This window comes from Arthrobacter sp. 10T419, from assembly GCF_056394105.1.
The window spans coordinates 447,354-503,380 of record NZ_JBFTHF010000003.1 but is presented as its reverse complement, the minus strand read 5'-3'; the positions used below and the strand labels follow the sequence as shown (position 1 = coordinate 503,380).

The 56,027-nt window shown below is 64.6% G+C and carries 63 protein-coding genes (2 of these 63 cut by a window edge); 29 read left to right on the top strand and 34 right to left on the bottom strand.

Features of this window, described 5'->3' with window-relative positions:
* From AC1DBD_RS08745 to AC1DBD_RS08705, 9 genes are all read right to left on the bottom strand, one after another.
* Positions 1–972, bottom strand: partial view of a M18 family aminopeptidase gene (locus AC1DBD_RS08745; RefSeq protein ID WP_476981893.1) — the 5' portion only. The gene continues 360 nt to the left of window position 1, outside the view; 972 of the gene's 1,332 nt are visible here — the first part of the coding sequence; the start codon lies at positions 970–972; its stop codon lies off the left edge, out of view.
* Between the two features lie 24 nt (positions 973–996).
* Positions 997–2,439: an amino acid permease gene (locus tag AC1DBD_RS08740; RefSeq protein WP_476981892.1), complete on the bottom strand. Its 1,443-nt coding sequence runs from the start codon at positions 2,437–2,439 to the stop codon at positions 997–999.
* 239 nt (positions 2,440–2,678) lie between these two features.
* Positions 2,679–3,584: an ABC transporter permease gene (locus tag AC1DBD_RS08735; protein ID WP_476893488.1), complete on the bottom strand. Its 906-nt coding sequence runs from the start codon at positions 3,582–3,584 to the stop codon at positions 2,679–2,681.
* 3 nt (positions 3,585–3,587) lie between these two features.
* Positions 3,588–4,532 carry an ABC transporter ATP-binding protein gene (locus AC1DBD_RS08730; RefSeq protein WP_476909568.1) on the bottom strand — a complete coding sequence of 315 codons (945 nt, stop codon included), beginning with the start codon at positions 4,530–4,532 and terminating at the stop codon, positions 3,588–3,590.
* 132 nt (positions 4,533–4,664) lie between these two features.
* A complete protein-coding gene (locus tag AC1DBD_RS08725; RefSeq protein ID WP_476917311.1) occupies positions 4,665–6,167 on the bottom strand; it encodes a bifunctional phosphatase PAP2/diacylglycerol kinase family protein in 1,503 nt (500 codons plus the stop codon).
* Positions 6,168–6,233: 66 nt separating this feature from the next.
* The gene (locus tag AC1DBD_RS08720; RefSeq protein WP_441419156.1) at positions 6,234–7,421 is read right to left on the bottom strand and encodes an MFS transporter; all 1,188 of its coding nucleotides are present in this window, start codon (positions 7,419–7,421) and stop codon (positions 6,234–6,236) included.
* Positions 7,418–8,191 (bottom strand): DeoR/GlpR family DNA-binding transcription regulator, encoded by a 774-nt coding sequence (locus AC1DBD_RS08715; protein WP_476917322.1) that lies wholly within the window; start codon positions 8,189–8,191, stop codon positions 7,418–7,420. Before AC1DBD_RS08715 ends, AC1DBD_RS08720 begins: the two co-directional genes overlap by 4 nt.
* A 65-nt stretch (positions 8,192–8,256) precedes the next feature.
* Positions 8,257–9,942 (bottom strand): ABC-F family ATP-binding cassette domain-containing protein, encoded by a 1,686-nt coding sequence (locus AC1DBD_RS08710; protein ID WP_476981891.1) that lies wholly within the window; start codon positions 9,940–9,942, stop codon positions 8,257–8,259.
* Between the two features lie 5 nt (positions 9,943–9,947).
* On the bottom strand, positions 9,948–11,348 hold the full coding sequence (locus AC1DBD_RS08705) for a recombinase family protein (protein ID WP_476981890.1): 1,401 nt from the start codon (positions 11,346–11,348) through the stop codon (positions 9,948–9,950).
* Between the two features lie 732 nt (positions 11,349–12,080).
* On the opposite strand from AC1DBD_RS08705, the gene AC1DBD_RS08700 reads away from it, so the two are divergent.
* From AC1DBD_RS08700 to AC1DBD_RS08560, 29 genes are all read left to right on the top strand, one after another.
* A complete protein-coding gene (locus AC1DBD_RS08700; protein WP_476981889.1) occupies positions 12,081–12,632 on the top strand; it encodes a hypothetical protein in 552 nt (183 codons plus the stop codon).
* Positions 12,629–12,868, top strand: a complete 240-nt coding sequence (locus AC1DBD_RS08695; RefSeq protein ID WP_476981888.1) for a hypothetical protein — start codon at positions 12,629–12,631, stop codon at positions 12,866–12,868. The genes AC1DBD_RS08700 and AC1DBD_RS08695 overlap by 4 nt, the downstream gene beginning before the upstream one ends.
* Entirely contained in the window at positions 12,865–14,373 is a 1,509-nt protein-coding gene (locus AC1DBD_RS08690; RefSeq protein WP_476981887.1) for a hypothetical protein, read from the top strand. The genes AC1DBD_RS08695 and AC1DBD_RS08690 overlap by 4 nt, the downstream gene beginning before the upstream one ends.
* Before the next feature lie 89 nt (positions 14,374–14,462).
* Complete coding sequence (locus tag AC1DBD_RS08685) at positions 14,463–16,109, top strand: hypothetical protein (protein WP_476981886.1); 1,647 nt, start codon at positions 14,463–14,465, stop codon at positions 16,107–16,109.
* Positions 16,110–16,187: 78 nt separating this feature from the next.
* Positions 16,188–17,114 (top strand): hypothetical protein, encoded by a 927-nt coding sequence (locus tag AC1DBD_RS08680; protein WP_476981885.1) that lies wholly within the window; start codon positions 16,188–16,190, stop codon positions 17,112–17,114.
* 179 nt (positions 17,115–17,293) lie between these two features.
* Positions 17,294–17,710, top strand: a complete 417-nt coding sequence (locus AC1DBD_RS08675; protein WP_476981884.1) for a hypothetical protein — start codon at positions 17,294–17,296, stop codon at positions 17,708–17,710.
* A gap of 11 nt (positions 17,711–17,721) precedes the next feature.
* Positions 17,722–18,888, top strand: coding sequence for a phage major capsid protein (locus tag AC1DBD_RS08670; protein ID WP_476981883.1), 1,167 nt, complete (start codon positions 17,722–17,724; stop codon positions 18,886–18,888).
* A gap of 247 nt (positions 18,889–19,135) precedes the next feature.
* Positions 19,136–20,404, top strand: a complete 1,269-nt coding sequence (locus AC1DBD_RS08665; RefSeq protein WP_476981882.1) for a hypothetical protein — start codon at positions 19,136–19,138, stop codon at positions 20,402–20,404.
* Complete coding sequence (locus AC1DBD_RS08660) at positions 20,404–21,150, top strand: hypothetical protein (protein WP_476981881.1); 747 nt, start codon at positions 20,404–20,406, stop codon at positions 21,148–21,150. Before AC1DBD_RS08665 ends, AC1DBD_RS08660 begins: the two co-directional genes overlap by 1 nt.
* Before the next feature lie 26 nt (positions 21,151–21,176).
* Positions 21,177–21,611: a hypothetical protein gene (locus AC1DBD_RS08655; protein ID WP_476981880.1), complete on the top strand. Its 435-nt coding sequence runs from the start codon at positions 21,177–21,179 to the stop codon at positions 21,609–21,611.
* Complete coding sequence (locus tag AC1DBD_RS08650) at positions 21,602–22,057, top strand: DUF6093 family protein (RefSeq protein WP_476981879.1); 456 nt, start codon at positions 21,602–21,604, stop codon at positions 22,055–22,057. Before AC1DBD_RS08655 ends, AC1DBD_RS08650 begins: the two co-directional genes overlap by 10 nt.
* Before the next feature lie 139 nt (positions 22,058–22,196).
* Positions 22,197–22,607, top strand: a complete 411-nt coding sequence (locus AC1DBD_RS08645; protein WP_476981878.1) for a hypothetical protein — start codon at positions 22,197–22,199, stop codon at positions 22,605–22,607.
* Positions 22,604–23,050, top strand: coding sequence for a hypothetical protein (locus tag AC1DBD_RS08640; protein ID WP_476981877.1), 447 nt, complete (start codon positions 22,604–22,606; stop codon positions 23,048–23,050). The genes AC1DBD_RS08645 and AC1DBD_RS08640 overlap by 4 nt, the downstream gene beginning before the upstream one ends.
* A gap of 54 nt (positions 23,051–23,104) precedes the next feature.
* Complete coding sequence (locus tag AC1DBD_RS08635; RefSeq protein ID WP_476981876.1) at positions 23,105–23,338, top strand: hypothetical protein; 234 nt, start codon at positions 23,105–23,107, stop codon at positions 23,336–23,338.
* Positions 23,338–23,829 (top strand): phage tail tube protein, encoded by a 492-nt coding sequence (locus AC1DBD_RS08630; protein WP_476981875.1) that lies wholly within the window; start codon positions 23,338–23,340, stop codon positions 23,827–23,829. Before AC1DBD_RS08635 ends, AC1DBD_RS08630 begins: the two co-directional genes overlap by 1 nt.
* Positions 23,830–23,841: 12 nt before the next feature.
* A complete protein-coding gene (locus tag AC1DBD_RS08625) occupies positions 23,842–24,369 on the top strand; it encodes a phage tail tube protein (RefSeq protein WP_476981874.1) in 528 nt (175 codons plus the stop codon).
* 86 nt (positions 24,370–24,455) lie between these two features.
* Entirely contained in the window at positions 24,456–25,229 is a 774-nt protein-coding gene (locus tag AC1DBD_RS08620) for a hypothetical protein (RefSeq protein WP_476981873.1), read from the top strand.
* A gap of 23 nt (positions 25,230–25,252) precedes the next feature.
* Positions 25,253–25,669 (top strand): hypothetical protein, encoded by a 417-nt coding sequence (locus AC1DBD_RS08615; RefSeq protein ID WP_476981872.1) that lies wholly within the window; start codon positions 25,253–25,255, stop codon positions 25,667–25,669.
* Positions 25,670–25,774: 105 nt separating this feature from the next.
* Positions 25,775–30,505, top strand: coding sequence for a phage tail tape measure protein (locus tag AC1DBD_RS08610; protein ID WP_476981871.1), 4,731 nt, complete (start codon positions 25,775–25,777; stop codon positions 30,503–30,505).
* Positions 30,502–31,323, top strand: a complete 822-nt coding sequence (locus tag AC1DBD_RS08605; RefSeq protein WP_476981870.1) for a hypothetical protein — start codon at positions 30,502–30,504, stop codon at positions 31,321–31,323. Before AC1DBD_RS08610 ends, AC1DBD_RS08605 begins: the two co-directional genes overlap by 4 nt.
* A 17-nt stretch (positions 31,324–31,340) precedes the next feature.
* Positions 31,341–31,682 (top strand): hypothetical protein, encoded by a 342-nt coding sequence (locus tag AC1DBD_RS08600; RefSeq protein WP_476981869.1) that lies wholly within the window; start codon positions 31,341–31,343, stop codon positions 31,680–31,682.
* A gap of 70 nt (positions 31,683–31,752) precedes the next feature.
* A complete protein-coding gene (locus tag AC1DBD_RS08595) occupies positions 31,753–35,478 on the top strand; it encodes a hypothetical protein (RefSeq protein WP_476981868.1) in 3,726 nt (1,241 codons plus the stop codon).
* Entirely contained in the window at positions 35,475–36,377 is a 903-nt protein-coding gene (locus AC1DBD_RS08590; RefSeq protein WP_476981867.1) for a hypothetical protein, read from the top strand. The genes AC1DBD_RS08595 and AC1DBD_RS08590 overlap by 4 nt, the downstream gene beginning before the upstream one ends.
* A gap of 12 nt (positions 36,378–36,389) precedes the next feature.
* Positions 36,390–37,001 carry a hypothetical protein gene (locus tag AC1DBD_RS08585; protein ID WP_476981866.1) on the top strand — a complete coding sequence of 204 codons (612 nt, stop codon included), beginning with the start codon at positions 36,390–36,392 and terminating at the stop codon, positions 36,999–37,001.
* Between the two features lie 108 nt (positions 37,002–37,109).
* Complete coding sequence (locus AC1DBD_RS08580) at positions 37,110–37,529, top strand: hypothetical protein (RefSeq protein ID WP_476981865.1); 420 nt, start codon at positions 37,110–37,112, stop codon at positions 37,527–37,529.
* Between the two features lie 9 nt (positions 37,530–37,538).
* Positions 37,539–38,411 (top strand): LysM peptidoglycan-binding domain-containing protein, encoded by an 873-nt coding sequence (locus AC1DBD_RS08575; protein ID WP_476981864.1) that lies wholly within the window; start codon positions 37,539–37,541, stop codon positions 38,409–38,411.
* A 4-nt stretch (positions 38,412–38,415) separates the two neighbouring features.
* On the top strand, positions 38,416–38,694 hold the full coding sequence (locus AC1DBD_RS08570; RefSeq protein ID WP_476981863.1) for a hypothetical protein: 279 nt from the start codon (positions 38,416–38,418) through the stop codon (positions 38,692–38,694).
* Between the two features lie 181 nt (positions 38,695–38,875).
* The gene (locus tag AC1DBD_RS08565) at positions 38,876–39,133 is read left to right on the top strand and encodes a hypothetical protein (RefSeq protein ID WP_476981862.1); all 258 of its coding nucleotides are present in this window, start codon (positions 38,876–38,878) and stop codon (positions 39,131–39,133) included.
* Between the two features lie 27 nt (positions 39,134–39,160).
* Positions 39,161–40,315, top strand: a complete 1,155-nt coding sequence (locus tag AC1DBD_RS08560; protein WP_476981861.1) for a hypothetical protein — start codon at positions 39,161–39,163, stop codon at positions 40,313–40,315.
* A gap of 494 nt (positions 40,316–40,809) precedes the next feature.
* On the opposite strand, the gene AC1DBD_RS08555 is transcribed toward AC1DBD_RS08560, so the two are convergent.
* The 25 genes from AC1DBD_RS08555 to AC1DBD_RS08435 all read right to left on the bottom strand — a co-directional run.
* Positions 40,810–41,256, bottom strand: a complete 447-nt coding sequence (locus AC1DBD_RS08555; RefSeq protein WP_476981860.1) for a DUF4406 domain-containing protein — start codon at positions 41,254–41,256, stop codon at positions 40,810–40,812.
* Positions 41,253–41,411 (bottom strand): hypothetical protein, encoded by a 159-nt coding sequence (locus AC1DBD_RS08550; protein WP_476981859.1) that lies wholly within the window; start codon positions 41,409–41,411, stop codon positions 41,253–41,255. The genes AC1DBD_RS08555 and AC1DBD_RS08550 overlap by 4 nt, the downstream gene beginning before the upstream one ends.
* Positions 41,408–41,734: a hypothetical protein gene (locus tag AC1DBD_RS08545; protein WP_476981858.1), complete on the bottom strand. Its 327-nt coding sequence runs from the start codon at positions 41,732–41,734 to the stop codon at positions 41,408–41,410. The genes AC1DBD_RS08550 and AC1DBD_RS08545 overlap by 4 nt, the downstream gene beginning before the upstream one ends.
* Positions 41,731–42,192, bottom strand: coding sequence for a hypothetical protein (locus AC1DBD_RS08540; RefSeq protein WP_476981857.1), 462 nt, complete (start codon positions 42,190–42,192; stop codon positions 41,731–41,733). Before AC1DBD_RS08540 ends, AC1DBD_RS08545 begins: the two co-directional genes overlap by 4 nt.
* Positions 42,189–42,635: a hypothetical protein gene (locus AC1DBD_RS08535; protein WP_476981856.1), complete on the bottom strand. Its 447-nt coding sequence runs from the start codon at positions 42,633–42,635 to the stop codon at positions 42,189–42,191. The genes AC1DBD_RS08540 and AC1DBD_RS08535 overlap by 4 nt, the downstream gene beginning before the upstream one ends.
* Positions 42,632–42,847, bottom strand: coding sequence for a hypothetical protein (locus AC1DBD_RS08530; RefSeq protein ID WP_476981855.1), 216 nt, complete (start codon positions 42,845–42,847; stop codon positions 42,632–42,634). The genes AC1DBD_RS08535 and AC1DBD_RS08530 overlap by 4 nt, the downstream gene beginning before the upstream one ends.
* Positions 42,844–43,104 (bottom strand): hypothetical protein, encoded by a 261-nt coding sequence (locus AC1DBD_RS08525; RefSeq protein ID WP_476981854.1) that lies wholly within the window; start codon positions 43,102–43,104, stop codon positions 42,844–42,846. Before AC1DBD_RS08525 ends, AC1DBD_RS08530 begins: the two co-directional genes overlap by 4 nt.
* A gap of 72 nt (positions 43,105–43,176) precedes the next feature.
* Entirely contained in the window at positions 43,177–45,336 is a 2,160-nt protein-coding gene (locus AC1DBD_RS08520) for a DNA polymerase (RefSeq protein ID WP_476981853.1), read from the bottom strand.
* A gap of 139 nt (positions 45,337–45,475) precedes the next feature.
* Entirely contained in the window at positions 45,476–46,054 is a 579-nt protein-coding gene (locus tag AC1DBD_RS08515; RefSeq protein ID WP_476981852.1) for a deoxynucleotide monophosphate kinase family protein, read from the bottom strand.
* A 2-nt stretch (positions 46,055–46,056) separates the two neighbouring features.
* A complete protein-coding gene (locus AC1DBD_RS08510) occupies positions 46,057–46,299 on the bottom strand; it encodes a hypothetical protein (protein WP_476981851.1) in 243 nt (80 codons plus the stop codon).
* Between the two features lie 9 nt (positions 46,300–46,308).
* On the bottom strand, positions 46,309–46,749 hold the full coding sequence (locus AC1DBD_RS08505; protein ID WP_476981850.1) for a hypothetical protein: 441 nt from the start codon (positions 46,747–46,749) through the stop codon (positions 46,309–46,311).
* The gene (locus tag AC1DBD_RS08500; protein WP_476981849.1) at positions 46,746–49,010 is read right to left on the bottom strand and encodes a DUF3987 domain-containing protein; all 2,265 of its coding nucleotides are present in this window, start codon (positions 49,008–49,010) and stop codon (positions 46,746–46,748) included. Before AC1DBD_RS08500 ends, AC1DBD_RS08505 begins: the two co-directional genes overlap by 4 nt.
* A gap of 63 nt (positions 49,011–49,073) precedes the next feature.
* Positions 49,074–49,505, bottom strand: coding sequence for a hypothetical protein (locus AC1DBD_RS08495; protein ID WP_476981848.1), 432 nt, complete (start codon positions 49,503–49,505; stop codon positions 49,074–49,076).
* 96 nt (positions 49,506–49,601) lie between these two features.
* Positions 49,602–50,204 (bottom strand): DUF669 domain-containing protein, encoded by a 603-nt coding sequence (locus tag AC1DBD_RS08490; RefSeq protein ID WP_476981847.1) that lies wholly within the window; start codon positions 50,202–50,204, stop codon positions 49,602–49,604.
* Between the two features lie 82 nt (positions 50,205–50,286).
* The gene (locus AC1DBD_RS08485) at positions 50,287–51,219 is read right to left on the bottom strand and encodes an AAA family ATPase (RefSeq protein WP_476981846.1); all 933 of its coding nucleotides are present in this window, start codon (positions 51,217–51,219) and stop codon (positions 50,287–50,289) included.
* A 13-nt stretch (positions 51,220–51,232) separates the two neighbouring features.
* The gene (locus tag AC1DBD_RS08480) at positions 51,233–52,030 is read right to left on the bottom strand and encodes a hypothetical protein (protein WP_476981845.1); all 798 of its coding nucleotides are present in this window, start codon (positions 52,028–52,030) and stop codon (positions 51,233–51,235) included.
* Positions 52,027–52,329, bottom strand: coding sequence for a WhiB family transcriptional regulator (locus AC1DBD_RS08475; RefSeq protein WP_476981844.1), 303 nt, complete (start codon positions 52,327–52,329; stop codon positions 52,027–52,029). Before AC1DBD_RS08475 ends, AC1DBD_RS08480 begins: the two co-directional genes overlap by 4 nt.
* Complete coding sequence (locus tag AC1DBD_RS08470) at positions 52,326–52,706, bottom strand: hypothetical protein (RefSeq protein WP_476981843.1); 381 nt, start codon at positions 52,704–52,706, stop codon at positions 52,326–52,328. Before AC1DBD_RS08470 ends, AC1DBD_RS08475 begins: the two co-directional genes overlap by 4 nt.
* Positions 52,707–52,733: 27 nt before the next feature.
* Entirely contained in the window at positions 52,734–53,063 is a 330-nt protein-coding gene (locus AC1DBD_RS08465) for a hypothetical protein (RefSeq protein WP_476981842.1), read from the bottom strand.
* A 4-nt stretch (positions 53,064–53,067) separates the two neighbouring features.
* A complete protein-coding gene (locus AC1DBD_RS08460; protein WP_476981841.1) occupies positions 53,068–53,487 on the bottom strand; it encodes a hypothetical protein in 420 nt (139 codons plus the stop codon).
* Between the two features lie 384 nt (positions 53,488–53,871).
* Positions 53,872–55,347 (bottom strand): SNF2-related protein, encoded by a 1,476-nt coding sequence (locus AC1DBD_RS08455; RefSeq protein WP_476981840.1) that lies wholly within the window; start codon positions 55,345–55,347, stop codon positions 53,872–53,874.
* Positions 55,344–55,637 (bottom strand): hypothetical protein, encoded by a 294-nt coding sequence (locus tag AC1DBD_RS08450; protein WP_476981839.1) that lies wholly within the window; start codon positions 55,635–55,637, stop codon positions 55,344–55,346. The genes AC1DBD_RS08455 and AC1DBD_RS08450 overlap by 4 nt, the downstream gene beginning before the upstream one ends.
* Positions 55,634–55,825, bottom strand: a complete 192-nt coding sequence (locus tag AC1DBD_RS08445; RefSeq protein ID WP_476981838.1) for a hypothetical protein — start codon at positions 55,823–55,825, stop codon at positions 55,634–55,636. The genes AC1DBD_RS08450 and AC1DBD_RS08445 overlap by 4 nt, the downstream gene beginning before the upstream one ends.
* On the bottom strand, positions 55,822–55,995 hold the full coding sequence (locus AC1DBD_RS08440) for a hypothetical protein (RefSeq protein ID WP_476981837.1): 174 nt from the start codon (positions 55,993–55,995) through the stop codon (positions 55,822–55,824). The genes AC1DBD_RS08445 and AC1DBD_RS08440 overlap by 4 nt, the downstream gene beginning before the upstream one ends.
* Positions 55,992–56,027 carry the 3' portion of a hypothetical protein gene (locus AC1DBD_RS08435; protein WP_476981836.1) on the bottom strand. It continues 351 nt past the right edge of the window, so 36 of the gene's 387 nt are visible here — the last part of the coding sequence; its start codon lies off the right edge, out of view — the gene reads right to left on this strand; the stop codon is at positions 55,992–55,994. The genes AC1DBD_RS08440 and AC1DBD_RS08435 overlap by 4 nt, the downstream gene beginning before the upstream one ends.

The following is a 56,027-nucleotide window of genomic DNA, read 5'->3' as shown; positions in this document are numbered from 1 at the left end:
CACGGCGTGGCCGGCGTCGGCGGAAACACAGAACGACGCCGCGAACGCCTGCCGCCGCTGGCTCGCCGTCGCGCCCAGCCCGTCGGAGATGCGGACCAGGATGTCCTCGAGGACCGGGCCGCAGGCACCGGAGCGCGAGGCGGAGCCGATTTCCTCGTGGTCGAAGGCGGCCAGCACGGCGATAGGCCCGTCCGCCGGCACCTCACCGGCGGCGTGCGCGATCAGCGCGGTGAGGCCGGCGTGCGTGGCGGAGAGGTTGTCGAGCCGGCCGGAGGCGAAAAATTCACCCTTGGCGCCGAACACCGCCGGGGCCTGCGTGTCCGCGATGACAACGTCGTAACCGCCGATCTGCGCGGGATCCACGGTGGCACCGGAAACCCGCTCGGCGAGGAGGCCGAGCAGGTCCTCGCCGGCCGGATCGCCGAGGCCGAAGACCGGATTCATGTGCTGCTGCTTGTCCAGGGCCAGGCCCTCGTTCACGGCCCGGTCCAGGTGGATGGCGAGCTGCGGGAAGCGCAGCAGCGGCCCGGTGGCCGTGAGGTGCTGGGTGCCGTCCAGCATCACCAGACGCCCGGCAAGCTGCAGTTCGCGGTCCAGCCAGGAGTTCAGCAGCGGACCGCCGTAGACCTCGACGCCGGCCTGCAGCCAGCCGAACTTGCCGGTGGTGGGCTTGGGCTTGAGTTTGAAGGACGGCGAATCGGTGTGCGCGCCGAGGATGTTGAACCCCGTGGTGGGTCCGGCGCCGGCGGGCACCACCCAGGCGATGAGGGCGCCGTCGCGGATCACGTAGAACTTCCCCGCCGACCCGGCGTCGCCGGCCCCCTGCCACTGCTGCAGTTCGTCGAGGCCGGTGAACCCCGCTTCGTCCAGCCGCCGGGCGGCCTCGTGGACGGCGTGGAAGCTCGACGGCGACGCGCTGACGTACGCGCCGAGGTCCTGGATGTGGTCTGCAGCAGTGGCGGAGGAAGGCATGGCTCCGAGTCTAGCGCCGCGGGCTTACTTGGACCGGCCGACGCCGGCGGGGGCATCCTCGCTGCGGGTTTCGGCGTCGGCGGGGAGGCCTGCGGGCTGGGATGCGGCCACCGGGGAGGCGCCGTGCCTGCGGTAGCGCCAGAGACCGATTCCCACGACGACGGCGGCCAGGGCCAGCGAAAGCAGCAGCGATTCACGGGTGGTGTCCAGCACCACCATGCCCACCAGCAGCGCGACGATGCTGACGATCGCGAGCCAGGTCAGGTACGGGAACAGCCACATCTTCAGCTCCAGATCCCGGGCGGCGGTGCCCATCCGGCGGCGGAGGATCAGCTGCGAGACCGAAATGACGAGCCAGACGAACAGCGCGATGGCGCCGGAGGTGTTGACCAGGAACAGGAAGACGGTGTCCGGGGCGATGTAGTTCAGGCCCACGGTGATGAAGCCGACGACGGTCGAGGCCAGCACCGCGGCGGCCGGGACGCCGCGCTTGGAGATCCGCATCCAGGTGCGGGGCGCGTCGCCGCGGCGGGAGAGCGAGAAGAGCATGCGGCTGGCGGTGTAGAGGCCGGAGTTGAGGCAGGACAGCACCGAGGTCAGCACGACGATGTCCATGATGGTGCCGGCGCCGGGGATGCCGAAGAGTTCGATCACGGCGACGTACGGGCTCTTCGCCACGGAGGCGGAGTTCCAGGGCAGCAGGGTCACGACAATGGCGATGGAGCCGATGTAGAACACCAGGATGCGCCAAACGGTCGATTTGACGGCCTTTTTGACGGCGTCGACCGGGTTCTCGGATTCGCCGGCGGCGATGGTCGCGATTTCGGCGCCGAAGAAGGAGAACACGACCACCAGGATGCCGGCCAGCACCGCGCCGGGACCGTTGGGCATGAAGCCGCCCTTGCCGGTCAGGTTGTCCAGGCCGGGAGCGGGGACGCCGGGGACGAGGCCCAGGATGGCGGCGACGCCGAAGAGCAGGAACAGCACAATCGCGGCGACCTTGATGGAGGCGAACCAGAACTCGAACTCGCCGTACGACTTCACCGAACCCAGGTTGGTCAGCGTGAGGAGCACCATAAGGACCAGCGCCCAGATCCACTGGTCGATGCCGGGAACCCAGCGGTGCATGATCGCGGCGCCGGCCGTGGCTTCGATGCCGAGCACGATGATCCAGAACCAGGCATAGAGCCAGCCGATACTGAAGCCCGCCCAGCGGCCCAGCGCCTTGTCCGCGTAGGTGGAAAACGATCCGGTTTCGGGGTTGGCGGCGGCCATTTCGCCGAGCATGCGCATCACCAGGATGACCACGAGCCCTGCCGCCAGGTAGGCCACCAGAATGCCGGGGCCGGCCTGCTGGATGGCGGCGCCGGAGCCGACGAAGAGGCCGGCACCGATGACGCCGGCGATGGCGATCATGGACAGATGCCGGGGTTTCAGGGATTTGGAGAGTTGCTGGTCAGCCTGCATGAAGCGCCGTCCTTCGTGGGTGGTGTCGGCCCGCGCCCCAGTGCCGGCGATGCCAGGCAAGGATGTGCGGCGGACCACAATGTCGTTTCACCCTAGACCGCCGCAGAGAGGCTTAGTTCTGTGCAGTCACACAGATTACGCCCCCCAAAATGGGACGGACCTCCAGCCATAGAGCCTCCCAGGCAAAGGATGTTGCCTGGGAGGCAATTCTGAAATGTGCCTGAAACCACTGCTTCGGACTAGATGTCCCGCTTCTTGAGCAGGATGCCGGCCAGCACGATCGGAATGACCACCCACGCGCCAAGGACCAGGGCGGCCTGCCAGCTTTCCAGCGTGTCCGGGACGTGTTCGGCGGCGGTCAACGGTGCCAGCGTGTTCGACGGGATGAATTTGCGCAGTTCCGTGACGAAGTCGCCCTGGATAATTTGCAGCGCGATCGGCAGCACGAAGAAGATTCCCACGAGCGTCATGATGCCGCCGGCGGAGTTCCGGATCAGGGCGCCGAGGGCCATCCCGATCGCAGCGACGGCGGCAACGTAGGCGCTGTTGACCAGCAGCGTCCGGAAGTAGTGCCCGCTGGAGACGTCCAGGGTGTGGCCGTACTGGTCCAGGATCGGAACCGCCACCAGGCCGGCGAGGTAGAGCGAAAGTGCCGTGACCAGGAACGCGGAGACCACAACAACAAGGAGCTTGGCCGCCAAGGCCGGAATCCGCTTCGGGACGGCGGTGAACGTGGACCGCGCCATTCCCGTGGTGAACTCGGAACTGATGATCAGGACGGCCAGTGAGCCAAGGATCAGCTGCGCGAAGGAGATGCCGGCGCTGGGCGCCGACGCGGCGATGTCGCCCTGCGCGGCCAGCGCGGCTGAGCGCTGCGGATCGGAGTTGGAGGCCTGCAGTGCCTGGCCGATGCCCCAGGCGGCAAGGGCTCCCACCCCGATGATGACGGCGATGGTGGCGCCGAGCAGGATCAGGGTGGACAGCAGCGTGCGGAACTTGATGACCTCGGAGTTCAGGACGCGCAGGAAGCTGGGGCCCGGGCCGGTGCTGAGGCTGTCGCCAGCCCGGTCGCCTGCCTGGTTGTTTGCAGCGCCGGAGCGCGGCCCGCGGCTCGAGGGATTGGGTTCAAGGGTGGTCGAGCTCATGGCTTAGTTGCCTCCGGCCTGGGCGGGGGCGTGGCCGCCCGTGGTGATCAGTGAGTGGTATTCGACCTCATCCTTGGTCAGTTCCATATAGGCCTCCTCGAGGCTGGCCCGGAGCGGGGTGAGTTCGTAGATCATGACGTGGTTGTCGAGGGCGGTGCGGGCGATCTGCCGGGGCTCCAGCCCGGTGACCTCGAGGAGTTCGTTGTCCTGCACCTGCACGGTGACGCCGGTGCCTGCCAGCAGGCGCATCAGCTGGTCCGGCTGGTCGGTGCGGACGCGGGTGCGCCCCTGGCCCTTGCCGGTGATGATCTCCTGGATCGGCGCGTCGGCGATGATCCGGCCGCGTCCGATCACGATCAAATGGTCCGCGGTGACCGCCATTTCGCTCATCAGGTGGCTGGACAGGAACACGGTGCGGCCCTCGGAGGCGAGGTATTTGACCAGGTTGCGGACCCAGACGACGCCTTCCGGGTCCAGTCCGTTGACCGGCTCGTCCAGGATGATCGTCTGCGGGTCGCCGAGCAGGGCGGCGGCGATGCCGAGGCGCTGGCCCATGCCGAGGGAAAAGCCGCCCACCTTCTTCCTGGCGACCTCGGCCAGACCCGTCATTTCAATGACGTCGTGCACGCGTTTTTTCGGGATGCTGTGCGTGGCGGCCATGGCCCGCAGGTGGTTGTAGGCCGAGCGGCCGGTGTGGACGGCTTTGGCGTCCAGCAGGGCACCGACGTCCCTCAGCGGCGCGTGGTGCCGGTTGAACGGCACCCCGTTGACCGTGACGGAGCCCGACGTCGGCCGGTCCAGTCCCATGATCATGCGCATCGTGGTGGACTTGCCCGCTCCGTTGGGTCCTAGGAAGCCGGTAACCCGGCCCGCCTCGACGGTGAAATTGACTCCGGCGACGGCGGTTTTTTCGCCGTATACCTTGGTCAGGCCTCGTGCTTCGATCATGGAAGCGTTCCTTTGCGTCGCGTGTGGTTGTGTACCCACCACGCTACCGACGCCGCCGCGCGAATGCGCCGCTTTAAGGGTTGATTCAGGGCTGAATCAGGGTAATCCGGACAATGGCTGCATGGCCGCCGCTCAGCCCTCCGGCTGCGGGGAGTAGTACACCAGCCCGCCGTGCTTGACCGAGAACTCGACGGCGCGGACGCCCGGCATGACTTCGCCGTCCACCGCCAGCACCATGGTCGTGTCGCCCGGTTCCACCCGGATCCGGCTGGCTTCGCGCAGGTGGGTGATCCGGGAGGTCGCCACGGTTCCGGTCAGCACCGACCAGAGCAGGCGCAGCCGGGCAAAGGATTCGTCCGCCGTGATCATGCGCAGGTCCAGCACGCCGTCGTCCAGCACCGGCCGGACCAGCGGGGCATGGTCGCGGGGGTAGTAGCGCCCGCGGCCGACGTAAAGGATCCAGAGCTTGTGCCGCACCCCGTCCACGACCAGGGTGCTCGGGGTGCCCGCGGCGAAGGTCCGGAACATGGCGACGACGCCGGCCAGCGGCTTTCCCAGCGCGGGCTGGAGCTGCTCGCGCCGGCGCACCAGGTTGGGGTACAGGCCGATGCTGGCAGTGTTCAGCATCGACAGCTCCAGCTTCTCCGGACTGTCCGGCAGCCCCCGTTCTACCGACACGTGCCCGATGTCCGCTCGCGCCGCCTCCCCTTTGGCGGCGGCCTCGATGGCGGCCTTCAGGGTGCCGGTGCCCGCGTCACGGGCGAAATGGTTGAGCGTTCCGCCCGGCAGCACCAGCAGCGGCAGGGAATGCTCGACGGCGGCCGCCGCGGCGGTGCCCACCGTCCCGTCTCCGCCCCAGACTCCGAGGGCAACGACGCCGGGACGGGTTGCCACCGCCTCGATTCCGGCCGCCACATCCTCGTCGGGGGCAATTTCCTTTATATACGCCTTAGGGAATACTTTCTGCAGGGCCTCGGCCGTCTCATCGGCGTATGAGCCGCCGAGCGTGTTGACCGCGATGCCCAGCCCCTCGCCGTCGGGCAGTGCGGCAGCTCCGACCGGGGTGCGCCGAACCGCGGGGAACGGGGGACGGACCGGCCACCACTTCCTCGTCACGAGGGCCGCACCCGCCCCGATCGCGGAGCCGAAGAAGACGTCCGAGGGCCAGTGCGCCCCCGTGTGCACCCTGGAGTAGGCGACGCCGGCGGCGACGGGTGCCAGCGCGGTGCCGAGCGCCGGCCGGACCAGCCCCACGCCGAGGGCGAACGCGGCGGCCGACGCGGAGTGCCCGGAAGGCATGGAGGAACTGCTCGGTTGCGGATGAACGAAGCGGAAGACCGGAAGGTGCTCTGGTAGCGGGCGGGCCCGGGGCAGCAGGGTCTTGAAGACAAGGTTGGTAACCGCGGAGGCCACACCCTGCGCCAGCACGCCGTGCAGGGCAGCACGCCGGGTCTTGCCGGGGAAGAGCGCCATCACCGCGGCAATCCCGAACCAGAGCTTGCCCTTATTGGCGGCCGCGGAGAGCCGCCGGAAGAAGTCGTCGTGGCCGCCGCCGGGAACCCGTGAGAGGGACTGGACCAGTCGACGGTCCAGCTTCTCCAGTCGGTGCGGCGTTTTCCCCAGTATGCTTCGCATTTCCCCACCTTACTGCGGGCCCCCTGGATGAGGCGCTGACCCGGGTGCTGGATCCCGGGCCGCTGCTCAGCTGGCGCGCAAGGGCCTCGCGGCGCCGGCGAGCAGCAGAGCAACCAGAATCGGCGCCCCGATAGCCAGCAACGCCAGCCGGATCCCCGTCAGGTCGCCGAGGTAGCCCAGCAGCGGGGGCCCGGCAAGGAACGCGATGTAGCCGAGGGTGGACACGACCGATACCCGGGCCGCGGCGTGCCGGGGGTCGTCGGCCGCGGCGGACATGCCCATCGGAAAGGCGAGGGCCGCTCCCACGCCCCAGAGTGCCGCGCCGGCCGTCGCGAGCCAGATATTGCCGGCGAAGACGAAGAATGCCAGCCCGGCCGCGGCGGCTGCCATGCTGGCCCGCAGCACCGCGACCCGTCCGTAGACGTCGATCGCCCGGCCGCCAAAGAAACGCATGGCCGTCATCGCCAGCACGAAGACGGCGAACAGCAGGGCTCCGGTGGACTGCTCGGCACCCAGGCCGTCCACGGAGGCCTTGGCGATCCAGTCGTTGCCGGCGCCCTCGGTCAGGGTGGCGCCGAGGACGACGACGCCGATCAGCAGGGTGCGGCCGTCCCGCCAGGCGGAAGCGGCCCGCGGCGGCCTGGCCTCGCCGGCAGCAGGTGCCTGCTCCGGTGTGTGCGGCAGGAAGTACCGCGGCGCGATCAGGGTCGCGGCGGCCACCACGGCGGTGATGGCGAGCAGGTGTTCCGGCAGCCCGACGCCGAGCGTCGCCAGACCGGCGCCGACCAGCGCGCCCACGAACGCGCCGCCGCTGAACGCGGCGTGGAACTGCGGCATGATGGTCCGGCCCAGCCGGTGTTCGACGTCGGCCCCTTCGATGTTCTGGGACACGTCCCAGAGTCCGATGCCGATGCCGAGGAAGAAGAGCGAGATGGCCGTACCGGGGACGGCTGCGGCGCCAAGCGAGAGCGCCACCCCTGCGCCCGCCACGGCGGCCAGCAGACCGCCTGCGCGCACGGTGTTGGCGGTTCCGAGCCGGCCTACCACGAGCCCGGCGGTCGGCAGCGCGATCAGCGAGCCGACCGCGACGCACAGCAGCAGGCTTCCCATCTGTCCGGAGGAGATGTGCAGGATCTCGGTCACCGCGGGGATGCGGGCGGCCCAGCTGGCGAATACGAGGCCGTTGATCCCGAAGATCAGGAAGGTCGCTGCGGCCGCCGCCTTCAATTGCGGGGCGGTTGAGGTCCTGGTCATACGATCACTGCTTCCACTGAGTGTTGGGCAAGGAGGGTGAGTTCGTCGGAGCTGAGAGCCTTGTCGGTGACGACGGCGTCCACAGCGTCCAGCGGCGCCACCAGGGCCATGCCACTGGCGTTCCATTTGGATCCGGAGCAGGCAACGATCACTCTGGCTGCCGATTCCAGCCCTGCGCGCTTCACCGCGGCGTCGTCGAGATCATGGGCCAGCAGTCCATCCCGGAGATCCAGCGAACAGGGGGTGACCACGGCTGTGTCGAATCGCAGTGAGCGGATATTTGCCTCCGTCAGGGGTCCGCGGAAGGACAATTCGCCCGGAACAAGGCTGCCGCCGGGCAACAGGAGCTCAGGGCGGCGCCCGGCCGGGACCTGGTCTGCGGCCAGTTCACTGACGGCCCTCAGCGACATTGGCATGATCGTCATGTCGCGCTGCTGGAGCTGTCGGGCGATCTCCGTGGCCGTCGTGCCGCTGTCGAGCCAGATACGGCCACGGTCCTTGAGCATCGCCGCAACCGCGGCGGCAATCCGCACCTTGGCTGCGTGCTCCTCCAGCTCGCGCTGCCCGTACCCGGGGTTCTCGCCCTGCAGCAGCAGACTGACTGCCCCGCCGTGGACCCGGCGAAGGACGCCGTGACCGGCCAGAACGTCCAGATCGCGCCGGATCGTCGCGCCGGAGGCTGCGCAGGCGGCCATTAGCTCATCCACGCTCACGCGTTCCCGGTGGCGAAGGAGCTCGCCGATATAGCGATGCCGCTCATCCGTGTTCATGAGCAAATAATACCAGTCGGTGATCATTTGATCATCAAATGATCACTTCATCGGCTGGCTCTACCTCAGCGGACGCGCTCGACGCGTTTTTCGTCCCACACCGGCTCGGCCGATTCGTAGACCTTGCCGTCCGAGCCGAAAACCAGGAAGCGGTCGAAGGTGCGGGCGAACCAGCGGTCGTGCGTGACGGCCAGGACCGTGCCCTCGAAGTGGTCGATGGCGCGTTCCAGTGCCTCGGCCGAGTGCAGGTCCAGGTTGTCCGTGGGCTCGTCGAGGAGCAGCAGGGTGGCGCCGGAGAGCTGCAGCAGCAGGATCTGGAACCGGGCCTGCTGGCCGCCGGACAGGGATTCGTACTTCTGCTCCGACTGCGACGCCAGGCCGTAGCCGTCCAGCGCCCCGGCCGCCGCCTCGCGTCCCAGCCCGGAGCGGTGTTCGTCGCCGCGGTGCAGGATCTCCAGCAGGGTCTTGCCGAGCAGGTCGGGCCGGACGTGGGTCTGGGCGAAGAAACCGGGCCGGATCCGGGCGCCGAGTTTCACGGCGCCCTCGTGCGGGACCTCGGCGATTTCCACATCGGAGACGGGCAGGTGCTCGCGTTCCGGGTCGGTGCCGCCGGTCGCGAGCAGTCGCAGGAAGTGGCTCTTGCCGGAACCGTTGGAGCCGAGCACCCCGACCCGGTCGCCGAACCAGACCTCGGTGGAGAAGGGCTTCATCAGCCCGGTGAGCTCCAGCTTCTCGGCCACGATGGCGCGCTTGGCCGTGCGGCCGCCCTTGAGCCGCATCTGCACGTTCTGCTCGATCGGCAGTGCCTCGGGCGGGCCGGCCTCGAGGAACTTCGCCAGCCGGGTCTGCGCGGCGTGGTACCGGTTGGCCATGTCGGAGCGGAACGCGGCCTTGTTCTTGTACATGTTGACGAGTTCCTTGAGCTTCACGTGCTCCTCGTCCCAGCGTTTACGCAGCTCCTCGAAGCGGGCGTTGCGGTCAGCGCGGGCGTCGACGTAGGAGCCGAAGCCGCCGCCGTGGATCCAGGCGCCGGCGCCGTTGATGCCGGGCTCCAGGGTCACGATGCGGCCCGCGGCGTTGTTCAGCAGCTCGCGGTCGTGGCTGATAAAGAAGACGGTCTTTTTGGAATCGTTGAGCTTGGCTTCCAGCCAGCGCTTGCCCGGGACGTCAAGGTAGTTGTCCGGCTCGTCGAGCAGCAGCAGCTCGTCGGGTCCGGCAAACAACGCCTCCAGGACCAGCCGCTTCTGTTCGCCGCCGGACAGGCTCGACGCCGGCCGGTGCTGCGCGCGGTCGAAGGGCAGGCCGAGGGCGGCCATGCAAACCTCGTCCCAGACGGTCTCGACGTCGTAACCGCCGGCGTCGCCCCAGTCCACGATCGCCTGCGCGTATTTCATCTGGGTGGGCTCGTCGTCGTGCTCGATCATCGCCAGTTCCGCCTCGTCGACGGCGCGCGCGGCGGCCGCGAGTGCGGGCGGGGCGGCGGAGACCAGCAGGTCGCGGACCGTGGAGTCGTCCCGCACCTGGCCGACGAACTGGCGCATGATGCCCATGTTTCCGGAGCGGCCGATCACGCCTTCGTCCGGAACGAGGTCGCCGGAAATGATCCGGAACAGCGTCGTCTTGCCAGTTCCGTTCGGCCCGATCAACGCCGTCTTGGTGCCGTCGGGGACCTTGAACGTCACCCCGTTGAGCAGCTGGGTGCCGTCGGAGAGGAAGTAGTCGATGCCGGAAACGTCCACATAGGCGCTCAAACCGACTACTCCCACACCGCACGCACGGAAATGGCCCTTTTGCCCCCGGATGGGCCGTTTTCCCAGTCGTGGAGCTGGATTTCGGAGACCAGGCGGCTCAGAATCTCGCGCTTGCCCCTCGCGGGCAGCTCCGGCCACGAAACCAGCAGCATAGGCACGATTTTGGCCGGTTTGACCGTCGAATTGGCCTCCACGAGCCTCAATCGTGCTTCCGTTGCCGATTTCTCGTCCGCCAGCTTGGCCTTCAGGCGCTCGTAGACCTCTGTGGAGACCTCGCCGTCGAGGTATTTGACGGTCAGAGTGTCGATTCTGGTCTGATTCTTGCCCAGATCGGCTCGCAGCTGCCCCGCCTTGCGCTCCATCCCCGAGACCTTCGGCGGCTCCAAAGTAGATGCTTTTGCATCGACTTCCGCCGCAATATGGCCCAACCATGCTAAAACGGCCTTCTCGACGTACCGATCCGAGACCGTGGAGGCCTTGTGGGTGCCCTTCTGCTGCGCGTCGAGGCAGGTGTACCTCTGGTAGGCCACGCCGTTCTTCCTGATGACCGCTCCGGCCATCCTCGACCCGCAGTGGCACCGCAGGAGACCGGAGTAGGCGTAGTCGGAGGCCTCGGAGCGCGGGCGACCGCCCCTGGCGTCCCTGCGGGCGCGGTACTGCAGCCATTCGGCCTCGGAGATGACGGCCTCGTGGGCGCCCTTGACGTGCTCGCCCTTGCTCCAGACGTATCCGGCGCCGAAGCCCCGGTCCAGAATCCTCCGCAGTGTGCCATCGCGCCAGCCGGTCTCGGGCTCGAAGCCCTCGGACGCCGCGTAGGCTGCCAGCTCGCGCAGCGAGGCGCCCGCGATGAACCGGAGGTAGAGCTCGCGCAGCACCGGGCCGCTGGCCTCATCCGGGACGTACCCGCCCGCCTTGGTGTAGGAGTAGCCGAAGCGCGGCAGGCCGTGGTGCGGCAGGCCGTTGCGTAGGCGCCGGGCGTGGGTTTCCTTCCAGGTGTCCCCGATCCGCTCCGACTCGAAGGCCGCGAACTCGGTGAGCATCCCTCGGGCGAGCCTGCCGGTCGAGGTGGAGACATCGACCTGCTCGGTGGCGCTCTCGATCCGCCCGCCGTAGGTCTCCACCTTGTCGGCGGCGACGGCCCAGTCCAGCCGGGAGCGCGAGAGGCGGCTCCACTTCCAGAGGATGATGACCTCGGCCTCGCGGGACTCCACGAGCTCCATGACCTTGGCGATGCCTGGCCGCTTCCACGTCCGCCCGGAGATACCCGGGTCCGACTCCACGGCCACCACCTCGTAGCCCTGCCCCACGGCGTAGTCCCGGCAGGCGCGTTCCTGCAGCTCCAGAGAGATGGACTCCTCCTTGAAGGTGGACTGGCGGAGGTACAGCGCGGCTCGGGGCTTGCTCATGACCGGATTCTATCTTTTTCCGGCGAGGGGGTTGACCTATGTTTTTTGCGCTGGTAGGTTCATTCCACAGGCACACAGACACACGAGGAGCAGAGATGGCGACAAGGGACGAGGCGATCCAGGCAGCAGCCGAGGCGCTGGTTTACTGGACCACCGCCGAGGAAGCTCAGGAAGCGGCCTAATCAGAATTGGCTGATTGTGAAAGATCAGCCGCAAGCAGTACCCGGGTGACCGATCAAAAGGAGCTTCGGGGAAAGTCCACCGAATTTGTAGCATCCCGGCAAAATGAAAGCCGGGACGAGTGCCCTAGTCGAGAAGGGGCTAGGTGGATGAAGGCAGGTATCCCATCTGGTGACGGGACGGGTTTGATTCCCAGTGAGGTCGGTTCGATTCCGGCACTGCCTACTAGAGCAGCATGATCCGTTCGGCCCCCATTTAGGCGGCACGGCGGCGATGGCTCTAGCCGGAGGGCACAAACTCTGGCGGGGTGATGTGTCCCAGCGAGTAAAGGCTTGGCTGGGTGCGCGGAGAAATCCGCGTATGGCGCATGTTGGTCTCATACGGGACCGGCAGGCGCAGTGGTTCAAATCCACCACACCCTACGGCGGTCAAATACCGCTCCCATGAGTAAGACCCCGGACTATTCACCCGGACAGCAGGCCCCAGTTGACTTCCACCGGCTGGGGCCTTGTTGTTTCGTATGCCGAACGCCCGGTCTAGTAAACTACAGGCATGGAAGACGGCGGCAACACACTCGACATGCTCACGGCGCAGATAGTCAACTATCGCGTCAAGGGCTACAGCTTCGATGAGATTTCCGTGAAAATCGGTGTCGAGCCGGAGGAAATCGTCAAGCAGTGGCGCGAGTACCTGAACTCACAGACCGTGATGTCTCCCGAGGAGCAGTCCTTCCTCCAGTTGCTCCGACTCGAAAACCTTCTGGTCAAGGCCAACGACCGGCTGCGGTACGCCGACAAGGCCGAGGACCTGGAGCTGGTCATCAAGCTGCTCAAAGAAGTCGCCGCCCTGCAGGGTATCAACAAGGACATGCAGAAGGACGCCAGCGACCGGCTCGTGCAGATCACGCAGGCGCAGACCACGATCATCCTGCAGGCCATCTTCGCTGTCTCCCACGGTCTGCGGCTCCACATCGAGCAGGCCTTCGAGAAGCACAAGACCATCAAGGCGATCAAGGGCGAACTGCTCGGGCCGTCCTTCACCGAAGTGTTCAACAACGAGGCGCAACGCGCCCTGACGCAGGAAGCCGAAAAGGAGCAGTCATGAGCGCAGCAACCGAGGGTGTCTTCACCAAGGATGTCACCGAGATTCTGGACCTGTTCTACGCCAACGACGGCGCCGAGCCCGACTGGGCCGCGATCAAGACGCGCCTGTTTGCGATGGAGGAGTCCTACTTCACCGTCATCGTCAACATCCTCCGAGCCATGTGGGCGCAGTACGAAGACCCCGCCAACTTCGCCACCATCATGTTCCGGCTGAACCAGGAGCTCGCTGACAAGTGAGTATTCTCGACGCGATGAGGCAGGCCAGCGCCGAGCTGGAGCAGGCTGCCCTCAACGAGCGCTACAAGACCGACATCGCCCTGTGGGCCAAGGACAAGCTGGGCTACACCCTCTGGTCCAAGCAGGTGGAGATTGCCAACGCGCTGCTGAAGTACCGGCGCGTGGCGGTCAAGTCCGGCCACGGTGTAGGCAAGAGCTTCGTCGCGTCCATCATCATCGCGTGGTGGGTGGACACCCGCAAGAACGTAGACTCCCTCGCCGTCTCCACGGCGCCCGTGCAGGATCAGCTCGACATCATCTGGGGCTACCTCCGCAATCACCACATCAAGGCGATGCAGCGAGGGATGCCCATGCCGGGCCGCATCACGCTCGATCACGACTGGCGCGGGGACGACGACTCGGAGCGGGCCAAGGGACGCAAGCCCTCGAACACCAACCAGCACGCCTTCCAGGGTCAGCACCGCCGCCAGGGTGTCCTCGCAGTCATGGACGAGTCCTGCGGTATCCCCCAGACCATCTTCACGGGTGTGAACGCCATCACCACGGGCCGGTACGACATGGCGCTGGCCATCGGAAACCCCGATGACATCAACACCCCGTTCGGGGAAATCTGGAAGAACGACTCCCAGACCTGGCACAAGATGACCCTGAACTCCTACGACTCGCCCAACATCACGGGCGAGCCCTTCCCCGAGGAGGACTCGGGCGGTCTGGTGACCCAGAAGTGGATTGACGACATGAAGCTGGAGTGGGGCGAGGATTCCCCCATGTTCAAGTCCAAGGTGCTCGGGGAGTTCTCCGAGGGCAGCGTCAGCACCCTGTTCACCGTCGGCACGCTCGCCGTTGGCAGGTTCACCGAGCTGGACATCAAGCAGGACTCCAAGCCGCGCCTCGGCGTTGACGTGGCCCGCATGGGCGATGACTACACCGTTGTCTACAAGTTCCAGGACGGTGTGCTCCGGTTCCTGGACAAGTGGGCCAAGGCGGACACCGTGGAGACCTCGGCACGGATCGTGCAGCTGGCCTTCAAGGAGGGCGCCTCCGAGGTCCGCATCGACGGCGTGGGCCTCGGCGCTGGCGTCTATGACCAGGTGGCAGCCAAGTCCGAGGGCCGCTTCGAGACCATCGGCATCATCGGCAACGCGGCCTCCACGGACATCGACAAATGGATCAACACCCGCGCCGAGATGTACGACGAGGTGCGCCGCCGCATGTTCATGGGCCAGATCGACATTGACGGCGACGACACCCCGCTGAACAAGGAACTGGGTGAGCTGGAGTACCACTTCAAGAACGCCCGCAGCTCCCTGCAGATTGCCTCGAAAGAGGAAATCCGCAAGAAGACCGGCAAGTCCCCCGACTTTGCCGACGCTGCCATGTACGCGGCGATGGAGCTCTCGATTGATCCCTCGGACCCGGTGAGCAAGATGAAGCCGGGCGAGAGCTTCGAGACGCTGCCCGAGGAGTTCCTGTTCGCGCACGAGACCGTCATCTCTCCCTTCTGACTCTGTAGGCCTGTAGAAAAGTCCGGGACGGCACCATTTGATAAACTTGGTGCAGGCCGTCCCGTTCTGCCGCAGACTTTAGGAGTCCCATGTCCAGGAAAAGCGTCACCCGCGCAAAGTTCTCGCCGCACGCGGGCTCCCAGATGGCGAAGCTCCTGGAGGTCGAGTCCTCGAACGCCGCACTGGCCGTGGAGAACACCGCGCTGAAGGAGATGGCCACCGAGCTCTCGGAGTCGATGGCCGACGTGCAGCTCGCGCTGGATAACATCGGCTGGCGCCCGCTGGGCGAAGACCTCGGAGACCTGAACGAGATTCCGCTGGCCTCGGTCAAGAAGCACACGGCGGTCACCCGCGCCCTCGCGGTCATCAACCCCCTCATCAAGCGCGGCCTCGCGGTGCGCGGCGCGTACATCTGGGGCAACGGGATCAAGCTGGACGGGCTGGAGGTCACCGACCCCTTCTGGAAGTCCCCGAACAACCAGAAGTACCTGCTCTCCAACAAGGCCCAGCTGGAGATGGAGAACTGCCTCGGCACCGACGGCAACTTCTTCCTGCTGGTGACCAAGAAGTCCTCCCGGGTCAAGGTGGACAAGGTGACCCGCATCCCGTTCGGGCAGATCACCGGCACCGTCACGGACCCCGACAATGCCGAGGACATCTGGTTCTACCGGCGCGAGTGGGCCACCATTGTCACCCGGCCCGGCTCGGACGATGAAGACCGGATCGACAACGTGGAATACTACCCGGCCATCGACTACGACGTGGATGCGAACGGCAAGCCCGCCCGCTTCAAGTCCAAGAAGGTCAACTGGGACTCCCGCATCGCGGCGCACAGCGTCAACAAGCAGACCGGCTGGAAGTGGGGCGTCCCCGACCTGCTCGCCGTGGTCTTCTGGGCCAAGGCCCACAAGGAGTTCCTGGAGAACCAGGCCACGCTGGTCAAGGCCTACTCGCGCTTCGCCTGGAAGGTGGCCGCACCGTCGGCGGCGAACGCCCGCGCAGCCTCCACCAAGGTGGGCACGGCCCCGACCATCGACCCGATGACCGGCCAGCCGCAGGGCGTCGGCGCCACTGCCGTGACCGGCCAGGGCACCACCATCTCCTCGGTGGGACGCACTGGCGGATCGGTGGACTTCAAGGCAGGTCTGCCACTCGCGGGCTACGTCGCTGCTGGCCTCAGTGTGCCCCTGAACGAGCTGACCGCCGACGCAGGAGAGGCCAACCGCGCCTCAGCCGAGACCCTTTCGAGCTCCAACGAGAAGGTCATGAAGGCACGGCAGGCGGAGCACCAGATGTTCTACGAGTCGATCTTCGCCTACCTCGGCATGGACGTGAAGGTATCCTTCCCGAAGATCGAGGAGGAGGCCGTCTACCGCCAGATTCAGTCCCTCGTTTCCCTGCTGCCGGTGAACGTCTTCAGCGACAAGGAGATGCGCAAGCTCATCATCCACGCGCTGGGCATCGCGGACATGGACCCGGAGAAGGTGCCGACCAAGGAGGAGCTGGGCAACCTGATCCTCCAGGCCACGATGGCTGCCGAGGCTGCCGACAAGGCAGCTGCGCAGGCCGAGAAGCTGGCCAAGCAGCAGCCCGCCCCCGGTGCAGGAGTCCCCGGCGCCCCCGGAGCGGCTGGCGCACCGAAGCCCAAGAAGGACGCCTCGACCGCTCCGTCCAACGGCGACAACTCCTACCGCAAGGACAAACAGCAGGCCGCAAGGTCTGGTGCAAAGGGCTAGACCCCTGTAGGTTGGTGTTTATTTCCGTTCGTCTAAATGCCTAGCTGGTAATATGGATTTAGACGAACGGAGATTTCCATGCCCACGCAGTTGCTCGAAGCCAGCAAGATCAGCCCGGACAGCCTTACAGGCGCCGTATGGCGCATCAAGGTCATCGAAGGCGACCGCAAGGGGAGCTCGGCCTTCTACCCCAAAGAGGTAGTCGAGGCCGGAGCCCCGCTGTTCAAGAAGGGCACCCGGGTGTACGGGGACCACCCCACCCAGGACTCCAAGTGGAACCTCCCTGAGCGCAGCTACAAGGAAATCATCGGCGTCTTCGAGACCGATGCCGAGTTCGATGGCAAAGACCTGTACGCCAACGTGAAGTTCTACAGCGAGAGCCGGGATTTCATCAAGGAACGTGCCGTGGATGGCGTGATCGGAATGTCGATCCGGGCCTCCGGCGAGGTGGAGGAAACCGCTGACGGCCCCGTGCTGAAGGCGTTCACCTCGGTTGCCTCAGTAGATGTCGTCACCACAGCTGGTGCCGGTGGCGGATTCGACAAGTTGCTCGAATCCGCGAGAGAAAATTCTGCGCCCGAGGGTGGCGCAGAGCCCCTAGAAGAAAAGGAAACATCCGGTATGGATAAGGAACTGGAAGCGGCTCTGACTGCCCTCATCGAAGGCGTCAACAAGCTCACCGAGCGTGCGGACAAGGAAGACAAGGCCAAGGCCGACCTCGAAGAAGCCGACCGTAAGGCCAAGGCCGAAGCAGGCAAGCCCGTCGAGGTCAACCCGCTCGACGTGGTTGCCAAGCTGGCCGAGTCCAAGCTGGCACCGGCCTCCCAGGCTCGTGTGCTCGAAGCAGTCAAGGGCGGCAAGGAACTGGCCGAGGCGATCACCGCCGAGCAGGCCTACGTCAAGGAAATCGCGGAGTCCGCTGGCTCCGAGTTCCGGGGCAACGGCTCCGAGGAAAAGCTGGAGGAAGCCGGTAAGAACATCGGCACCTCCATGTTCGGTGACTAACTAGGCGGTGGTCTGAATCTCGTCCGCCGCAGACGGCCTTTCGGGGCGATGCGGCAGGGCGGGCCAGGCGCTTCAAGAAGTGATTCATCGAGCGTCTGCCCGCCCGCTGGTTACTAGCTCTGTATCAAATTCTCATGCCGTACAATTGTAAATAGGTACGGCTACCCGAAAGGCGTGACATGAAGAACTCAGTTTTCAAGGAAGCGGATTACATTTCCCTTCCGGTGCCCACGGGCACCAAGTCCGGTGCGCCGCTGCGCATCGGCGTCCTCAACGCAGTCACCGTCACCGCTGAAGGCTCCGTCACGGAGACCATCACGCTGGGTGCCGGTGCCTCCATCACCCAGCCTTCCGGCTCTGCCTCCGGCAACGAGCCGGGCTTCGCCTCCGTTGCGCTGAAGGGGTCCGCCAACTTGACGGTCACCGGAGCCACGACTGTCGGTGGCCCGGTCTACATCAAGGCCGACAACACCCTGACCACGACCATCGCCGCAGGCTCGAAGCTCTTTGGCGTGGCACTCCGCGTCAAGACCGCTCCGGCTGGCCCGGTGCTGGTCAAGATCATCAACAACGGCGTAGCCGCAGACGCGGCATAAGGAAGGCTGAAATGACTATCCAGACCATTGCAGAAGCCGGTAAGATTTTCGGCTTCGCACTCGAAGGTGACCGCACCGCGCAGGGCCGCGTCAAGGCTCTCGTGGACGGCACCGCCTACATCACGGAGTCCTTCTCCACCTCGGACCTCGCGGCTGCCTTCGGCATCGGCGTCTCCCAGAAGCTCAAAGCGCAGTACGCCAAGCGCGTGCAGACGTGGAAGGACTTCGCCGTCGAGCTGAAGTTCAACGACTTCAAGCCGCAGTGGTTCCGCGAGTTCAACTTCGATGACAACGTGGGCCTGGACGAGAACGGCGGCGCCAAGACCAAGCCGCAGTCGCTCCCCCGCGTTCCTGAAGGCACGGAGTACCCCTCCTTCGGCTTCACCACCTCCGCGTCGGGCATCATGCTCTACAAGGAAGGTGCGCGGTTCCCGTTCACCTGGGAAATGGTCATCAACGATGAGTGGAACCTCATCAAGTCCATCCCGACCAAGATGCTGGAGCTCGCCTCCAACACCGAGGACACGGAAGCCTACGGCATCCTCGCCTCGGCAGCTGGCCCGAACTCGGTGACCTTCTCGGCCCAGAACGGCAACCTGAACGCAGGCAGCCTGTTCGACAAGCAGTACAAGCTGTCGCTGGACTCCCTGGCTCTCGCCAAGAAGGCCATCCGTGCCCGCAAGGTCAACGGACGCTATGTGACGGTCCCCAAGTTCCGTCTCATCGTTCCGACCGCCATGAAGGACCAGGCCGAGTACCTGCTCTCCGTCAAGGAGCTCACGGTTCGCAACGCCAACAACACCAGCGAGGTCAAGGCTGGCACCACCAACTCCGACGTGGCGCTGACCGCGACGGACTGGCTGCCGCAGATCGACCAGTCCGCCAACGCCGCCACCACCTGGTACTTGGTGCCGGACGGCGGCAAGGACGGCACCCGTGACTCCATCGGTGTTGCCTTCCTGCAGAACCACGAGGCTCCCGAGCTTCGTATCTCCGGCCAGGGCGGCAACTACCTCGGTGGCGGCGCCGTTCCCGGCACCGAAGGTTCGCTGCTGAACGACACCGCTGAGTACCGCGTCCGCCACGTTGTGGCTGGTGCGTTCCTCAACGGACAGGGCCTCCTCGCCTCCACGGGCGCCGAAGCCACCGCTCCTCCGGCTCAGTACATCGTGCCGTAGTCTGCACCACGAAAGCCCCCCGGTTGATGACCTCACCGGGGGGCTTTCCCCATTTCCGGCCCAATCGAACATCCTGTAGAATTGTGAGTGCTTGCTCCTGTGTGGTTGTTTGCGAAACCCCCGGCTCGTCGGTTGCTCCCCGGCGAGGCCGGGGGTTTTCTTTTGCCAAGGGCCTGTACGTCTGCACTCCGGTAGAATGGACTACATGCCTACAGACTGAGGCTACACAGACAAGAGAGGCCCACCGATGGCTGTACTCCCCGAAGACCTCCCCTCCGGTCTCGTCACAGGCCAGTTCTACTTTGTCTCCGAGGACGCTGCGGACCCCGACACCAACCCCGACCTCACGGTCGTCGCAGGCAATGTCGTCTTCACCTGCTCCGCACCTCTCCTCCGTGTGCCCACTGCAGCCGCCACTGTCATTCCTTTGGAGTTCAAGGCCAAGTTCGACGCCAGCGGCCAGCTGGTTTCGGCCAGCGACACTTCAAACGGCATACGGCTGCCCGCCACGGACTCGGACCTCTACAACCCCACCGGCTTCACTTGGAAGGTCAGCTTCGACCTCGTGCAGTCTTCCAACGGGCATACAGTCCGGGGGCTGGATTCTTTCGACATTCAGGTGCCCGCGAACGGGACCGTGGACTTGACCACGGCAATGCCTGTCAGCACCTCGCCGGGAACTCTCACCGTGCAGGGTCCGCGAGGACCGCAGGGCGAGCCTGGTCCCGCTGGGAGCGGCACTGGCGGCGGAAGTCTGACGATGGGCACTGTTACTACACTGAATCCCGGCACGCCTGCCACCGCAGACATCACCTCCGATGTACTGACGCTGGGCATCCCCCGAGGCGCTACAGGCGCTACAGGCGCTACGGGCATCCAAGGCCCCAAGGGGGATACTGGTATCCAAGGCGCTACAGGTGCTACGGGCATCCAAGGCCCCAAGGGGGATACTGGACTTCAAGGTGACACGGGGCTGCAAGGGCCAAAGGGTGACAAAGGCGACCAGGGAATCCAAGGCATTCAGGGAATCCAGGGTGCTACAGGCCCGAAGGGTGACACAGGCGCTGCGGGCGCGACGGGAGCAACCCCGGACATTTCCGGCAAGCAGGACATCAACACCACCGTAGCCGCCAAACCTGCCTCTGCCATACGCAGCCTGAACCTGAACTACGCTGCAGACTCTACTAACCCCAACACCTTTGAGCTGTTCATCCAGGGCGTCATCAAGCTCTGGCACAACGAGTGGGGCGCCCTGCGGGGCACCAGCCCGTATGCTTGGGGCGATGCGCTGGTCCGTGCGATCCGCGCACAGGGCGACGGCATCACGTCCGGCAACTTCATCGAGCTGCAGGACCGGCGTACCGGAGCCAACAACAACATCATGTATGCCCGCCGCTGGGCGGACGGTGCGCTGGTGCGCAATGGGATCACAATGGCCGACAGCATTGTCCTCGGGCCTTCAGACCCCATCCCAGCAGGTCTGCCAGCTGGAACCATCGTTTACAGGACCGCGTAGTGGCGGTCCTCAAAAAGTGGTCCGGCGCAGGGCTGAGTCCTGGCGTCGTCACGACTTCCACAGCGGGCACCGGGGATTCACCGTTCAATGGCTTCAACGGTGATCCGGGTGGCACCTACCCGAATGTGGTGTCCAGCGGCCCGCGCAGCCCTCAATTGGAGTTCCCGACAGCGAACAGCAAAAGCGCATCCCCATTCTGGGACTTGCCGACGCTGACGCAGTGTGCCGGGAGGTTTTACTTCACAACTCCCACCGTTTGGAACTCGGTATCTCACGCGATTGCGCAGATGGCCTTCGGCTCGACACTCTGCGCCCGAATCAACATCTCAGGTTCCGGCGCTCCGGGCCAGCTGCGCATCACCAACGCTGCCGCCACACAGGTGGGCGCGACCGCGAACAACACCCTGGCGCTGAACACGCGCTACCGGGTGGAGTGGACGCTGGATCAGGTGGCCGGTGTATTCACTGTGAACATGTACCTGGGCGATAGCACCACGGTATTCACCACCCTCTCGGCAACGAGCAACTACGGGGCCAGCTGCAACCGGGTAGTCTTCGGCAACTACTCGGCTGCTGCCGTGCCGCTGATGCAGTTTGATGACTTCGCTGTCGCTGATACCTCCTCGTTCATTGGACCAGCTGCAGCATCGGCTACACCAACGATCAAGCTCTGGAATGGAACTGCGGAAGTGGCGGTCTCTGCCAAGCTCTGGAACGGCACGGCAGAGGTGCCGCTGAGTCTGTAGTTTCATGCTCAGGTAGAATGGTCTACATGGCAACAGACCTCTTTCCCCTCGACCCGGCCACTTCGGTGGGGCAGCTGCGTCTGCTCATCTCTGACTCCCAACAGCGCAAAGACCCGGGCGACCCTTCTCTGCCTGCCGAGTATTACTTCTCCGACGGCTTCCTCGAAGGCTTCCTCTCGCTGAACAACGGCAACCTGAAGCTGGCTGCTGCCGACGCGCTGCTCGCGCTGGCCACCAACGAGTCGATGGTCTCCAAGAAAATCCGCAAGGAGAACCTGCAGACCGACGGCCCCGCCGTCACCAACGCGCTCCGGCTCGTGGCGCAGGACTACCGCACCCAGGGCAAGGCAGACCAGGCAGACCTCGACGCTGCCGACGGCTCCCTATTCATCGTGGACTTCCAAGACCCGGTGACACCCTTCGACACCTTCGAGGCCCAGGCCGGTGTGCTGTGGCGCTAGGCACGTCGGTCTTCAGCGACGACTGGCACACCCACCACCGCGCCACCATCAACTCGACCATGACCGCCCGGGTGAAGATCGAGCGCATCAAGGGTGCCCCCAAGTACAACGTGGCCACCGGCAAGTACGAGGGCGGCGAGATGGAGCTGCTGTACCAGGGCCGCGCCAACATCGACCGCATCGCCCGCCCGACCCGGCGCGAGTTTGTCTCCGACTCGGCGGACAACCAGATCGTCCAGGTGCAGTTGCCCATCGACGCCGCGTTCAACGAGGCCGATCCGGCTCCGGTGGACCTGCGCTGGCAGTCCAATGACCAGCTCACCGTCCTCGACAACGAGGCCCTGACCATGCTGGTGGGCGAGCAGATTTACCTGCGCGGCTGGTTCGGCGCCTCGGAGGACTGGGCACACACGCTGCACTTCGGCTTCAACTCCAAGGAGTCCTGATGACCACTGGGAAAACTCTGACCGCAGAGGAAGTCACCAGCATGAGGCCATACGAACGCCAGCAGGGGGGCTGGTGGGAGTATGGCTCCGATCCGCAAGGCGCTGACAAGGTGTGGCGCCCTGCCCCAAAGGAGTCATAGTGGCCGGGCTCATCGGGCACCAGAACATCTCCAAGGGGCTGTTCCAGATGCTCCTGCAGGCCGAGCGCAACGTCAACGCCGACACCCAGGAGGCCGCGCTCGAAGCGGGCATCGCCGGGCAGGAAGCCATCAAGCTCACCATCGCCACCACCGAGTCCTCGTTGAGCCCCGGCAAGATGAATCGCAACTGGACCTACAACATGACGCAATCCGTGGACGCCGACGTGAAGCGCAACGGCACCTCCATCCGAGTCCGGGCTGGCTGGATCAAGAACAAAGAGGCGTACTTCCTGATCCAGAACGACGGCGGCACCGTCAACGGCACCACCATCACTCCTATGAACGCCCTCATGGCCGGGCACCAGGCCATGCTCGACACTCTCAAAGGCTGGGGCATCAAGGTCAAATGACAATCAACCCATACACCACGCAGCAGGAAATCCTCGCCTTCCTCCGCACGCTTCCGTTCCTGGAGTTCTTCGAGGGCGATGTCCCCGACGGCGAGGCGATCCCCAAGGACGCCTTCGGCAAGATCAAGCCCCACGTCGTCGTGAACTTCGCCGGGCTGGTCGATCCGCCCAAGAAGCTCAACGGCATCGAGGGCGCGGCGAAGGACTCCTTCGTCCAGCAGTTCTCCACCCACTCGATTGCCGGGGACGACGATGCGGCCCGGCAGGTCAACAACATCGTGCTGCGCAAGCTGCTGGGCTTCGCCCCCTTCGGCTGCGGTGAAATCAGGCCCGCCTTCTTCGCCGGGATGGGCCGGATTTCCTCGCTCGGGCAGCCGACCCGCCTCTCAGCGGTCCAGGCGTTCAGGTTCCTGATGAACGACACCGAGCCCAACCCCCTGTAGGGGTCTTACTATTTCCGCTCAGGTACAATGGGAAGTAAAGGATTGGAGACAGACATGTCCGAAAGTGATTTTGTCACCGCAGTGAACGAGCAGACCAAGCTCGTCTCGGAAGTTCCGCGCAGCTACCTCGAAATCTACCCGCAGTACCGGGAGCTTTCGGAGGATGAGCTGACCAAGCTCCGGCGCAAGACGGAGAAGGAAATTCTCGGGGAGTACCGTACCCCCGCGACCAAAGCCAAGGCTGCCGAACAGCCCGCTGAGGCTACCGATCAGGAAGGCAGCAAGTAATGAAGCGCATGTCCGGCAAGAACCTCATCTTCTGGGTGGAAGACCCCAGCTACGATCCCCTGCTCCCGTCCGTGGCACTCCTCACTCCGGCCCGTGACATCTCGTGTGCCATCGCCACGGGGTACACCCTCAATCCGAACAAGTCGGATGTCAACACCAAGCAGACCATCTGCGATGACGCCGAGGTCGAGACCCCGATCCGTTATAACTACGAGGGGAACCTGACGTTCTTCCGCGAGGGCGATCTGGCGGACAGCACCTCGGCGTTTGCGCGGGCCTTCGAGTTCTTCGGCACCGAGCGCAAGGAGGGCTACCTCGTCCGCCGCTCCGGCATCGCCCGGGACATCCCGCTGGCCATCGGCCAGAAGGTGGACAGCTTCAAGTTCATCAACGATGTCTACCAGGACGCTGATGACGAAGAACTCGTCATGTTCCAGACCAAATTCCTGCAGCAGGGCCGCATGGAACTCGACAAAGCCCTCGTGGCGTAAGGAAGGCACATTATGTCCCGCAAAATGGTGAGCCCCAACAACGTCCGCGTTGACTGGATTCCGCTCGCAGGTCTGACCACCCCGTCCAACCCCAAGGCCAGCGAACTCAACGCAGGCACCCGCATCTCGGCTGCCCTGGAGACCGGCTACACCCTGAAGTTCAGTGACTCCAAGACCGACGCCTCCAAGACCATCGAGGACGAGGGCAACGTCGAAACGCCGACGCTGCGCAACTACGAGGGCAAGCTGACCTTCTTCCAGGATGAGGTCGGCACCGGCACGCAGGACGCCCCGGAGAACGCCACCGCGTTCACCGCCGTCGTCAACCTGTTCAAGGTGGCCTGGGTGGATGGCTGGCTCGTGAAGCGCACCGGCTACAAGGCCAGCATGCTCTACGCCGCCGACCAGAAGGTCTCGGTCTTCAAATTCAAGAACGATGTCTACCGGCAGATGGAAGGAGAGCCGGGTGACCCCACCCGCGTCGAGGTCGAGTTCCTGAAGCAGGGCGAGGCTTACGCCAACGTCACCACCCAGGCATAGGCGCCCCGCCTGTAGTTTGATAGGATCGTCCCTGTGAGTACAAACTCACAGGGACTTTTCTTTTGCCCGACCACACGGAGGAAGCAATGAGCATCGAGGAAGACTACAAAGAGGCCGAGGACCGCGCTGAGGCCATGAAGGCACCGGCCACGTTCAACGCCCGCGAGGCCGTCAAGGGAGCCACCTACGCCAGGGACTCCATCGACCTGTACTCGGACGGCGAGCGGGCGCACGACATCAACATTGCCGCGCACGACGCGGCGCAGGCGCGATTCCTGGCCGAGAACATCAAGGAAGGCTTCGTCAAGCGCCAGCACGCTTCCGACGCGAACGAGAACCAGACTATCGAGTGGGAGCCCTACGCGGGCGACGGCACCGAGGCGCCGGGCTACGCCGAGGCCGACGCCGACGCAGCCAAGCTGGAGGCCAAGGTTGCCGAGCTGATGCCGGGCCTGCTGTCCTCGGTCAACACCTTCCACGTCCGGGGCCTCGCGCCCAAGCAGTGGGAGCTGATCGACGCCAAGTGGCGCAAGGAAATCAAGCCCCCGGCCCGGAAGAACTACCCACAGACCGAGGAGGGTGAGGAGGAGTACCAGCTCGCCACCTACGAGCGGGACCGGGAGCGTATCGCGCACATCAAGAACGAGCAGATTGCCTCGGCCATCATCAAGGTGGTGCGCAAGAGCGACGGCGCCGAAGACACCTCGGTCTGGAAAGAGGCGGACGTAGCCGTGCTCTACGAGGACTACATGCGGTCTGAGTACGACAAGCTGCTCAACCTCGTGGTCCAGCTGACCTTCACCAACAACCTGTTCAACATCGCCGTCGAGCAGGACGCGGATTTTTTGTCGAAGCCCTGACCTGGCCGCAGAACCGCCAATGCGTGGACATGGTTCTGACGGCCAAGGAATGGGGCTGGTCTCCGACCGCAATCATTCGGGGGGCGAAGAATCCCCACAAGCACCACCCTGCGGACTACAACTTCGCCCTCGCGGTCAAGACCCTGCTCGATGAGAAATGCCCCCAGTGCGGTGTGCCAATCTGGTGGGCGTTCTCGTCCAACGGCGACATCGGCTTCAAGCTGAAGACCATCTGCTGCGAGGCCTGCCTGTTCAAGGCAGAGAACGAGCCAGAGGGCAAGGACAAGAAGCCGGGCGAGTCCCACATCGTGTACGCGGTCCCGGAGGACGGCGCAGAGGAGCTGCCACCGCGCAGCGACTACTACGAGCGGGAGCGCGAGGCACACATGGCCGAGCACGAGAGAGAACTCAAACGCAAGGCCGAGACGGCTGCAGCGTAGGCACAGGCTCCATCCGAAAGGGTGGGGCCTGTGTTTTTTATTTCTGAGTCGCTACCACACAGACTGATAGAATGGGTCCAGAATCCTAGAGGAATGTGGTGAGTTGTGAGCGGTGCATTTGACGCCAAGGTGGATATTTCCACCAAGGAGGCAACCGACGGGCTGAAGGCTCTCCGTGGCGAAGCCAAGGTGCTGGGCGAACAGCTCATCGTCCTCAACAAGATCATCAAGGACGGCAAGCAGGACATCGTTCTGATGGCCCAGCAGTTCACCCAGCTCGTCGCCACCCAGGAGCGGGCCGCTCGCGCCGCCAACGACGTGGCCAAGGCCGACATCAACGCTGCCCGCGCTGCCGGTACACGCGCCGTGGCCGACGCCAAGGTGGGCACCGAGCTGTCCCGGAAGGCCGCTCTGGATGCCCAGGCTGCCCGCGCCACGGCCCAGGTAGTAACGGCCAACGCACGCACCGCCGAGTCCGAGACGCGCCGTGGCATCGCCACCGACCGCGCAGCGCAGGCCACCCAGCGGGCCGCGACGGCTCAGACGCAGCTCCACGATTCGATGTCCAACAGCCGCTACCTGATGTACGACGTGGGGGCCACCTACGGCGTCCTGGCAGCAGGGCTCATGGCGATCCCGGCAGCCACCGCTGCTGTCGCCGCGTCCTACCAGAAGGACTTCGCTCAGGTCATCCGTGTCAACGAGGAACTGCAGGCCTCCCCCGCCGCTGCGCAGGGGTTGAAGGACTCGCTGAAGACAATGGCGACGGACATGCCCATCGCCTTCGGTGAGCTCTCCCGGATCACCCAGCTCGGCGCCCAGATGGGCGTGGCCAACGAGAAGCTGGCAACCTTCACCGAGACCACGGCCAAGTTTGTCGCCGTCACCGGCATCTCTGCCGATACCGGCGCCACCCTGTTCGGGCGCATGGAGACCTCCTTCACCGACGACGTGGCCAAGTACCCGGACTACTTCGAGCGGCTGGGCTCCTCCATCGCCTACGTCGGCGCCAAGACCGTGGCCACGGACCCGGAAATTGCGTCCATGCTCTCCCAGATCGGCCCGCTGGGCGCCTCTGCCGGAATGAGCGCGGCCAACGTCACCGGCCTGGCAGCTGCGCTGGCTTCCGTCCGCGTCCAGCCCGAACTGGCCCGAGGCACGCTCACCCGCGTCTTCGGCCAGCTCAACCGCGACGTGGCCGAAGGCTCCCCGCGCATGGCCGAGTACGGCAAGCTCATGGGCATGACCGGCGAGCAGGCCTCCAAGCTCTGGAAGACCGACTCGTCCACCTTCTTCACCAACCTCATCAAAGGCCTGAACAAGGTCCAGCTGCAGAACGGCGAGCTGACCACCACCTTCGACCAGCTCGGCATCAAGGCCTCCCGCGATGTCTCCGCGCTGACCAAGCTGGCCGTCGGCTACGACACTCTCGACACCTCAATGCAGGCCGCGAACAAGGGCTTCAACGACGGCACCGCGCTGAACGAAATGTCGCAGATCACCTTCGACACCATCACCGCCAAGCTCGTGGAGATGGCCAACGCCTGGAAGAACCTCGGAGACACCCTCGGCTCCGGCGCCCTCGCACCCCTCGCCGTTCTGATCGACATGTCCAAGAACCTTGCCCTCGGAATCGACTCGCTCGTCCACCACGTCCCCGCCCTTGGTGTGCTCCTGCAGCTGCTCGCAGGCTTCGCCACCGTCACGGCCCTGTTCCTCGGCTTCAAGGCGGCGCAGGCCTTCGTCACGGCTGGCTTCATCGGCTTCCAGCAGGCGTCCGCCCGTGGGGTGGGCGCCGGGCTGTCCCTGAATGGCACCCTGCGCCAGCTCGCGGTGACCATGCTGATGGTCCGTGGCGTGAACCAGCAGATGGCCACCTCGCTCGTCCAGAGCAACGGGGCACTGGCGGGCTATCGCGCTGGCCTCGCCTCCCTCGGCGCACGCCACGCTGCGGCAGCTACCGGCTTTGGCCGGGTGACTGCAGGCGTCGGCAAGTTCAGCACCTCGCTGCTGGGCCTTGTCGGCGGTCCCATCGGCCTCGCCATCGGCGGGCTCGCGCTGCTGGCCGGACACATGATGAACACCGCCATCGAGGCCGAGCAGGCTGGCAAGGCCATAGCGGACGGGCTCGCACAGGGCGCCGACGCAGGGATGCGGGCTGCCGCCAAGGTGCTCTCCGAGAAGAAGGTCACCTGGGAAGACGGCATCGTTGTCGGCAACCTCGGCAAGTCGCTGACCGATATCGCCAACGAGACCGGCATCGGCTTTGACAAGGTGCTCGCCGCCGTGGTCAAGGGCAAGAATGGCGTCAAGGACTTCGACAAGACCCTCGAAGCCTTCGCCCAGTCCAAGGGCTACGCCAGTCTGCAGGACATGTCCCTGCAGAATCCCAACGCCCTCGCAGGCGACGGCGCCCTCCGCGCCAAGCTGGAATTCCTGCGCAAGCAGGTCAACCACTACGCCACCGCCCAGGAGGGCGCGGCCAAGGGCACGAAGGCCACTGACGAGGCGCTGACCAAGCTCGGTGTGCCCCTCGAAGCCGTAGGCGAGGAAGGCGAGCAGACCGCCACCAGCATCGAGAAAATGACCGATGCCCTGAAGGCGCTCAACGACGAGGTGTTCGGCACCATCAACGCCGAGGCCGACCTGCAGGAATCGCTCTCCAAGCTGGGCGAAGGCATCCAGAAGTCCTCCCAGTTCTCTCCGAACTCCGAGGGTGGCCGGACCAACCTGAAGAACATCGAAGACACGATGACCAAGGCCCGGGAATACTACGTCCAGATGCAGCAGGACGGCACCCTCAGCGCCCAGGAAGCGGCGCAGGGCTACTCCGACTTCATCACCGGACTGTTTGAAAAGCTCCGGGCGATGGGCGCCGACACCTCCTACGTCGAAGACCTTGCCAAGCAGACCCGCGAGAAGTTCACCGCCGCCATCGGCGGCGAGCTGAAGGTGCCCGTCGGCATGGACACGACCAAGTTCAAGGACGACGCCCGCCTGCTGGCTGGGACACCCATCTCGGCCACGCTGACGGTGGGCATGGACAAGTCCCAGGCCGACACCAACATGATGCTGCTCGCGCAGAACCTCGCCCAGATCACGGGGATGCCCTACCAGGTCATCATGGACGCCTTGACCGATCCGGCCAACTCGAAGGCCGAGGAGGTCGAGGGCATCCTCACTGCGGTGGCCAACGGCACCTACGTCGCTGCCGTGGATGCTGACACCACCGCTGCGGTGACCAACGTGCAGAACTTCCTCGCGTATGCCCGCACCGAGCTCTCCCACCTGCAGACCGAGCTCAACGGCGGCGTCGGCTACGGCGACGGCGAGGGCTCGCTCGGCACGGCCCAGAAGGCGCAGTACGCTGCCATCGCCGCTCCCAACCAGGTCCGTGCAGCCCCTCGGTCGAACGGCGCCGCGAAGCCTGTCATCCCGACCCGCCAGAACAGCGTCCTGCCCGGACTCGGCGGCGTGACGGACGGCTACAACAAGGCTGCCGACGCGGCGAAGAAGGCGGGCGAGTCCGGCAAGAAGGCTGGCAAGGACATGGCCGACGGCATCTCCGACGCCGTGGCCGCAGCAGAGGACTTCGGCAGCCGCCTGAAGACCGCGCTGATGTCCGCCTACAACCAGCAGTACGGGCTGACCAAGGCGACGGACGACTACCACTCGGCTCTGAACGCCATCAACAAGAAGCGCGAGGACGAGCTGAAGCAGCTCGATGACCTCCGCGACAAGGTGAAGGCCCTGAACAACGAGCGCGACAAGGAGCTCATCTCAGCCAACAAGGCCAAGGTCGAGCAGCGCATCTCGATGAAGTACGGCGAGACTGACCGGGCTGCTGACTACGGCAACCAGGCGCAGACGGCGCTCGACAACGCTGCGGCCAAGCAGAAGGAAATCGACGTAGCTGGCAAGGAAGCCAAGACCCTGCAGGACGGCATCGGCAACCTGAAGGGCTACTCCGACGCGGCCATTGCCAACCGGGAGGCCCTGCGCGGCCTGGAGTCCAAGATGCTGGACATGATCGGCGCCTACGCTGCAGCCGGTCACAGCTCCGAGGAGGTCCGCGCCTACGCGCAGAAGCTCACAGGCCAGTACCAGATCGACGTGGCACAGATGGGCTACAACAAGGCTGCCGTGGGGCAGCTGCAGGGCTCGCTGGAACGCTACATCGGCGTCATCAAGGGTGTCCCGCAGGTCAAGCCGACGACGGTGACTGCCGACGTGGGCGGCGCCCTCGGGGGCATCGGGTCGGTGGCCAACGCCCTGGCAGCCATCCCGGCCCACAAGAACGTCACCGTGGACGCGACGTTCCGTGGACACCTCGAAGCGACGGGCAACACGGTGGCCAACGGCCAGCCGAGCTACCGCGTGGTCCGTGCCGACGGCACGCGCACCAATGAGATTCTGTTCAACAAGGGCGGACAGGTGCCGGGCTACGCCGACGGCGGGATGATCCCGGGCCGGGCGCCGAGCAACCCCAACGTGGACAACCTCATGGCCAAGGTGGACGGCAAGGGCCTCATCAAGGTCCGCTCCCGCGAGTTCATCCAGCCCGAGCCTGCCGTGGACTACTACGGCCTCGACGCGATGGAAGCCATTCGGACCCTTCGTATGCCGAAGTTCAACATGGGCGGCTCCCCGGGCGGTGGGCGCGGAAGCGCTACCGCTGGCGGCGGGGTCCAGGTGGTCGAGCTGACCGCCGAGAACCTGGCACTGCTCGCCTCCCTCGCCAACCAGACCCCGATCCTCGCCGTGGACGGCAGGGAGCTGGCGCAGGCCGTCAACCGCTCCAACAAGCAGCTCGCAGCAGAAGGACAGAACCAATGAAGACCATGCTTTTCGGCCCGCTCGGGCGTATGCTGCCCATCCCCTTCCCCGAGGCGGGGATGGGCTGGGACCACAACCGCGACACCGAGGAGACCACACTGGTGTCCGGTGGCCGGTTTGTCTACGAGGCGCCCACGCCCTACCTGCGGTACAAGCTGGACTACCAGGCGGGCACCGCCGACCTGCAGAACCTCGTGGACATCTTCACCGGGGTCTACGGCAAGGGACCGTACTACCTGGTCGAGTTCAACTACTCGGGAGGCAACATCCTCCCGACCCGCTGGGCATCGGCCCACATGCTGCGCCACATCGCAGGTGGCTGGGCCGACCCTGTTGGTGTGCCCAGCGCCGTGGCGCTCTCCGGTGAGGCTGCGGCCTTCACCAACGCGGGCCAGTTCCCGGACACCGGCATCTCCCAGATCATCGCCACGGTCCCGGACTCCCCGGCCTACCTGCACCTCTGGGGCACACGCACGGGCGCGGCCAGCCTGCGCATCTCACTGCTCGACGCAACCACGGGCGCGTGGACCGAGCCGACCAACTTTGTCCCTTCCGCGAGCCCTGGCCAGGCCGTGGTCATCTCGGCGGCGGACGGCACGGCCAACACCTACTCCGCGATCAAGCTGGAGCTCTACATCCCCGCTGGCTCCTCGCTGACACTGGACCATATCAACCTCACGGGCACGACGGGCGCCAGCTCGCCGCTCCCGGGGCGCGGCGTGGGAGCTGTGTCGTTTGGTACAAATCTCTCAGGAAATATACAGACAAAGAGGTTTGATAGAATTGGGCTATCGCTCGACCTTGTAGAGGTCGAATAGTCCAAGGAGAAATACCAATGGCAATTCAGTCCACCGTCGAAAAGAACGCACTGGCCACCAAGTACGGCACCGACGCGGCCTACGGTGCGCTGTTCACGACCGCTCCCGGCGCCACCGCTGGCACCGAGGTCACGGGCGGCTCCCCGGCCTACGCCCGCAAGGCACTGACGTGGGGCGCTGCTGCCAACGGTGTCGTCACGGCCACGGCCACCTTCGATGTCCCGGCCTGCACCGTTGTCGGCACGGGCGTCTTTTCGGCTGCCACGGCAGGCACCTACCTCGACGGCAACACGGTTGCCACGGTGACATTCACTACCCAGGACACCGTGACTGTCACCTTCACCTACACCCAGTCCTAAGCCCTACCGGGTTAGTCGTGGCGGGGTAATCATGCCCCGCCACTGGTGTATCAAGAGGAGAGAGTAAGCCGTGGCAGTTCGCATCAACCTGATGCCCAACCCATCCTTCGAGGTCGATGCATCCGGCTGGACAACAGCGTCTCGCGGCAACTCGAACCCTGCGCTGGCTGTAGCCGGTGGCTGGTATGTGACCTTGCCCTCCGGGGAAACCATCGGCCCCAAGGTCCCTGCCACCGCCGGGCTTGACTACACAGGCTCGGCATATCTCAGCGCTGGCAGCACCATCCGAACTTCCGGTGTCACCGTCCGATTCTTCGATGACGCTGGCACCGAACTGTCCGCGCCCACTCCTGTCCTGACCGCATACGCAGCGGCAAGCACTCCCGAGCGTCGGTCCAGCACCCGCACTGCCCCTGCCGGGACGAAGCAGGTTGCGCTGGCCCTGCACACCTCCTCCTCCAGCCACACTGCGGATGCCGTGATGCTGGAGCAGTCATCTGTTCTAGGAGACTACTTTGACGGGTCCACCACGAAGGCAGGATACACCTACGCCTGGTCCGGGACCGCGCACGCTTCACCTTCCACCGAAACCCCGCCTGCAAGCGAGGCAAAGACCATCGCCTCGGCCCTGTCCGGCGCGGGCACACTCACCTCCAGCCTGGCTTTTCGCCGCACCAACTACTGCACAAACCCGTCGTTTGAAACAAATCTCACCGGCTGGACAGCTGAAGGCGCAATTTCGTGGAGCCGCTACGCAACTGCAGCGGCGGGCACTGTCAGCGCCGGGCCGACCGCAGATGGTGTGTCCACGTTGGTATCTGCCGTGGCTGTTCCCGCAACTGCGGGCGAGGTGTGGACTGTCTCGGCTTCTGCAAAGACTCCTAGCAACATCAACGTCATCGTGGGGCTTCGCTTCGTGGACAGCGGTGGCGCCACGCTTACCCAAGTCCTCGATGACCGCTCTATGGTGAATGGGGCGTTCTATCTTCGCGGCGTTACGGCTGCCGTTGCCCCAGCTGCAACCGCAGGTGTCAAAGTCGTTTTGGGGGCAAACGCTTCAGCCACCTTTTTTGATGCAGTCCAGCTGGAGAAGTCTTCTACCCGGGGCACCTACTTCGACGGCTCCACGGTCAAGGCAGGGTACACCTACGCTTGGTCAGCCGCCCCCCAAGCATCAACGTCAACCGAAACTCCCGTTATCGCCGGGGCACCAAAGACTGCCTCCTCGGCGCTCTCCGGTTCGGGGACGCTCACCTCCGCCACGACGCAGCCGACCAAGCGCATCAACTCCGCTCTCAGCGGCTCGGGCAGCCTTACCTCCGCACTGGCTTACACCAAGCGGATCAACTCGGCGCTGTCAGGCACCGGCACGCTCTCGGCCAAGCTGCGCCGCAACATCGCGTCAACCCTCTCCGGCAGCGGCACGCTCACCAGCGTTCTGTCCGGGCGCCTCATCAAGTCCAACCTCAGCGGTTCGGGCACGCTGACCTCTGCCCTGCGCCGCACCATCCAGTCCGCGCTTTCCGGGTCCGGCAGCCTCACCTCCAGCCTGGCCTACGCCAAGCGCATGGAGTCGGCCTTCTCCGGTTCGGGCACGCTCTCCTCCGTAATCGACGCGGTGCCCACCAAGCAGATCAGCTCTGCCCTTGGAGGCGAGGGCGTTCTTTTCTCCGAGCTCGGCTACGTCGTCAAGCCCGACGAGCTGGGCACCGGCCCGCTGGGCAAGCTCTCCTCATTCACGGTCAGCACCTCGGCAGTACAGCTCAACCCTTCCGAGGGCTCCGGCTCAACCCCGTCCATCAACGCCACCTACACCAACGGCGTCGATCCCGAGTACGCGCTGGGCGAGACCAACGTGCTGAAGAACGGCGCCATCGGCACCTACGAGGGCGAAGTCGTCAAGGTCGGCACTTCGCAGAGCAGCGGGCGGGCCTCCATCTCGATGAACACCGCGCTCACCCCGCTGAACGTGGAGCTCCACCTGTTCCCCTTCATCGACGGTGTGCCCGGACTTGGGACCGCTGCCCGAGCCATCGACTACTGGACCCAGCAGTGCGGCCTGTTCTACGAGAAGGTGCCCGGCCAGTGCGTGGCCTACGTCTCCGGGTTCGGCCACGTCGATGCCTTCGGCGCGGGCACCACGGCCCGGTTCTACGAGCGGCTGACGGGCGGAACCACAACCACCCGCGTGGTGAACGGACGCTCGGTGCGGACCCTGGGCGCCGCTGTCACCGGCACCACCAAGTTCCACGAGGCCAAGGACGAGACCGTGCAGGTCACCCTGCCGAAGAACCGGAAGCTGGTCTTCAGCGCCGGGCTCGGCCTGTCCGGCTCAGGCCGCATGGGCACTGTGGAGTGGAGCTTCCTCGACCCCAAGGATGTCCGCCGCACGGTCACGCTGACGGGAACCTCAGACGGAGGGGTCTCGGCCTCCATCGACGGAGCCACCGCCCTCGCAGCCAGTGTGCCCGCAGGAGGCAGCTACCGGCTGGCGTTCTCCCTGGAACGGGTGTCCACCACGGCGCTCGTCGGCAAGCTGACGATCCACACGGATGACCTGGCAGGCTCCGGCGATCTGGTCTACGCCAGCAGCGCCACGGTCATCGACATGGAGCTCTCCAGCATCCTCCGGCTGACCTCGATCACGCACAGCTCCGCTGGCGGGGCCGGGACGGAGATGACCCGCTGGGGCACCTACCTCACCGTGGCCGACCTCCACCCGATGGAGGTTCCGGCCATCCAGAAGGTGCTGGGCCAGTCGAAGAAGCCCTTCGAGTTTGTCTCCGGCTTCACCGGCAACGTCTGGAACCTGCTCAACGAGTTCTGCTCCATCGCACGCCTGGAGGTGCGCTTCATCGACGGCGCCCTGCACGTCGAGCCTCGCAGCAACGCCATCGTCACCCCCGGCACCTCGTGGGCGCTGTTCGACGTGGACCGGCAGCGGCGCGAGAAGTACAAGCAGGTGGCCGTGGTCAACAAGCAGTCCAAGGCTGTCACCACCGACGACGCCGTGCTCTGGCGTGCGGACTCGGTGTACCAGGTGGCTGCCCGCGAGGTCTTCGAGACCACAGTGCAGACAGGCCACTCGATCCTCAACGTGGTCAACCCGGTGGCCGTCAGCGGCATCACTCCCTTCCCCTACAAGAAGGGCGCGGGACAGTACGTTGTGACCGGCGCGGACGGCTACATCATCGCTCCGGCATGGTGGAACGACAACGGCGGCAAGGTCGAGGTCTCGCTGACCGGGGTGGAGGGCGAAATCGCCATCAAGATCACGGCCCCGGCACTGGAGACCGTGAGGGCGCCGTACCGCATCTCCGAGGGTGAGGCCGACCGGCCCGCGCTGTACGTCAGCGGCTCCGGCATCCTGAACGACCCCACGGAGGTCCACGTCTCCACGGGCGCCAAGAACGCCCGCGAGGGCTTCGACAACGTGTTCGAGTCCCCGTTCATCGCCGGGGTCCGGGAGACCTACGACACCGCAGCTGCGATGGCACACCAGTACAGCGCGTCCGTGGCCGAGGTGCAGTACGAGCTGCCCAACAGCTTCGAGACGCCCACCGGGCTCGGCCAGTTTCCTGCAGGTGTTCTGGTCACAGACAACCTGCGGAACTACCGCATCCAGGACGCCTCGCAGACGCACTCGAAGGTCTCCGGCAATGCGGTGGCCTACACCACCATCGGGGCCTACGTCGCCAGCTACCCGGCAGGCGCCACGCTCCGGGACGAGAAGGCCCGCCACGCTGGCCGGACCATCCGAAAGTTCAACATCAAGCCCCTGAAGGGGGACGCATGAACAAGCACAAGGACTTGCCTCCGGGCTCCCAGCAGTGGGCCAACGAGCTCGACGCTGCCATGAAGCAAATCGCTGTACTCACCGAGGTGGTGCGGCGCCTCACTGAGAACGCTGGCATCGACATGGCCAACCCCAAGCGCGGGATCAGCACCGACGCCGCGCCCAGCGTCAAGAGCCCGGTGGGGCAGAAGCTCTCCTCGCTCGCGGACGTGTCCACCTACAACGTGGCCGACAAGCAGGTGCTCTCGTGGGACCAGAAGGGCCAGAAGTGGCTGCCCGTCACGATGGTGTCCGGCGGCATCAACTGGGAACTCGCCACCGAAGAAGAACACCTCTACGGCGACCTCGATAACGACTCGGACTACTACTCCACGCAGGTCATTGGGCTGAGAGACCCCTACCCCCCGGGAACGGACTACACCACAGGTGGAACAGGCGACGGCTACGGGCTGGTGGGGACCAGCACCTCATCGGCCTTCCTCCACGCTGCGCAGCGATCCGGGGGAGGCCCCACGCGAGCCCACGGTTACGTTGCGGCTGAGCCCTACTACTGCAAGATGGGCAACGTCTGGATCAACGAGGAAACCGGCAACTGGGAACAGTGGTGCGAAATCAGCCTTGACCGCGACCGTATGGGCTTCTCTACGCCGATGGGCGGGCTCACGGATGACGGCACTGAAGCCCGCGACGGCAGGATCAGCTTCAAAACCAACTGGTTCTATGTTCCCCAGGTGGAGGGCATGGCGGGCTCCTACCCCTACCAGTACCCGCGCCCCACACGCCCCGTAGCTGTCGGCTACACAGCTGAAGCCGGGGCGCATGTGTACGACATGGTGCTCAAAAAGCCAATTTGGTGGGACGGTTCCGCATGGACCGACGCCCTCGGAAACATCGTCTAGGAAGGCAGAACAATGGGAAACATCACCACTGGCGGCTCCGCGATCTGGACCCCCGATGAAAATGACAACCTCGACCCCGAGGTGTGGTCCGCGACAATGGCGCAGTCCATCGAGGACGGCATCGGGAAGCGCCTGGAGAAGCAGGAAGCCAGGGTCAGTCTCCGCGCCACTACGCCGGAGCCGTTCGACGTGACCGGCACCGGCCCCGACGATGCGTACATCCGAATCCCGCTGAACGCCAACGGGCCGACGGGCAGCCGCGCTCCCGAGCCGGAGTTCGCTGCGGGCAACCACGTTGACGGCATCACCCTCGAAGGCAACATCGCCACCATTGTGACCCCGGGCCTCTACGCGATCACCGGCCAGATCACGCTGACCACGAAGTCAGGCACGTTCGCCCCTCACAGCTTCGACTTCAAGGGCGTCGTCAACAACTCCGTCTTCGGCCTCCCTGCCTACGGCGAAACCAGCACCAGCTCCTTCGTCGGAGGCTTTGTCGGGGACACCCAGTTCCTCGTGGCAGGGGATCAGATCAGCCTGCGCTGCGGCATCGGAACCAACCACGTCGGCAGTTTCCACGTCCAGGATGCGCTGCTCACTATCACCATGCTCTACGCCACTTAGACCGCCCTGTAGAATTGGTTGGTAGATACGCTTTTCTACCAAGGAGACTACAATGACCCCCCTGAAAAACTCACTGCAGAACGGTGCCTTGGCAAGGGGGGTCATCTAATGCCTCAGTGGATCAGCGACATTATCTCTGTGGCCCCCTGGCTCGGCGCCATCGTCCTCGCAGTGTTCCTCGGGGCCGTGGGATGGAAGTACCTGCGGCCCCCGACAAAGGGACTCAACCACTTCCTCGAAGACTGGAACGGTGACGCTGACCGCCCCGGTGTGCCAGGCAGGCCCGGTGTGATGGTCCGCTTCCAGAACCTCGAAGAATGGACGGCCAAGTACGGCCCCATGATCGACCGCATGGACCACGAGATGCACCCCAACTCCGGCTCCTCGATGGCCGACGCAGTGAACCGCACCGAGCGCAATTTGACCGAGCACATCGCAGCCTGTGTGGCGCTGGCCCCGATCCCCGCGCAATCCACCACCAACATCACCGTGACCGCGCCGCCGCAACAGCCCGGCACAGGAAGCTAGGAGAACAGCATGGCATACGCACTGCACGAAGAATTCTCGATCACCGACTTTGACGGTGGCCCCATGAAGCCGCTGGGCTGGGCCATCCACTGGTGGGGCGATCCCGCGTTCAAGCCCACGTTCTGGAACATCGTCAAGCTGCTCATCAACCGGGCACACGCGCAGTCCGCCTCGGTGAACTTCGTGTGTGAAGGAGGGCTCGTCGCCTGCCTCATCTCGCCCTTCACGGTTGCCTGGGCGCAGGGCGACGGCGGGACCGGCTGGGGAAACCTGAACCTGGTGTCCGTCGAGAACAACCCTCGCTGCTCGGCTGAGGACCGCGAGACACTGGCCGAGCTCATCGCGGACCAGAACATCCTCAACGGCATCCCGATTGTCCTGTACCCGCACAAGAAGTTCACCGCCACCGCCTGCCCCGGTGTCTGGGAGCAGTACATCCCGGCAATCACGGCCCGCGCCAAGCAGATCGTAGCCGAGAAGAAGGGCACCAAGCCCACGCCTGCGCCGGTCAACCCCGAGTCCTCCACCCCGCCGAAGAAGCCCGCCCCGGCTCCGGCCAAGAAGCCGAAGACGTACCCGCTGACGGACATCCACTGGATCGTCACCAAGGGAGACACCCTCGGCAAGATTCAGGCCTACTACAACGGCCCGAGCGTGGCGCGGATTGCGGCCTACAACAACATCGACGCCAACCGGATCACCCCGGGACAGCGCATCTGGATTCCCGGCCCTCTGGTCTGGAACATCGAGGCCCCCGACACCCTCCGCTCCGTGGCCAACTACTACGGGCTGGACGCAGGCTACCTCGCACGGCTCAATGGCCTCCCCGGGCCGGACTCCACCATCTTCATCGGCAATCAACTGATTATCAAGAAGGGCTAAACCAATGGCAGATCACACCGCAACCCAGACCCCCAAATACTTCGACGCGCTGGTCCGCGCCTGGCGCACCCTCTACACCGGCTTCATCCTCGATGCGCTCGTACTCATCGGTGGGGGCATCGGCAGCCTGGTGCTGGAGAAGGAAGTCACCACCGAGGCCTTCTGGATCACGTTCGGGATTTTGGTGGCCAAGTCCTTCATGACGGCGCTCGGCTCGTACCTGCTCCGGCTGAAGGTGACCCCCAAGAATGCCCAGCCAGAAGCCTCCGTCCCCGCCGCCTAGCATCCCGGCAGACCTCTTGACCGCAGTTGCCGCAGTGGAGGAACTGCCGGAGATTGAATTCCAGTCGATCATGCGTTTCGTGCCCTGCGCTAAGTGTCCGGGCTCGTAATTTACTAGTTTGGTAGAATGAGACCAGTAACCTACAGGGTTGCTGGTCTCATTCCATTTAGGAGCAATTCTCATGGCACTCAGCGACACACTTTCAGAGCTTGCGGACAAGGCCCCGGCCACCAGGAATCGGGTTGACATTCTCCTCGATCAATTGCAGAGCACCGCCCCAGAAGATCACCGGACGCTTACGTTTGCGCTCCGCGACAAGAACCTCGCGCACCACGTCATCACCAAGGCGATCCGCAAGGAGTACGGCCACGACACCGTGAAGGATGACTCGGTAGGTGACTGGCGCCGAAATGCCCAGCGTGAAATCAACGGCCTCTAAGTGAGCCTCGCAGACACCATTACCAGCGTGACAACTCCGCTGGCAGCCAAGGAACAGCCCACGGTCACCTACCGTGACAACCTCCCCGAGTTCATCACCATCCCTTCGGCCCCGGAGGCCAAGACCCCCGAGGAGTTCAGCGCCATCGTGGCCGACCTCGGTGTGCCGATCCCCGAAGGGTATGAGCTCCAGCTGGTCGAGGCGTCGAAGAACATGAACGCCTGGACCCGTGACTCGGTGGACCAGGAACTCGCTGTCACCCGGCCCAACTGGCGCTACCGCTTCAAGGTGGTCCGCACCGCGTTCACCTACCAGATCAAGGAGTTCCGGGACTATGCAGCTGCACTCAAACGCAAGCCCAAGGCCCCGGCTCCTGCAGGGACCAACCGGGCCGTCGCCATCGCCTACGCTGATCCGCAGGTTGGCAAGGCGCAGCACACAGGCGGCGGGACGACTGACACTGAACATCGTGTGGCTGATCTTTTCCACCAGGCCCAAGACTATGTGCGCCTGCAAAAGGCCAAGTCGGTCTTTTTCGGTGATCTAGGGGACGCCTGCGAGAACACCCAGAACAGCGCGGCCCAGAAGCATACCAATGACCTCTCCTTCCCGGAGCAGATCAGGGTGGCCCGCCGCCTGTTCATGTACGGCGCCGACATGTTCGCCAAGGACGCCAATGATCTGACCGTCTTCGGTGTCCCCTCCAATCACATGCAGTGGCGCGAGAACGGCAAGGCGCAGGGCAACGCCAGCGCGGACTTCGGCCTCGACATCGTGGCCAGCGTACAGGACGCCTTCGGGCTCAACCAGGACGCCTACGGCCACGTCCAGTTCGCCTACCCGGAGCGCCACCGCGAGTCCCTGGTGCTCAACATCGCCGGGCTCAACACCGGCTTCTTCCACGGCCACCAGTCCGGCAGCCCCGACGCGATCCCCAAGTTCATCGCAGGCCAGGTGGCCGGGAAGCAGGCGCTCTCGCAGGCCGAGCTCTTTGTCTCCGGCCACTTCCACAGCTTCCGCAGGCAGACCATTCTCGCCAGCCAGGAATGGCTGCAGTGCCCCTCGGCGGACAATGGCTCGGACTGGTTCACAAACCTCTCCGGCATCTGGTCCAAGCCCGGCCTGCTGGTATTCACAGTCGAAGACGGCGTGCTGATTGACGTGAAGAATCTCCAGGGATAAACAATTCCTCTGCTAGGCTCGCCACTGACCATCAATTTCAGGGGAGCACAGTATGTCAGTCCAAGAAGTAATTGAAACCGAGTGCGATGAGTGCGGCGAAAGCGAAACGCAGCGCCCGGATAAAAGGCGGAAGACCACTCTGCCGGTGAAGTGGATTCATGTTCGGGCCGTGAATTGGCAGGGCACCGAAGTGTTCGCCCGGGATTTGTGCCCCGGCTGCGCGAAGCCCTTAGCGAGGGCATAGAAAAAGGGAGCCTCTGCAGGGGAGGCTCCCTTTCCCAGATACGCCCTACTTAGGGTGCTGGATGAGCGTACCACGGCTTAGTCGAAGTAGCCGCCACGACACTCGTTGTAACAGGACCGGGTGGAATTGTGGCAGAAGAATCGCTTGCCAGTATCCTTTCGCCAGGCCGAGGCCTTGAACTCCCCGATCCCGCCGCCGCAGTGGTGGCAGGGGGTGGAGAGGTTACGCTCCTCTGAGACCTCCTCGGCGTTCACGACAGCACCGGCTCGATGACGATGCCCTGCCCCAGCTTGAAGCTGACGGTCTCAACAGGCACCTTGGCCGCGACAAACTGGGTGGCCACGGGGTGCCAGAAGACCCAGTGCAGCTTCGCTTCGATGCCCAGCGCCCGGCCCAGCGCCACCTCGGCGCGTGCGCCCCGGGACTCCTCCCAGCCGGGCAGCAGCGCGATCCCCTCGGCGTGGTCACAAATCCAGGACAAGTCCTGCTTCAGGGCCGTCCGCAGATCGAAGCCCTTGGCTGCAGCCTCCACAGGATCACCTGCAGCGCTCTTGCCGTCGAAGCCGTTCTCCCGGTCATTGTCAGCCGGGTTGAAGACGGTGTGCCCTGCGTCCCGCAGGTGCTTGGCTGCGGCGTCGAAGGCCGGGAAGTTGAAGTGCTCGATGCCCGTCATGGGGCCTGCGAGGTAGAGCTTCATGAGCCGATCCTTTCCATGTCTGCGAAGTGCTTGCGGAGGTCATAGTCCCAAACGCTGTTGTGGCCGCAGGAGCAGGTGGCGTGGGTGCCGTCCCACTGATGGGGGACGTGCCGCTGGGGCCTGCGGGCGAACAGCTTGCGGAGCAGGGCGATCATTTCGATTCCTCTCTCAGGGCTCGGCAGCGTGCCAGCCACTCGTCGTGCGTTTCCAGGTATTCGTAGGTGACTCTGGGCTTTGGCTTGTGGACCTCGGTGCCTGTGTCCGGCCCACCCCACTCGGTTCCCTCGTATGCCTCCATCGCCAGCTTGCCTCGCACTGCCTGGTGGTAGAGGCCCCAGTCCTCCGAGGTGGGCTCGGACTCGTGCCGGGTGGCCTTGCGCTCGTAGCGCTTGTCCGTCATCTCCATGAGGGTGAACAGCTGCTCGTCGGAGATGATGTGGATGGCGCCGAACTTCTGGAGCTTGTGGATGGTGGTCACGACTCCTCCTTCGGGTGCAGTAGTTCGATGGTGGGACGGTGGCGGATTTTGATGAGGTAGGCCAGCGCGTGCTGCAGGGCTGCGACCTGGTGGCCCTCCTTCAGCTCGCCCCTCTTGGGGTAGAGGCCAGCCCGCTTCAGGACCGGCACACTGATGAGCTTGGCCTTGCCCCGCTGGTTGCGGCGCTGCCACTGGATGGGGATGCCGAGGCCTTTTAGGTAGCCGATAATCTCGACCGGGGTGAGGTCCAGTCCGTGGGTGCCTTCCTCCTGCTCGAAGGACTCGACCACCAGCACGTCGGCCCTGTGGTAGTGGAGGCTGTCGCCCATGTTGAACCACCACTCTTTGAAGCCTTCCAGCCCATTCGGAATGATGCGGAAGATGTCTACTTCTTGGCTGCGTGCGTTGAACAGGCACACGCCTGTCTTGGCTCCGGGGTCAATCGCCAGGACTCTCATGACAGGCCTTTCCAGTTGTTCGGGAGCCCGGGGTAGATTCCCCGTGCCCAGCAATTGAGGCGGCGCAGCAGCTCCTCGCGGGGAGTCTCCACGAACTGGCCGAGGACTCGGCTCTGCCAAGGTGCGAGCTTCATGTCCAGCGCCTCGTTGATCCACGCCTCCCAGCTGCCCAGAGGTCCGTCGCCCGAGGCTTCCCGGGTGAAGCTCATCTGGGCCGAGTAGTTGGTGCCGGTGTGGGCGGGGGTATCCCAGTCGCTCCCCTTGTCGATGCTGGGCTCCTGAACTGTCAGGCCCTTGGCCTTCTCCCAGCCCTCAGACTTGACAATGAAATCGGGGTTGCTCAGGTACAGGTGGGCCTGCGCCGCCATCTCCCGCATCCTCTGGGTCTTGCCGTAGCCTCGCCCTCCGATGTAGACAACCCGGCCCTCGATAGGCTCGCTCACGGCTCGATCAGCCCCAGCGCGGCCAGCTCCGCAGTCGGAGCGCTTTGGAGTTCGAGATGGGCCTCGTAGACAGCCTGCTGGCCGTCGTGCTCGAAGATGGCCAGCACCCGGTTGCCGTCGTACACGAAGCGCACCATGTCTGACTTGCCTTCGAGCAGCATCTTCTTGGCCCGGTGCCGGATCAGTCCCCGGATTGCTGTATCGCTTTTCACTTGGTTGCCTCCAGCCACGCGCCAAGCAGGCCGTGAAGGTGCTCGACGGCGGCACGGTCGAAGTTGGCGCCGAGCCATTCGCCGGTCCACTCGCCATCGTTGCCATCCCACCATCCTGCGATGTCAACGGAATCCTCGTTGAAGCCCACCAGCGTGCGGTCTTCGCTGTCGTCCCCTCCGTTCCCGTAGGTGACGCTCCTGATGCCCTGATCGGTCTGATCGACCTCGATGTGTACGGGCTCCAAATCCTTGCTCATGCTTTGCTCCTGTGTTGTGTGGCCGTTACGAATGAATCTACAGACCCCTGAATACGGGTGTCAAGGGATTTCCTAGACTTCGGCCAGATTCTTTCCGCTGCCCCACGAGGCGGCGAACGGCACGAGGTCTCCGTAGACGGCCCGACCTGCGTTGGCCAGCTCGCGCACCAGCAGCTCGCCCACCAGATCGACCTCCTCGTGCGGGGTGCTCGTGTAGATGGCGTCGTGGATGGTCCCCATGAGGTGTGCCCCGTAGGCCGGGAGCTGGGCGTCCACTGCCAGGGCCGCAGTCAAGCAGATGTCGTTGGCCGTGGACTGCGAGGTGAACGCCAGCGCCGAGTTGATGACGAGGTGCTTGTTCTTGCGGGTGATGAGCTCGGACTGGAAGTGGCGCCCGAACCGGGTGACGATGGACTCGCCGTTGACAGCCCGCTCGATGATTTCCTCGCGCCACAGGGCGAAGGCCGAGCCGGGCCGGACGAAGGCGTTGACGAGGTTCTGGGACTCGTAGATCGGCACCTTCAGTGCCTTGGCGATGGCCGGGACACCTCGGTTGAAAGACACCCCGTACACCACGCCCTTCATGTTGGCACGGGCGTTGTTGTAGAGGTTGGCCTCGAACTCGGACGCCGTGTGGGTGACATCCACCCTGTGGTGGAGCTCGAACCAGTCCCGTTTGGGGTAGGCCTCGGTCAGCAGCAGGTCGAAGAAGTCGGGAGCCCCCGGCTGGAAGGCCGCGATCAACCACTCGTCCATCGACTCGCACGCGAGGACGCGGAGCTCGGCCTGTGAGAGGTCGGCGCCGACGACGCGGTGGTTGTCCTGGTAGGCCAGCACCATCTTCTTCAGCCGCTTGTTGCGGGGCAGGGTGAGCATCGAGGCGCCCTGTCCGCCCAGACGGCCTGTGGTGGACGCCGTGAGCTTGTAGCCGGGGCGCACGATGCCATCAGCGTCGGCCTGCAGCCGGTAGCCGTCAACGTAGGTGCCGAGCTGCTTGGCGTAGTCCCGGCACACGAGGACTTGCTTGGCGAAGTCCGTCTCCTGCGATTCGGTCTCCTCGGCCTCCATAAAGTCCACGAGCACCTGCTCGGCAGTTCCCTTCAGGTGGACCCCGTGTGCCTGCAGCCACTCGGCCACCTGCTTCGGTGAGCGGGGGTTGACCGTCTGCCCGGCAATCTCGTTGAGCTTGGCCTCGGCCTCGATCTTCTCGGCGGTGAGGATGCCGGACAGCTCCTCTAGGTAGGGGATGTCCAGCCGGATGCCCCGGAGTTCGACGCCCATGAACATGTCCGAGAGTTTCATGAGCAGTTCGAGCACCCTGCGCGAGTCCTCATCGTCGGCCAGGTACTCCTCCATGAGGGTGTCCCAGTGCCAGGTGGCGTAGACATCGAAGGCGTTGTAGCGGTAGAGCTGGTCACGCGGGATGCGCTCGTAGCCGGAGCCTGCCGAGTAGGAGCGGGCATCGTGCCAGCTGCCGTCCTCGAACTTCTCGTAGGTGTCGTAGGTGGCCTTGCCGGTGTACTTCTTGGCCGGGGCGTCCCAGTCCTCGAAGCCGAAGTATTTCTTGGCGGTGTTCTTCAGGTCATGCTGCCCGGCTGCCGGGAACAGCGCATAGTGGGCCAGCTGGGTGTCTCGGATGAAGCGAACCTTGGTGCCGGGGAAATACTTCAGGTCGAACTTGCCGTTGACGGCGAGCATACCGTTGGCTTCCATGAAGGCGCAGAACGCTTCGTAGCAGGCCTGATCCCCGCACAGTTCCTCGGTGAAGACGTAGCACATGCCACCGGCAGTGATGGCGATGGAGATGATGCGCTTGGGGTCCGGCGCGTCCACGGAGATGTCCCCCGAGGTCTCGATGTCCACGACAACCTTGGGCAGGTCCACCGTGGTGGTCAGGAACTCGACGGCACCTTCCAAGTCCTCGATCACCGTGTACTCGAACTCGGGGAGCTCGGGCGGATCGACCAGCAGGCGGAAGGCGGTGGCCATCCGGGTGAGGATGTCCGGCTTGGTCATGGTCTGGGCGACGGACGGGGCCGGGACCACGCGCTCGTTGCCGACGCGGGTGTAGGCGCCCATCGCAAAGACAGTCGCGTTGGGCGGCAGGTCGATCCCGGACGTGATCTGCGCGAACTCCAGGTCAACGTCCGGGATGGCCCGCTCCTTGACGCTGGACATGATTTCCAGGCAGGAGGGCGTCACCACGTCCGCGCTGGCGAGGTAGACCCTCATGGCTTAGCCCGCAGGCTGGAGACTGGGATGGCCCAGACCCACTCGTCCTTATTCCGGCGGCGCTCCTCGCACGTCCAGATATAGACATCGCCGCCTGTTGCCCTCGACCGCCTCCGGCCCTCGAACTTCCACTTCTCTTTCACAGCGCAGCCCCGAACGCGAGGTCGAGCGCGGCGTCGATCTGGTCATGCAGGCCCTCGATGTCGGAGCCGTTGAACAGCCAGATGCGCTCGTTCATCTTGCCCGCCCACTGCTCAGAGGCGTGGCCGTTGACCGCGTGGATGCCGGGGCGCTCGATGTTCCAGACGCCTGCCGGGTTGTAGCCCGAGATGACAGCGGCCTCGTTGGGGAAGCGGCAGTCATCGAAGACGTACTTGCCGTCCTGTCCAACCATCTGCATGATGGCTGCCTTGACCCAGAAATCAGGGTCCACGGCCCGGATGCAGTCGGTCCCGAGCACCTGGAGGAGGCGGCGATACTCCTTGCCGTAGTAGGACTCCTTGATCTTGGTCTCGTCTCCGTCGAACAGGGCAATGACCTGATCGAGGTGGATGTCGTGGCCGGGGCGGCTGTCCGGCATGATGGGGTTGAGCGTCCGCAGCATCTTCTTCAGCGGGGCCGCGAAGGACAGGCGGGTGAAGCCGTGCTCCTTCACGAGGTATTCCGCGACGGTGCTCTTGCCTGATCCGGCGAAGCCGGTGAGTCCGATGACCTGCATGGTTATGCTCCGATCTTGGCGAGAACGCCGTTGAGGTAATCGCGGAGGTTGGTGATGTCGAGGACGTTCAGGCGGGTGCCTCCAAGGCCCCAGTCCCAGCCGTCAGCGTCGTCCTCGAAGTCCACCGCGTACTTGGTGGTGATGGTGACTGCTTCGCCGGGGCTCTCGTAAAGAACAACGGCACTCCCCTCGTTGCCGGGGGTGAAGCCGTGCAATTCGTCATGAATTACCAGTGCTGCGCTCATGCTGTGCTCCTAGTGGTTGGTGTTTGCTGCTTTGAGATACAAGGTGGTTTGTGATGCCCCGGTGAGCCGGGCAATGGCGCTGATGCTCGTGCCGGTCGCTGCAGCCTGCTGAATCAGGGACCGTGGTATGTGTGTGTTTATGATGACGAGCTTACGAAGGTACACAAGAGAGGTCAATACCTCCGGCTCGAATTTTCCGCCCTCGGCGTTCTTCCGCATGTGGCGGGCCACGGTCGGCACCGGCAGGCGGCAGATTTTGGCCAGCTGGTTGAGGCTGAACATCGCGTGGTTATGGAGCTCGTGTGCCAGGCGCAGCCGCTCCTTGCGGTCGGCCAGGGCCGAGAGGCGCCACGCCTCCTGCGCCTTCTTCAGGCCGAGGAGCTTGGAGTCCCGGATGTCTGTGAGGTCGGCGGTGAAGATGTCATCGACCTCGGCAAGCTGGGCGCTCATGCTGCCATCTCCTGTTCCACGTCGAGCAGCTGAATCCAGCGGACCTTCTTGTCATCGGGGTACACGTCGATGATTCCGGCATCCTGCAAGGCCTGGATGATCTTCAGGAACTCATCGGCCCGCATGTCGGTGCGGAACTGGCGGTAGACCATCTCCCACTTGACGGTGCCGCCCTTCATGAGAATGAACTCCTCGACCTTCTTCTGGCTCCGCGCCCAGCTGGACTCGGAAATGCCGTTGGCCATGTTGACCATGTGGCCGAACCACGAGGAGGCGAAGTTGATGGCCGCGAGCATGTGGGGCACCTGCACCTCGTCGCAGCAGTCGAGCATGGCCAGCAGGGTGGCTGCCTTCAGGATCGACTTGGTGAGGCGGTCGGATGCGGCCTCGATGATCTGGTGGCGCTGGTGGCCCTCGGCGGCGTCGAGCACGTCCACGATGAACTTGTTCAGCCGCATCCAGGCCTCGGGCACACAGGGTACGGGGATCGTGGGGGCCGACGGCGAGGGGACGAAATCTTCCCAGTGGGTCCGCGCCCGCTCGATCTGGTTGACCAGCGCGGTGAACACCGCATCGCCGTCCTTGACCTCCCGGATGTCGGCCTGCTCCAGCCAGTCGGACTCGGGTGTGCGCGGCGGGGCCGCAGCCTCGATGTAGATGAAGCGGGTCAGGAAGCCGGAGCGGAAGTCGTCCTGGGTCAGGTACTCGCAGACCTGGGACCGGATGCCCATGACAAACAGGGTCAGTGCCACGTCCACGGAGCCGCGCCTGTTGTTGTCGCCCGTGGCGCGGAGCTTGCCGGAGACATGGCCGTCGTAGAGCTCGGTCATCTTGCCCTTGGCGCCAGCCATGTAGGCCTTCTTGTCCATCTCCTGAATCCAGCCTTGCGCTTCATCACGGTGCAGCAGCGCGGAGCGGTTGGGCCGCTTCAGCAGCTCGTTGTCGAGCGCTTCCGGGGTGAAGTCGGAGCCCAGATCGTAGTTGTACTCGATGCTGTCCTCGTCGTCCTGATCCGGCACGACGGCGAGGGCCTTGATGAAGGACATGCCCAGCGCCCGGGTGGTGGACTTGCGCGAGCGGGTGGTCTCGCCCAGCACCATGAACCACAAATTCAGGGGCAGTTTGCCGAACTTGGGGACCGCGTGGCCGAAGTCGGAGAACACGGTCGAGAGGATCATGAAGGCGCTGGCGACGTGGTACTCGGCAGCGGCGTCGGTCTTGGAGGAGGCCCAGGCAACGTAGTCGCTGATGAAGGTGGAGGGCATGTCGGCCTTCTCGGCGGCGGTCAGGAAGTCCACGGACTTGTCCTTGACGCTCGGCTCGATGGTGGCCACCACCTCGTAGTCCTCGGTCTCCTCGACCTCGCCCATCTCGGACTTGGCCCGCGCCCGGAGGATGTCGGCCCAGAGCAGTTCCTCGTGGTTGTTCTTGCCGTCTGCGGCGAACTTGTTGAAGGGGTGGGACGCGCAGATCACATACGCGGCCTCGTCCTTGGCGCCTGCGCGGAACAGCTCGTTCTCCAGCAGGAACAGTGCGTCCGAGCGGTCCACATTGCCCACGCTGGTCTTGGCGAGCATCTGCATGAGGGAAGGGGAGGCCTTCAGGGACTTCAGGGCCTCGCCCATCGAGGGCAGTGTGCCCATCTCCTTGAACTCGTCCACAGCCACCTCCACGGGCGGGTAGGCCTCAGCGAACTCGGCGTAGGTGTAGGTCTCGCCGGTCAGCTCGTAGGTGACCTTGAAGGGCTCGGCGCCCGGGACGTACTTCTTGTGGCCCGGGGTGGAGTAGCCGGTGTTGGTGGTGCCGGGCACACGGACCAGCTTGTTGATGGCCCAGCCGTCGTCCAAGCCGGTGTCCTTCTTGGTGTGGGTGGCCGAGACGCTGTGCGCCAGCGGCTCGATCAGGGCCGGGTCCGTGCAGTCTTCGATGTACCAGTGGAGGTGCGTGTGGCCCTCGGAGGTGTGGACGATGGCCGAGGGAGGGAGCAGCGCGTCTTCGATGTTGAAGGTGTCGGCGTCCGCCTGCACGCAGCGGGTGGCCTTGGCCGAGCGCTTGCGGGCGTTGGTGGTCTTGAACAGGGTGTCCGAGGTGTAGACATCCTGCTCGGCCTGCCGTTCGAGGTGTTCGAGCAGCTGCTCGCGCTGCTCCGGCCAGGTGAAGAACCGCTGGTAGCGCGGGTTCCCCTGCTCGTCCGTGGTGGCAACCACAGCGGTGCCTTTGATGCCGTCCCAGAGGAAGTCGAGAAATTTTCCTTGGCTCATGCTTTGCTCCCCAGCATTTTGAAACACATTCCTACCGGCTCCTTCAAAATAAAATGAACCCGGCTAGTACCGGATTCCTAACTCGTCCCACATGCCTTGCTTGACCTCATCGAGAGCCTTTTGCTTCCAGGGCTCCAGCTTTTTCGGAGGCGGCTTGTTCCTTGCGTAGTACCTGCGGCCAGCCTCCCGGTACTTCTCCAGGTTTGCTTCGCGGTAATCCCTGCGCCTCTGGATGCTCCGTGGCAGATACTCGGGCCTTGGTGCGATTTCCAGCGCTGATTTGATTTGGTGACAACTCCTGCAGAGCGGCTGGCACTTCAGGAGTTCTTCAAGTAGCCGAGCCGATACCACGAAATTCGTACTACCAATCTCGAAGGACTTGGATTCGCGGTATATGTGGTCAAACTGGATCGACTCGGTGGACCTGCACCACCGGCAAACCTCGCCTCCGATGAAGGAGAACAGGTGCGCCCGGCGCTCTTGACGATTGCTCACTCTCGCTCCCTGCTTGGCTTGGGTTTCCGTGTGGTTCTAAGTGCCCGTGATCCTTCTCGATGGGATCGTGCGCTGACGCAGCACGGGCGGTGGTGCCTACAGCTTGATGAGCGGCTTCTTCGCGGCCCCGGCAGCAGCCTTGGGGGCTACGCCTGCCTTGGCCCCGGTGGGAGCCTTGCCGGTGACCTTGGCGGTGGCCGCTGCGGACTCGGCCACGGACTCCAGCGAGCGGAAGCCGCGCACGTTCTCGCGGTACTCGGCGGGCTCGATGTCCACCCAGCTGCCGTTGACCTGGTGCTGCTTGCGCTTCCAGGTCACCGAGACCTGCAACTCCTGGCCCAGCCAGTCGTCGGTGTCGCAGTCCTTCAGCTCCTCGGGGGTGAGCCCGAGCGCCTTGCCGATGGCCACGAGGTCATACGGCGGGGTGGGCTTGCCGGTCTTCTTGTCGGTGCCATCGAAGGCGTTGATGTCCGCGAACAGGCGGCGATTGCCCTGATTCTGGCCGTCCGGGGAGGTCTCGCCGTCAGCGATGCGGAACTGGAACTTCAGGCGGGGCTTGCCAGCGTTGTCGCCGGTCTTCACCACGTCGGGGGTGATGCTGAAGATGCCGACCGTGTAGTCAGCGGGCGGGACCGGGGTGAACGAGCGTCCTGCGGAGTCGAAGTCGGCCTGATCGACATTGAGAGTGAGACGTGCCATTTTGCTTACATCCTTCTTGGTGGGTGTGTTGATTATTTGATTGAAAAACAGATGAAACTAGGAAGCGATAGCCAAAAGCTTATCACTCACCTTCTTCGGCGTCCTCGGCCTCGGCGTTGGCGCCCGGCACCGAGGTCAACTGTGCGAACAGCTCGGCCATCGTGGGGTCGATGATCTGGTAGTCGAGCTTGCCGAAGCGGTCCCCGGCGAGAATCTTGCCGTCCTGGCCGGTCTGGAGGACGCGGAAGGTCTCTTTGGTCTTCTTGTCCTGCGAGACGGCGAGGTAGCCGATGATGTCCACGATTTTGGGGACTTCCCCGAGGCTGCCCTTGCCCAGCAGGTAAGGCTGGATGCGCGAGATTCCGGTGTTCTCGTCGCGGATTTCCTCGGAGTGGGTGATGAAGATGACGTTGATCTTGGCCCGGTGGAGCATCTTGACCACGTTGACCGTGTTGTCCTTGATGGTCCCCCAGTCCTGAATCCGCATCTCCTTGGTGCCGCCCTCGGTGATGTGGTCCTTCATGAGCTCCTGGAGCTCCCCGAGGGTGTCGATGATGGCGGTGCCGTAGCCGGTTTCGCCGTCGGCCAGGGCCTCGATAACAGCTGCCGCCTGCACCCAGTTCTCCGGCTCGACCACGGCCATGTCCGGGTAATCCCGGGCGAGGACGCTGGAACCGTCTTCGAGCGCCACGAGGATCACCGGGCCGAGTGCTTCCACTTCGTTGGCCGTGCCTGCCAGCAGGGTCTTGCCGGACTTGGGCAGTCCGGCCAGCAGGAGGCTGAACGTGGTGTCGGCCTTGCGCGGCTTGGTGAGGACGATGCCGGGGATGCTGGTGAGGTCGAACAGGGTGGGCTTGGGGGCGAGTGCCTTGGACTTGGGAGCGGCCTTCTTGGCGGGCTTCTCCTTGGCCTCGGCGGCTGCAGCGAGGGCTTCGAGTGCAGCCTCCGCTTCCAGCTCGTCCATCATGCCCTGCTCCTCTGCCGCTGAGGCTTCGGTGGCAATTGTGGTGCTCATGGTGCTCCTTGTGTTAGGTGGTTGCTTGGAGGTAGGTGGTGAGGTTGCCACGGCCTGGGCCGCGCTCCCCGCAGGTGAAGCAGTCGGTGTCGGATTCGAGAAGATCGAGCTCCCCGTCTTTGACGTACTCCCAGATGATCCCGACGTTGGCGATAGCCGCCTGGTAAAGCTCGGGGTTGACTGGTTCCTCCCAAAATATCACGTCGCTTACTGCATTGGTATGCCTTGGGAGAAAAATAATGACGCAGGAATCAATCTGGTAGCCCTTCTGAATCCAGCCCTGCGCGTAAATCTGCTGCTGGACCCGGTACTGCATCGAGGGCTTGTGGGCGTGGGTCACTTTCTCACCGCGCTTTAGTGCCATCTGGCCCTTCCGAATGGCCATCTGCACCTTGTCGTAGCTCCAGGAGCCCGGAAACTTGTAGTCGAAGGTCCGGCACCAGTCCGGCACCATGAGGTCGCAGTTCCCACTGACCTTGCCGTAGCCCTCGACCTCGAAGATGTTCTCCAGCTTGGTCTCGCGGTGCGTCTCGATGCCGTACCCGGCCCCGTAGACCAGATCGAGCTTGTGCTCCAGGTAGTAGTGGCACATCGTCCCGATGTGTGCTGCGTAGCCGAAGGGGTCCGGGTCGCGGTCGGGCATGTCGCATATCTTGGCTGCCATCGTGTAGCCGACGCAGTAGGGGCAGCCGCCCACTTCCGAGGGGCCGAGCTTGGCCTGCAGGGAGCGGCTGGACGGCTTGGTGAAGCCCTTCAGCCACATCTGCTTGACCTCGCCCAGAGGCGGTGCCTGGATCAGGGTGTCGGTCACGCTGCCTCCTCCAGAGGGATAACGGTGGGTGCGATGGACGGGCGGTTCATCTGCTTGATGAAGACCCGCCGCTCCTCGGTGGTCATGCCGCCCATGATGGCCCAGTTGTCGCCGGTCTCGATCCCGAACTGCAGGCACTCACGGGCGACGGGGCACCGGGCACACACCTGCTTGGCCAGGGCCTCGTGGAGCTCCCGGTCGGGGCCGATGGGGAAGAACAGCTCGGGCTCGACCCCCACGCAGGCGGGCTTCTTGTCCGTGATGATGAGCTCCAGGAAGGCCTTGCCCGGCTCTTTCATGACTGCGGCTTCGCCAGTTCGAGGAGCAGCTTGGCGTTCTCGAACCGGAACATGGCCGAGAGATGCAGCTGCTCGTACTTGGTGCCCTTGAAGACGCTGACCACGTTGATGTAGTCCTCGGCCATCCAGCGGGTCGGGGAAACGGTCTCCATCTTGGCCTTCAGCACCGGGTTGTCATTCCAGACCCGGACGGCCTCATTCTGCGCCTCGACGCCCACGGTCTGGAGCGCCAGCTCGAAGTCCTCCTTCCAGCACTCGTAGGCCTCGAACTCGGGCTTGGTCAAGCGGGCAAGTGCCTTCGCGCTCTCGCGCTGGCCGAGGGCAATGCCCTCGAAGATGGCCCATGCAGATTCTTTGGTGATGCTTGCGAGACTCATGTTTCCCCCTGGGAAGGTTGTGGTTGGTTAGTACGAGACGGGTTCGAGGAGCGTGAGGATTTCCTGCTGCTGGGTGTCGGCCTTCAGCTTGTCCACCTTGGTCCGCAAGATGCCAGCGAACTTGTCCACGTCGGACTTGGTGTTCAGCCGCATGGACTGTGCCAACATGCCCTCCCGGTCCCAGTGGACCTCGACCTTGGTGCTGTGCGTCTTGGTGTAGACGGCAGCCTCGTGGCCGAAGGTTACATCCACGCCCAGCTGGACCGTGGGCTCGAAGACCTTGGCCTCCTCGACCAGCGGGTTGATGGTGTTGAAGGTGTAGTGGGCCAGCCAGAACAAGTCCTGCGCGGCGGTCACGGCCCTACTCCTGTTCCGCGTCGAGGGAGAGCTTCAGGGTGAAGCCGGTGGTCTCCTGCATACGCTCGTAGTCGGCGGGCGAGACGTTCTTCTTGACGGCGGCGGTGTCCAGGACCGTCTTCTCGCACTCCTTCTGGAGCTTCTTGGTCATGATGCCCCGGGCCAGCGTCTCGTTGAAGCGGCGGGTGGGGTAGATGACGGTGCGGACGATGCCGACGGCCTTGTTGTCGGCGTTCAGCTTGCCAGCGGCCTCCAGCGCGTCCCGGAAGGCAGCGGTGGCGGACTTGGCTTCGAGAGCGGCATCCTTCTCGCGCTTCTGGGCGGCGAGTGCGGCCTCGGCCAGCATCTCCAGCTCGGTGTCGGTGTCGTCCACCTGCGAGGTGCTTCCGAGGGTCGGGCCGGTAACGAGGGACAGCTTGCTCATGGTGTGCTCCTTGGGCTTGATTGCTTGGTATGTTTTTGTGTTGCTTACAAGATGAATCTATAGACCCTCGGATACGGGTGTCAATAGATTTTCGCTACGAGTTTCTGCGGGCTGCCTGATAGTTGGCTTCAGCCACCTTGCAGGCGAAGTCCAGGGGCTCGCCCTTGGTGCGGTGACGCTGGGCCGCAGCCCATGTCCCGCAGGGCTTCAGCTTCCGTGGCTTGATGCCTCCACGGCGCCGCTCCCGCTGGTAGTGTGCCCTCGAAGACTTGCAGCGGGGGCACACCGGGGTGCCACGCTTGGCGTGCGCGACGGCGCCGGACTGTCCGTACTTGCCGTTGCAGCCTCGGGGCAGGCGGTTCGGGCTGTGGGTGTAGTCCCAGCTCACGCCGCTGCGGCGATGTCGGCCCGGGGCTTGAAGCTGCCGTCGAGCTGCGCCTGGTCGGCCTCCAGCTTGCCGCGCTGCTCGACCTCCACGGTGTCCTTGGCCATGAACAGGAACCGCTGGACGGTCTTGGTCTGCCCGTCGCGGGAGAGCCTGCCGAGGCTCTGCTCGTTGAGGATGCGGTTGTCCTCCAGCGAGACCCAGAACTCGGTCCAGCAGACATCCTGCAGGCCGTCGGTGCCGGTGCCGATGGAGGAGATGGTGCAGACCATCACGTCGAAGTCCTTGCCGAAGCCGTCCTTCTTCCGGTCCCGCTCCTTGGTGGGCATCCCGCCGACGAAGGCCTCGGCGCGGAACTTCTTGGCCTGCAGCCGGGCCGCGAGCATGAGGGCGAACTTCCGGGAGTGTGTGAAGATCAGCACCGGGTAGGGCTCGCCAGCGTAGAGGTCTCCGAGCTTGTCGATGATGGCCTCGGCCTTGGTGGACTTGGCATCGTCCTTGAAGTAGACCTCCTCGACCAGCGCGTAGAGCCCGTTCTCCCGCTCCTCCACCTCGAAGCTCTCCCACTTCTCATCGAACACCTCGTCGTCGGGAATCTTCTTCCAGACCTCACGAATGGACGGCACGGCCAGGCAGATTTCCCGCAGGCGCACGCGCTGGACGCCACCCTCTCCGATGAGAGGGTGTTCCTCCAGCCACACGATGGCCTCCTCCTCGAAGCGCTCGTAGAGCTTGCGCTGGAAAGGCATCAACTCGACCTCCACCTCGTGGATGATCGGCTCCTTCTGGAAGGGGCTCGGGAAGTAGGACTTGGAGGGGACACTGTCCCAGACGGTGCCCTGTTCGCGCTCCCCAACAACCTTCTTGCCTGCGTATTTGTCCACCTCGGTGGTCATGTGGCGGGTGACCCAGTTCCAGAAGCTCTGATTCTTGCCTACCACCTCGTCCCGGCCCCACCACAGCCACACGAGCACGGACCAGGCGCCCTCGATCCGGTTACCCCACGGCGTGGCCGAGAGGCCCAGCTTGTAGGTCGCATGGCGGGTGCTCCAGAGTGCGATGGCGGTGACGGCCTTGCGGTTGCAGGCGCGGTGAACCTCGTCCCCGATCACGAAGTCCAGCGGCATGTTGGACCAGTCGTACATCCTGAAGCGCTCCCACGTCATGAGGTAGACACCCGGCTGCCGTCCGGCCAGCGACTCGAAGGCCAGCTTGCCTGCCTTGCTGCCGTCGATCACGCGGGGGTTCACCTTGCCCTTGGACTGGCGCTCGAAGGTCTTGCGCCAGGAACCGAAGGTGGTGAGCGGGCACATCACAATGGTGATCTTCGCCTTGGAGCGGAGCACGGCCTCGACGCCCACAAGGGTCTTGCCGCCGCCTGTCTCGCCACGACAGACGTGGCTCATATCCCGCAGCACGTCCTGGACGGCCTCCTCCTGCTCGGGGCGCGGGACCATCGGCGGTTTGAGTGTCATGCTGCTTCCTCCAGGTTGCCTTCGACCCACTGGCTCTCGAAGTCGGCCATGCTGAGGCGCGGGTGTTCCGCCCAGTGCTGCTGCAGTTCCCAGCTGGCGAAGCGGTAGGCCTTGATGGCGGGGCCGGTGAACAGGTCATAGCCGTCCACATGCTGGGCCTTGCCCTCGGCGTTGACGAGCACCCCGCCGCAGGCTTCGAGAGCCTTGGCGTAGGCGGCGTCGGTGTGCCGCTCGAAGTCGGAGCGCATGTCCTTCCACTGCTGGGAGGCCCGCTCGAAGATGGCGCTCACCGGCCATACACCTTTTCCCAGTCCACGTCGCAGGTGCAGTTGGCCTCGCGGCCCTTGCAGAAGCCACAGCCATTACAGGCGCAGAAATAGACGCCCTCGACCCAGACACCGGGACTGCCCACGGACTCCGGGATGGGGTGGTGGACGATGATGTTGCCGGTAATCTCAACCCGGGTGCAGGCGCTCACGGCCACAGCTCCTTGGCATTGGAAGGGGTAAACATCTTCCACCAGGCGCCGCGCTCCTTGATGAAGCTGATGTACGGCTCCGGCGCGGGCTTGGGGAACGGGATGCGGTTCGAGGTCCGGTGGATGCCCGGGTGCTCGGCTGCTACTGCCTCGAAGATCGGGGTGTTCATGCCGTCACCCCCAGCTGGGTGCAGAGCAGGGT

Coding starts and splice junctions, on each gene's coding strand:
- AC1DBD_RS08740 (WP_476981892.1), bottom strand. CDS start 2,439: ATGCAGGCTGACCAGCAACTCTCCAAATCCCTGAAACCCCGGCATCTG.
- AC1DBD_RS08735 (WP_476893488.1), bottom strand. CDS start 3,584: ATGAGCTCGACCACCCTTGAACCCAATCCCTCGAGCCGCGGGCCGCGC.
- AC1DBD_RS08730 (WP_476909568.1), bottom strand. CDS start 4,532: ATGATCGAAGCACGAGGCCTGACCAAGGTATACGGCGAAAAAACCGCC.
- AC1DBD_RS08725 (WP_476917311.1), bottom strand. CDS start 6,167: ATGCGAAGCATACTGGGGAAAACGCCGCACCGACTGGAGAAGCTGGAC.
- AC1DBD_RS08720 (WP_441419156.1), bottom strand. CDS start 7,421: ATGACCAGGACCTCAACCGCCCCGCAATTGAAGGCGGCGGCCGCAGCG.
- AC1DBD_RS08715 (WP_476917322.1), bottom strand. CDS start 8,191: ATGAACACGGATGAGCGGCATCGCTATATCGGCGAGCTCCTTCGCCAC.
- AC1DBD_RS08705 (WP_476981890.1), bottom strand. CDS start 11,348: ATGAGCAAGCCCCGAGCCGCGCTGTACCTCCGCCAGTCCACCTTCAAG.
- AC1DBD_RS08700 (WP_476981889.1), top strand. CDS start 12,081: ATGGAAGACGGCGGCAACACACTCGACATGCTCACGGCGCAGATAGTC.
- AC1DBD_RS08695 (WP_476981888.1), top strand. CDS start 12,629: ATGAGCGCAGCAACCGAGGGTGTCTTCACCAAGGATGTCACCGAGATT.
- AC1DBD_RS08685 (WP_476981886.1), top strand. CDS start 14,463: ATGTCCAGGAAAAGCGTCACCCGCGCAAAGTTCTCGCCGCACGCGGGC.
- AC1DBD_RS08680 (WP_476981885.1), top strand. CDS start 16,188: ATGCCCACGCAGTTGCTCGAAGCCAGCAAGATCAGCCCGGACAGCCTT.
- AC1DBD_RS08675 (WP_476981884.1), top strand. CDS start 17,294: ATGAAGAACTCAGTTTTCAAGGAAGCGGATTACATTTCCCTTCCGGTG.
- AC1DBD_RS08670 (WP_476981883.1), top strand. CDS start 17,722: ATGACTATCCAGACCATTGCAGAAGCCGGTAAGATTTTCGGCTTCGCA.
- AC1DBD_RS08665 (WP_476981882.1), top strand. CDS start 19,136: ATGGCTGTACTCCCCGAAGACCTCCCCTCCGGTCTCGTCACAGGCCAG.
- AC1DBD_RS08655 (WP_476981880.1), top strand. CDS start 21,177: ATGGCAACAGACCTCTTTCCCCTCGACCCGGCCACTTCGGTGGGGCAG.
- AC1DBD_RS08640 (WP_476981877.1), top strand. CDS start 22,604: ATGACAATCAACCCATACACCACGCAGCAGGAAATCCTCGCCTTCCTC.
- AC1DBD_RS08635 (WP_476981876.1), top strand. CDS start 23,105: ATGTCCGAAAGTGATTTTGTCACCGCAGTGAACGAGCAGACCAAGCTC.
- AC1DBD_RS08630 (WP_476981875.1), top strand. CDS start 23,338: ATGAAGCGCATGTCCGGCAAGAACCTCATCTTCTGGGTGGAAGACCCC.
- AC1DBD_RS08625 (WP_476981874.1), top strand. CDS start 23,842: ATGTCCCGCAAAATGGTGAGCCCCAACAACGTCCGCGTTGACTGGATT.
- AC1DBD_RS08620 (WP_476981873.1), top strand. CDS start 24,456: ATGAGCATCGAGGAAGACTACAAAGAGGCCGAGGACCGCGCTGAGGCC.
- AC1DBD_RS08605 (WP_476981870.1), top strand. CDS start 30,502: ATGAAGACCATGCTTTTCGGCCCGCTCGGGCGTATGCTGCCCATCCCC.
- AC1DBD_RS08600 (WP_476981869.1), top strand. CDS start 31,341: ATGGCAATTCAGTCCACCGTCGAAAAGAACGCACTGGCCACCAAGTAC.
- AC1DBD_RS08590 (WP_476981867.1), top strand. CDS start 35,475: ATGAACAAGCACAAGGACTTGCCTCCGGGCTCCCAGCAGTGGGCCAAC.
- AC1DBD_RS08585 (WP_476981866.1), top strand. CDS start 36,390: ATGGGAAACATCACCACTGGCGGCTCCGCGATCTGGACCCCCGATGAA.
- AC1DBD_RS08580 (WP_476981865.1), top strand. CDS start 37,110: ATGCCTCAGTGGATCAGCGACATTATCTCTGTGGCCCCCTGGCTCGGC.
- AC1DBD_RS08575 (WP_476981864.1), top strand. CDS start 37,539: ATGGCATACGCACTGCACGAAGAATTCTCGATCACCGACTTTGACGGT.
- AC1DBD_RS08570 (WP_476981863.1), top strand. CDS start 38,416: ATGGCAGATCACACCGCAACCCAGACCCCCAAATACTTCGACGCGCTG.
- AC1DBD_RS08565 (WP_476981862.1), top strand. CDS start 38,876: ATGGCACTCAGCGACACACTTTCAGAGCTTGCGGACAAGGCCCCGGCC.
- AC1DBD_RS08555 (WP_476981860.1), bottom strand. CDS start 41,256: ATGAAGCTCTACCTCGCAGGCCCCATGACGGGCATCGAGCACTTCAAC.
- AC1DBD_RS08550 (WP_476981859.1), bottom strand. CDS start 41,411: ATGATCGCCCTGCTCCGCAAGCTGTTCGCCCGCAGGCCCCAGCGGCAC.
- AC1DBD_RS08540 (WP_476981857.1), bottom strand. CDS start 42,192: ATGAGAGTCCTGGCGATTGACCCCGGAGCCAAGACAGGCGTGTGCCTG.
- AC1DBD_RS08525 (WP_476981854.1), bottom strand. CDS start 43,104: ATGAGCAAGGATTTGGAGCCCGTACACATCGAGGTCGATCAGACCGAT.
- AC1DBD_RS08520 (WP_476981853.1), bottom strand. CDS start 45,336: ATGAGGGTCTACCTCGCCAGCGCGGACGTGGTGACGCCCTCCTGCCTG.
- AC1DBD_RS08515 (WP_476981852.1), bottom strand. CDS start 46,054: ATGCAGGTCATCGGACTCACCGGCTTCGCCGGATCAGGCAAGAGCACC.
- AC1DBD_RS08510 (WP_476981851.1), bottom strand. CDS start 46,299: ATGAGCGCAGCACTGGTAATTCATGACGAATTGCACGGCTTCACCCCC.
- AC1DBD_RS08505 (WP_476981850.1), bottom strand. CDS start 46,749: ATGAGCGCCCAGCTTGCCGAGGTCGATGACATCTTCACCGCCGACCTC.
- AC1DBD_RS08500 (WP_476981849.1), bottom strand. CDS start 49,010: ATGAGCCAAGGAAAATTTCTCGACTTCCTCTGGGACGGCATCAAAGGC.
- AC1DBD_RS08490 (WP_476981847.1), bottom strand. CDS start 50,204: ATGGCACGTCTCACTCTCAATGTCGATCAGGCCGACTTCGACTCCGCA.
- AC1DBD_RS08485 (WP_476981846.1), bottom strand. CDS start 51,219: ATGAGCACCACAATTGCCACCGAAGCCTCAGCGGCAGAGGAGCAGGGC.
- AC1DBD_RS08475 (WP_476981844.1), bottom strand. CDS start 52,329: ATGAAAGAGCCGGGCAAGGCCTTCCTGGAGCTCATCATCACGGACAAG.
- AC1DBD_RS08470 (WP_476981843.1), bottom strand. CDS start 52,706: ATGAGTCTCGCAAGCATCACCAAAGAATCTGCATGGGCCATCTTCGAG.
- AC1DBD_RS08460 (WP_476981841.1), bottom strand. CDS start 53,487: ATGAGCAAGCTGTCCCTCGTTACCGGCCCGACCCTCGGAAGCACCTCG.
- AC1DBD_RS08455 (WP_476981840.1), bottom strand. CDS start 55,347: ATGACACTCAAACCGCCGATGGTCCCGCGCCCCGAGCAGGAGGAGGCC.
- AC1DBD_RS08440 (WP_476981837.1), bottom strand. CDS start 55,995: ATGAACACCCCGATCTTCGAGGCAGTAGCAGCCGAGCACCCGGGCATC.